The sequence below is a fragment of the Odoribacter lunatus genome (assembly GCF_943193135.1).
Classification (GTDB): Bacteria; Bacteroidota; Bacteroidia; order Bacteroidales; family Marinifilaceae; genus Culturomica; species Culturomica lunata.
Genome location: NZ_CALPCZ010000004.1, coordinates 1 through 57,671, shown reverse-complemented (window position 1 = coordinate 57,671; position 57,671 = coordinate 1). Strand labels below are relative to the sequence as shown.

The 57,671-nt window shown below is 42.1% G+C and carries 53 protein-coding genes, 1 tRNA gene and 1 riboswitch (1 of these 55 running past the window's edge); of the genes, 27 read left to right on the top strand and 27 right to left on the bottom strand.

Features of this window, described 5'->3' with window-relative positions:
- The 7 genes from NFR61_RS03215 to NFR61_RS03185 form a co-directional block, all read left to right on the top strand.
- Nucleotides 1-73 carry the end of a LytTR family transcriptional regulator DNA-binding domain-containing protein gene (locus NFR61_RS03215; protein ID WP_251620554.1) on the top strand. Its footprint begins 251 nt before the window's first position, so 73 of the gene's 324 nt are visible here — the last part of the coding sequence; its start codon lies beyond the left edge, outside the window; it ends in the stop codon at nt 71-73.
- A 192-nt stretch (nt 74-265) separates the two neighbouring features.
- Nucleotides 266-436 carry a hypothetical protein gene (locus NFR61_RS03210; RefSeq protein WP_251620552.1) on the top strand — a complete coding sequence of 57 codons (171 nt, stop codon included), beginning with the start codon at nt 266-268 and terminating at the stop codon, nt 434-436.
- A gap of 46 nt (nt 437-482) precedes the next feature.
- Nucleotides 483-659: a hypothetical protein gene (locus tag NFR61_RS03205; protein WP_251620549.1), complete on the top strand. Its 177-nt coding sequence runs from the start codon at nt 483-485 to the stop codon at nt 657-659.
- A 70-nt stretch (nt 660-729) separates the two neighbouring features.
- Complete coding sequence (locus NFR61_RS03200) at nt 730-2,037, top strand: radical SAM/SPASM domain-containing protein (protein WP_251620547.1); 1,308 nt, start codon at nt 730-732, stop codon at nt 2,035-2,037.
- Between the two features lies 1 nt (nt 2,038).
- The gene (locus NFR61_RS03195; protein WP_251620546.1) at nt 2,039-4,393 is read left to right on the top strand and encodes an outer membrane beta-barrel family protein; all 2,355 of its coding nucleotides are present in this window, start codon (nt 2,039-2,041) and stop codon (nt 4,391-4,393) included.
- On the top strand, nt 4,386-6,581 hold the full coding sequence (locus NFR61_RS03190; RefSeq protein WP_251620544.1) for a peptidase domain-containing ABC transporter: 2,196 nt from the start codon (nt 4,386-4,388) through the stop codon (nt 6,579-6,581). Before NFR61_RS03195 ends, NFR61_RS03190 begins: the two co-directional genes overlap by 8 nt.
- Nucleotides 6,582-6,584: 3 nt before the next feature.
- Nucleotides 6,585-7,046 (top strand): hypothetical protein, encoded by a 462-nt coding sequence (locus tag NFR61_RS03185; RefSeq protein WP_251620541.1) that lies wholly within the window; start codon nt 6,585-6,587, stop codon nt 7,044-7,046.
- Between the two features lie 186 nt (nt 7,047-7,232).
- Here NFR61_RS03185 and NFR61_RS03180 read toward each other — a convergent pair whose 3' ends face one another.
- Together NFR61_RS03180 and NFR61_RS03175 are read right to left on the bottom strand one after the other, a co-directional pair.
- Nucleotides 7,233-7,523, bottom strand: a complete 291-nt coding sequence (locus tag NFR61_RS03180) for a helix-turn-helix domain-containing protein (RefSeq protein ID WP_251620538.1) — start codon at nt 7,521-7,523, stop codon at nt 7,233-7,235.
- A complete protein-coding gene (locus tag NFR61_RS03175; protein ID WP_251620536.1) occupies nt 7,513-7,659 on the bottom strand; it encodes a hypothetical protein in 147 nt (48 codons plus the stop codon). Before NFR61_RS03175 ends, NFR61_RS03180 begins: the two co-directional genes overlap by 11 nt.
- A gap of 452 nt (nt 7,660-8,111) precedes the next feature.
- Here NFR61_RS03175 and NFR61_RS03170 point away from each other — a divergent pair, with 452 nt between their 5' ends.
- The 7 genes from NFR61_RS03170 to NFR61_RS03140 all read left to right on the top strand — a co-directional run bounded on the left by NFR61_RS03170 (nt 8,112) and on the right by NFR61_RS03140 (nt 16,983).
- Nucleotides 8,112-8,981 (top strand): hypothetical protein, encoded by an 870-nt coding sequence (locus tag NFR61_RS03170; protein WP_251620535.1) that lies wholly within the window; start codon nt 8,112-8,114, stop codon nt 8,979-8,981.
- Between the two features lie 255 nt (nt 8,982-9,236).
- Nucleotides 9,237-9,333: riboswitch (TPP riboswitch) on the top strand.
- A 27-nt stretch (nt 9,334-9,360) separates the two neighbouring features.
- Nucleotides 9,361-11,646: a TonB-dependent receptor gene (locus tag NFR61_RS03165; RefSeq protein ID WP_420910095.1), complete on the top strand. Its 2,286-nt coding sequence runs from the start codon at nt 9,361-9,363 to the stop codon at nt 11,644-11,646.
- 8 nt (nt 11,647-11,654) lie between these two features.
- Entirely contained in the window at nt 11,655-12,215 is a 561-nt protein-coding gene (gene pnuC / locus NFR61_RS03160; protein WP_251620533.1) for a nicotinamide riboside transporter PnuC, read from the top strand.
- A 6-nt stretch (nt 12,216-12,221) separates the two neighbouring features.
- The gene (locus NFR61_RS03155) at nt 12,222-12,866 is read left to right on the top strand and encodes a thiamine diphosphokinase (protein WP_251620657.1); all 645 of its coding nucleotides are present in this window, start codon (nt 12,222-12,224) and stop codon (nt 12,864-12,866) included.
- Nucleotides 12,867-12,945: 79 nt separating this feature from the next.
- On the top strand, nt 12,946-14,832 hold the full coding sequence (locus NFR61_RS03150) for a RelA/SpoT family protein (RefSeq protein ID WP_251620531.1): 1,887 nt from the start codon (nt 12,946-12,948) through the stop codon (nt 14,830-14,832).
- Between the two features lie 39 nt (nt 14,833-14,871).
- Complete coding sequence (gene nagB / locus NFR61_RS03145; RefSeq protein WP_251620529.1) at nt 14,872-15,681, top strand: glucosamine-6-phosphate deaminase; 810 nt, start codon at nt 14,872-14,874, stop codon at nt 15,679-15,681.
- Between the two features lie 3 nt (nt 15,682-15,684).
- On the top strand, nt 15,685-16,983 hold the full coding sequence (locus tag NFR61_RS03140; RefSeq protein WP_251620527.1) for an MATE family efflux transporter: 1,299 nt from the start codon (nt 15,685-15,687) through the stop codon (nt 16,981-16,983).
- Between the two features lie 41 nt (nt 16,984-17,024).
- Here the strand turns inward: NFR61_RS03140 and NFR61_RS03135 are convergent, their stop codons facing one another.
- The 5 genes from NFR61_RS03135 to NFR61_RS03115 form a co-directional block, all read right to left on the bottom strand.
- Nucleotides 17,025-18,392, bottom strand: coding sequence for a FimB/Mfa2 family fimbrial subunit (locus tag NFR61_RS03135; RefSeq protein WP_251620525.1), 1,368 nt, complete (start codon nt 18,390-18,392; stop codon nt 17,025-17,027).
- Between the two features lie 138 nt (nt 18,393-18,530).
- Nucleotides 18,531-19,547, bottom strand: coding sequence for a GNAT family N-acetyltransferase (locus tag NFR61_RS03130; RefSeq protein WP_251620524.1), 1,017 nt, complete (start codon nt 19,545-19,547; stop codon nt 18,531-18,533).
- A gap of 6 nt (nt 19,548-19,553) precedes the next feature.
- Complete coding sequence (locus NFR61_RS03125) at nt 19,554-20,444, bottom strand: DUF2156 domain-containing protein (protein WP_251620523.1); 891 nt, start codon at nt 20,442-20,444, stop codon at nt 19,554-19,556.
- A gap of 76 nt (nt 20,445-20,520) precedes the next feature.
- Complete coding sequence (locus NFR61_RS03120) at nt 20,521-21,186, bottom strand: MgtC/SapB family protein (RefSeq protein ID WP_251620521.1); 666 nt, start codon at nt 21,184-21,186, stop codon at nt 20,521-20,523.
- A 2-nt stretch (nt 21,187-21,188) separates the two neighbouring features.
- Nucleotides 21,189-22,691, bottom strand: a complete 1,503-nt coding sequence (locus NFR61_RS03115; RefSeq protein WP_251620519.1) for a potassium/proton antiporter — start codon at nt 22,689-22,691, stop codon at nt 21,189-21,191.
- Nucleotides 22,692-22,862: 171 nt separating this feature from the next.
- On the opposite strand from NFR61_RS03115, the gene NFR61_RS03110 reads away from it, so the two are divergent.
- The 3 genes from NFR61_RS03110 to NFR61_RS03100 all read left to right on the top strand — a co-directional run bounded on the left by NFR61_RS03110 (nt 22,863) and on the right by NFR61_RS03100 (nt 25,910).
- Nucleotides 22,863-24,524, top strand: coding sequence for a putative transporter (locus tag NFR61_RS03110; protein WP_251620518.1), 1,662 nt, complete (start codon nt 22,863-22,865; stop codon nt 24,522-24,524).
- A gap of 73 nt (nt 24,525-24,597) precedes the next feature.
- Nucleotides 24,598-25,161: an RNA polymerase sigma factor gene (locus NFR61_RS03105; protein ID WP_251620517.1), complete on the top strand. Its 564-nt coding sequence runs from the start codon at nt 24,598-24,600 to the stop codon at nt 25,159-25,161.
- A gap of 2 nt (nt 25,162-25,163) precedes the next feature.
- A complete protein-coding gene (locus NFR61_RS03100; RefSeq protein WP_251620516.1) occupies nt 25,164-25,910 on the top strand; it encodes an energy transducer TonB in 747 nt (248 codons plus the stop codon).
- 50 nt (nt 25,911-25,960) lie between these two features.
- On the opposite strand, the gene recQ is transcribed toward NFR61_RS03100, so the two are convergent.
- On the bottom strand, nt 25,961-28,135 hold the full coding sequence (gene recQ, locus NFR61_RS03095; RefSeq protein WP_251620655.1) for a DNA helicase RecQ: 2,175 nt from the start codon (nt 28,133-28,135) through the stop codon (nt 25,961-25,963).
- A 270-nt stretch (nt 28,136-28,405) separates the two neighbouring features.
- On the opposite strand from recQ, the gene NFR61_RS03090 reads away from it, so the two are divergent.
- The 8 genes from NFR61_RS03090 to NFR61_RS03055 all read left to right on the top strand — a co-directional run bounded on the left by NFR61_RS03090 (nt 28,406) and on the right by NFR61_RS03055 (nt 37,095).
- Nucleotides 28,406-29,371: a KpsF/GutQ family sugar-phosphate isomerase gene (locus NFR61_RS03090; RefSeq protein ID WP_251620515.1), complete on the top strand. Its 966-nt coding sequence runs from the start codon at nt 28,406-28,408 to the stop codon at nt 29,369-29,371.
- 32 nt (nt 29,372-29,403) lie between these two features.
- A complete protein-coding gene (locus NFR61_RS03085) occupies nt 29,404-31,890 on the top strand; it encodes a DUF5686 and carboxypeptidase-like regulatory domain-containing protein (protein WP_251620514.1) in 2,487 nt (828 codons plus the stop codon).
- A 61-nt stretch (nt 31,891-31,951) separates the two neighbouring features.
- Nucleotides 31,952-32,689 carry an LPS export ABC transporter ATP-binding protein gene (gene lptB, locus NFR61_RS03080; protein WP_251620513.1) on the top strand — a complete coding sequence of 246 codons (738 nt, stop codon included), beginning with the start codon at nt 31,952-31,954 and terminating at the stop codon, nt 32,687-32,689.
- A gap of 84 nt (nt 32,690-32,773) precedes the next feature.
- Nucleotides 32,774-32,855, top strand: a tRNA-Leu gene (locus NFR61_RS03075).
- Between the two features lie 62 nt (nt 32,856-32,917).
- Nucleotides 32,918-34,270: a trigger factor gene (tig, locus tag NFR61_RS03070; RefSeq protein ID WP_251620512.1), complete on the top strand. Its 1,353-nt coding sequence runs from the start codon at nt 32,918-32,920 to the stop codon at nt 34,268-34,270.
- A gap of 114 nt (nt 34,271-34,384) precedes the next feature.
- Entirely contained in the window at nt 34,385-35,602 is a 1,218-nt protein-coding gene (locus tag NFR61_RS03065) for a M16 family metallopeptidase (RefSeq protein ID WP_251620510.1), read from the top strand.
- A gap of 10 nt (nt 35,603-35,612) precedes the next feature.
- Nucleotides 35,613-36,254: an O-methyltransferase gene (locus NFR61_RS03060; RefSeq protein ID WP_338150532.1), complete on the top strand. Its 642-nt coding sequence runs from the start codon at nt 35,613-35,615 to the stop codon at nt 36,252-36,254.
- Nucleotides 36,255-36,300: 46 nt separating this feature from the next.
- Nucleotides 36,301-37,095, top strand: coding sequence for a thymidylate synthase (locus NFR61_RS03055; RefSeq protein WP_251620506.1), 795 nt, complete (start codon nt 36,301-36,303; stop codon nt 37,093-37,095).
- Here the strand turns inward: NFR61_RS03055 and NFR61_RS03050 are convergent.
- Entirely contained in the window at nt 37,092-38,084 is a 993-nt protein-coding gene (locus NFR61_RS03050) for a glycosyl transferase family 90 (protein WP_251620504.1), read from the bottom strand. The two genes, NFR61_RS03055 and NFR61_RS03050, sit on opposite strands and share 4 nt — an antisense overlap.
- A gap of 131 nt (nt 38,085-38,215) precedes the next feature.
- Between NFR61_RS03050 and NFR61_RS03045 the strand changes: the two genes are divergently transcribed.
- Nucleotides 38,216-38,704, top strand: coding sequence for a dihydrofolate reductase (locus NFR61_RS03045; RefSeq protein WP_251620502.1), 489 nt, complete (start codon nt 38,216-38,218; stop codon nt 38,702-38,704).
- A 92-nt stretch (nt 38,705-38,796) separates the two neighbouring features.
- Here NFR61_RS03045 and NFR61_RS03040 read toward each other — a convergent pair whose 3' ends face one another.
- The 18 genes from NFR61_RS03040 to NFR61_RS02955 form a co-directional block, all read right to left on the bottom strand.
- Nucleotides 38,797-39,549 carry a lipopolysaccharide kinase InaA family protein gene (locus NFR61_RS03040; protein WP_251620500.1) on the bottom strand — a complete coding sequence of 251 codons (753 nt, stop codon included), beginning with the start codon at nt 39,547-39,549 and terminating at the stop codon, nt 38,797-38,799.
- Nucleotides 39,542-40,681: a glycosyltransferase family 4 protein gene (locus NFR61_RS03035; RefSeq protein WP_251620498.1), complete on the bottom strand. Its 1,140-nt coding sequence runs from the start codon at nt 40,679-40,681 to the stop codon at nt 39,542-39,544. Before NFR61_RS03035 ends, NFR61_RS03040 begins: the two co-directional genes overlap by 8 nt.
- A 9-nt stretch (nt 40,682-40,690) precedes the next feature.
- Nucleotides 40,691-41,497 (bottom strand): LicD family protein, encoded by an 807-nt coding sequence (locus NFR61_RS03030; protein ID WP_251620496.1) that lies wholly within the window; start codon nt 41,495-41,497, stop codon nt 40,691-40,693.
- 1 nt (nt 41,498) lies between these two features.
- Nucleotides 41,499-42,230: a phosphocholine cytidylyltransferase family protein gene (locus NFR61_RS03025; protein ID WP_251620493.1), complete on the bottom strand. Its 732-nt coding sequence runs from the start codon at nt 42,228-42,230 to the stop codon at nt 41,499-41,501.
- The gene (locus NFR61_RS03020) at nt 42,227-43,276 is read right to left on the bottom strand and encodes a pyridoxal phosphate-dependent aminotransferase (RefSeq protein WP_251620491.1); all 1,050 of its coding nucleotides are present in this window, start codon (nt 43,274-43,276) and stop codon (nt 42,227-42,229) included. The genes NFR61_RS03025 and NFR61_RS03020 overlap by 4 nt, the downstream gene beginning before the upstream one ends.
- Nucleotides 43,277-43,376: 100 nt before the next feature.
- Nucleotides 43,377-44,075, bottom strand: coding sequence for a 2-C-methyl-D-erythritol 4-phosphate cytidylyltransferase (gene ispD, locus NFR61_RS03015; protein WP_251620489.1), 699 nt, complete (start codon nt 44,073-44,075; stop codon nt 43,377-43,379).
- A 25-nt stretch (nt 44,076-44,100) separates the two neighbouring features.
- Complete coding sequence (locus NFR61_RS03010; RefSeq protein ID WP_251620488.1) at nt 44,101-45,543, bottom strand: capsule assembly Wzi family protein; 1,443 nt, start codon at nt 45,541-45,543, stop codon at nt 44,101-44,103.
- Nucleotides 45,544-45,553: 10 nt separating this feature from the next.
- Nucleotides 45,554-46,570 carry a glycosyltransferase gene (locus NFR61_RS03005; RefSeq protein WP_251620486.1) on the bottom strand — a complete coding sequence of 339 codons (1,017 nt, stop codon included), beginning with the start codon at nt 46,568-46,570 and terminating at the stop codon, nt 45,554-45,556.
- A 2-nt stretch (nt 46,571-46,572) separates the two neighbouring features.
- A complete protein-coding gene (gene glf / locus NFR61_RS03000; RefSeq protein ID WP_251620485.1) occupies nt 46,573-47,685 on the bottom strand; it encodes a UDP-galactopyranose mutase in 1,113 nt (370 codons plus the stop codon).
- A complete protein-coding gene (locus NFR61_RS02995; RefSeq protein WP_251620484.1) occupies nt 47,678-49,894 on the bottom strand; it encodes a GH92 family glycosyl hydrolase in 2,217 nt (738 codons plus the stop codon). The genes glf and NFR61_RS02995 overlap by 8 nt, the downstream gene beginning before the upstream one ends.
- 144 nt (nt 49,895-50,038) lie before the next feature.
- Nucleotides 50,039-51,001 (bottom strand): ROK family protein, encoded by a 963-nt coding sequence (locus NFR61_RS02990; RefSeq protein WP_251620483.1) that lies wholly within the window; start codon nt 50,999-51,001, stop codon nt 50,039-50,041.
- Between the two features lie 298 nt (nt 51,002-51,299).
- A complete protein-coding gene (locus NFR61_RS02985; RefSeq protein ID WP_251620482.1) occupies nt 51,300-52,007 on the bottom strand; it encodes a tRNA1(Val) (adenine(37)-N6)-methyltransferase in 708 nt (235 codons plus the stop codon).
- Between the two features lie 7 nt (nt 52,008-52,014).
- A complete protein-coding gene (locus NFR61_RS02980; protein ID WP_251620481.1) occupies nt 52,015-52,410 on the bottom strand; it encodes a DUF5606 family protein in 396 nt (131 codons plus the stop codon).
- Nucleotides 52,411-52,468: 58 nt separating this feature from the next.
- Nucleotides 52,469-53,080, bottom strand: a complete 612-nt coding sequence (gene coaE / locus NFR61_RS02975; RefSeq protein ID WP_251620480.1) for a dephospho-CoA kinase — start codon at nt 53,078-53,080, stop codon at nt 52,469-52,471.
- Nucleotides 53,081-53,097: 17 nt separating this feature from the next.
- Nucleotides 53,098-54,084, bottom strand: a complete 987-nt coding sequence (locus NFR61_RS02970) for a YbbR-like domain-containing protein (protein WP_251620479.1) — start codon at nt 54,082-54,084, stop codon at nt 53,098-53,100.
- A 114-nt stretch (nt 54,085-54,198) separates the two neighbouring features.
- Complete coding sequence (gene yajC, locus NFR61_RS02965; protein ID WP_251620478.1) at nt 54,199-54,516, bottom strand: preprotein translocase subunit YajC; 318 nt, start codon at nt 54,514-54,516, stop codon at nt 54,199-54,201.
- A gap of 26 nt (nt 54,517-54,542) precedes the next feature.
- Nucleotides 54,543-54,956: a DUF1573 domain-containing protein gene (locus NFR61_RS02960; RefSeq protein WP_251620476.1), complete on the bottom strand. Its 414-nt coding sequence runs from the start codon at nt 54,954-54,956 to the stop codon at nt 54,543-54,545.
- Between the two features lie 14 nt (nt 54,957-54,970).
- The gene (locus NFR61_RS02955) at nt 54,971-55,741 is read right to left on the bottom strand and encodes an AMP nucleosidase (RefSeq protein WP_251620475.1); all 771 of its coding nucleotides are present in this window, start codon (nt 55,739-55,741) and stop codon (nt 54,971-54,973) included.
- A gap of 686 nt (nt 55,742-56,427) precedes the next feature.
- Here NFR61_RS02955 and NFR61_RS02950 point away from each other — a divergent pair.
- A partial coding sequence (locus NFR61_RS02950) for an SUMF1/EgtB/PvdO family nonheme iron enzyme (protein ID WP_251620473.1) occupies nt 56,428-57,671 on the top strand: 1,244 nt, incomplete at its 3' end.

Here is a 57,671-nt window from a genome sequence, read left to right as displayed (position 1 = left end):
TTCTCGTAGATGTTGGCATCGTTGTAAAAATATAAGTGAAAAGGGGGACGCCACTATAAATGCAGCCCATTAAAATTTAATTTTTTAATCATGAAAAAATCAACTATTATTTCCTTTGATTCACCTGGATAATACTTTTGATGGTGATGGCTAAGTAATTATTTTATTTATAAAATCTTAGAATAAACTATTTGGGTACTGGTAATACCGTTTATTAGGTAGCCATGTAAGTGTGCTATATTTATTAACTTTAATATTGAAATTTATGAAACGTACATTAGAATTTGTAGTGGAACCTTCTGACATATTAACAATAGAATTAAATGACATTATGGGAGGAGGTTGTAAGAAAGTGAAGAATAAGTGTAAAAAAGGGGAAACTGATATAACTTATGATATGGCAGAGTGTGAAATTAGTACTGTATCTGCTTGGTAATGTTTGTTTTAATATATAATTTGAATGAATATCTCAATATAATAATATGAAACATACATTAGAATTTATAGTTGCACCTTCTGATATTATGACCGTTGAACTTGATAACGTAGTGGGGGGAGCTTGTGAAAAAGTGAAAAACAAATGCAAAGATGGGACTGTAAAAGTTAAATATGGAAATTCCCAGGAAGTAGAAGCAATAAATGCTGTTGTGATTTGGTAATGTAAGTAACAGCATTTGATTAATCTCAGCAGTCTTTATTTTATAAAGGCTGCTGAATAAACTTAAAGCTATGAAAAGATGGTCAAAATACAACTATATGTATCGGTCTGAAAAATATGGTTGTTTTTTATATAATTCGCAGACAAATGCATTTTTGAAATTGGATGAGGATACATATGAATTTTTACAGGAACGGAAGAATGATATAGAAATTTGTAAAGAAAAATTTTCAGAAGAGGAATTTTCTGTATTAAATAGTGCAAAAATCTTTGTGACAGAGGATGAGGAATATACCATTGCTTTGCAAAAAAAATTCTTAAAATACAGAAATAGTTTTTATAGTGATTCTCTTGATTTGGTAATAGCAACAACTACGGGGTGTAATTTTGCTTGTCCTTACTGTTATGAAACAGGTATTATGCCTGTATCAATGAGCAATAAAGTAGAAAAAGGTATTATAGAATATATAAAAAAATACGATGTAAAAACATTGAAATATACATGGTATGGTGGAGAGCCTTTATTACAGTTTTCTTCCATTAAAAACATTCTTGATGCAACATTAAATCTTAATAAATTTAATAAAGTAGATAATGTTGTAGTAACCAATGGATATTTGGTTAATCAAGACTTCATTAATTATTTTAAGGATAAGAGTTTATCAATTGTACAGATTACAATTGATGGCCTTCAATCTACACATGACAAATATCGGTTCCATAAATTGGGAATTAGTACTTATGATACAATACTTAATAATATAGATTTATGTCTTTCTGAATTGCCAGATACACTTGTAATTGTCCGGGTAAACATTACTAATGAAAACAAAGATGACTTTCCAATTTTGTGGAATCAGCTTAATAAAAGATGGAGGGGCAAGAAATATAGTATATCTCCTTGCTATGTTGATGATCACGGAGAATGCAAAGTAAAACTTTGTACTAATAAAGATAAAGTCAGATTTTTTGTAGATTTATATAAAACATATAAGATTCCTGTCGATTTTTATCCGTCTTATCAGATTGGTGGGTGTACTGCTGATGGAATTAATAATTTTATTATTGATCCTTGTGGTAATTTGTACAAATGTTGGGTTGATATTGGTAAGAAAAATAAAATAATCGGTTCCATTTTTGAACCAAAACTTACTAATCCGAATCTGTTTGCAAAATATATGATAGGATGTGACATGCATACAGACTCGAAATGTGCGGACTGTTTTCTATTTCCAGTATGTGATGGAGGATGTTCGTATTTCCGGCTTGAGGGAAAAACAAATAGAACACCATATAATGTGTGTCCAATAGACAAAGAAGAGTTATCTCTGTATTTGGATAATAAATACGAGCAAATTATTAATCAGGAATATAGATAAGATGGGGTGGCTCGGAAAATGGTTGCTTGTTTTCGATATTACGATATTTTTCCTATTGTCGGGTTATACTCAGGATATAGTACGGATAAAAGGGATAATTATTGCAACTGACTCAACTAATATCGACTATTGTAATTTATTGCTATATAATCAAGATTCAATATTAATAACAGGTACGACCTGCTATAATGGTGATCTTGATATAACCTGTGATAAAGCTGGAGAGTATTATCTTGTTATTACTTCCATGGGTTACAAAGATATATTTATACCAATATCGTTGACGGCTTCTGTTGATTTAGGTGTCATCGTTATGAAAGCAACATCGTATGTTCTTGATGATGTTACCATTACAAATAAACGTCCCCAAATTGGATACACACAGGGAAAAACAGAAGTGCAGGTTAGTAATACCTCATTGGCTCATCTTCAGACAATTAAAGATATTTTGGGGCGTGCTCCGGGTGTCAGAAATGATAACAATGGAATTTCTGTAATCGGTCGGGGAGCTCCTGAAATATATATAGATGGCAAAAGAGTAAATTCTTTTTCTGAGGTAGAAATGCTACAGCCGAATGAAATTGTTTCCTTTGATGTAGATAAGAATCCGTCGGCCAAATACGCTGCGGACGTTACTTCTGTTGTTAGGATTAGGACTAAAAGAGGGACTCTTGAGGGTATTGCTATTCAATTATATAATACGTCTATATTTAGTCGGAAATATTCAGATATCGCAGGACTTAGAGCCAATGTCAGTAAAGGAAAATTTCGAGGTTATCTAGGATATGATTATAACGACCTGAGCAATAAAGACTATATTGATAGTTATGAATACAATTACCTGCAATCGGGCGTTATACGAAACGTTGAATCATCTATAAATATTTACAATCGACGAAAACATCAGTTGATGATTGGTGCGGGATATCGATTTTCTCATAAGCACGATTTATCCTTCCAATACCATTTTGCAGCAAATGAGAAAGAATCTAATAACCGCGGAGAACAAACGATTTATCGGGATGATATCATCCGGAATGAATTTACAATAACAGATACGGGCGAGGATAAATCAAGTCCCAATATCCTTAGTATTGCTTACGTTTTTACTCCTTCTGATAATCATAAATTATCTTTCTGGGGGGATGGCATATATTATAATATGACCGTAAACCAAACCATTTTTGAGGATTCACATGTGTTGGAGAATGATAATCAAATTCTTTATTACAATACGGGTAAATCTAATGCACAGATTTTAAAATTGGAGTATGAATGGAACATTAACGACAATTTACAGCTGTTATTAGGTGCAAGATACGGCAGAAGTGAAAGTAATATAGGTAGTAAGATTAGATACCAATCCACGATAGACGATTATCAAACCGACAACACAATATCCGATGATAATTACGCTGGCTATATCCAATTCACACATGATTTGGAGGCTATTGGTTATCGGATAGGCCTTAGAAACGAAAATTCGGTTTACAATGCTAAAGCCAATGGTAGGGGGATTGATGCTACAGATTCTAAATGGTTTCCATCAGTGAAACTGTATTCTAATAATTTCTCAAAAATATTTGATTTTTCGGTAACCTATACAAGTAAGATAATGAGGCCTACATTTGGGCAGTTAAATCCAGCACGACAATATCTGAATAATCTGTCTTATAAAATAGGAAATCCCTCACTCAAATCTACTATTAATCACAATGCAACGATAGATGTTACCTTATGGGATAATCTAAATATATATACTAGTTACGACTATGATAAAAATCCGATTTTGCTATCAGGGATTCAGGATACGGATCATCCGGAGATTATAATTTTTACTCCCATGAATATCGATAAATCAGAAGAATGGGATATAGGTGTCTCTTATAACAATGAATGGAACTGGTTTGGCTTAGGTGTTGATGCGGGAGTAACATTCCCTAATGTGAAAATACCTTTTATGGGATCAGTTTTAAAACAAAAAAAGGAATCATATTATGTTCAAATATCAACTGATTTCACTATAGCCAAGAATACATTTTTATCCATGAATTATAATTACCAAGGCAAGAATATTGACTTGATGACAAATTTTACCGCATCACATGAACTCTCTGTTTTACTAACGCGATACTTCTTTAAACGGAAACTGAGTATAAACCTATCTGTGAATGATATTTTGAGAAAATCATATAGTGATTGGTTTGATAAGTATGAGTATGTTGAGTCCGGGCAATACAATAACATGGACTCCCGAAATATTAGGCTGACATTAAGATATAATTTCAACAATTATAGAAATGTTTATCGCAGGAAATCTAACTACGATCAAGAACTTAAGCGACTTCATGAGTAAGAAATTTCCAATATATATTCAACATGATCAAAAGGATTGCGGGGCTGCATGTATAATGATGTTATGCAATTATTATGGTCTTCATTATACAGCAGATGAGATACGTAATTTATGTAAGATATCTAAATTCGGAGTACTATTAAGTGAAATATCAAGAATCCTTGAAAATTTTGGATTTAAGACTGTAGGGGGATACTTGAATATGAATAAACTTGTTTATGAGGCTCCTCTTCCTATGATTTTGCATTGGGAACAAGATCATTTTGTAGTTTTATACAAAATAAAGAAAAAGGGTAAAAAATATACTTTTTTTATTGCAGACCCGGCTTTGGGGTATCTTGAATATACAGAGGAAGAATTTAAAAGTAATTGGATTGCAGCTACAAGGGATAATGAAGCAAAGGGGATAGTGTTATTGGTGAGTCCAGAAAAACTTATAGACTCAAAAAATAAATCTCGAGAAACTTTAGATTTTACATACATATTTACTTATTTCAAAAAATATAAAGAATACTTCTTTCAACTTCTTGTTGGATTAATTGTGGGGAGTTTAATACAACTTGTATTTCCATTTTTAACTCAATCGATTGTAGATGTTGGTATTGAAAATTCAAATATTAATTTTATCTACATAATTCTTTTGGCTCAATTTTCGTTTCTCATAGGAAAAATGAGTATCGAATTTATTCGAAACTGGTTGTTGTTGCACCTTAGTACACGAGTTAATCTTTCTATGGTATCAGACTTTTTTATTAAGCTGATGAAATTGCCAATGCAATTTTTTGATTCGAAGCTTTTGGGAGACCTCATTCAGAGGATTGACGATCACGAAAGAATAGAGCAGTTTTTTACAACTCAATTTCTAAAAATAATTTTTTCTTTCTTTTCAATAATTGTATTCGGGATAGTATTATATATATTCAATTCCTTTGTTTGTTTTATCTTTATTTTGGGAAGCAGTTTGTATGCGCTATGGCTTTTAATTTTAAAAAAACGAAGGGAGGCGATCGATTACAAGTACTTTAATCAGAAATCTACGGCAAAAAATAAAACTTTTCAGCTTATTAATGGAATGCAGGAAATCAAACTCCAGAATTGTGAGCAGAGAAAGCGTTGGGAATGGGAAGATACTCAGGCTGGTCTTTTCGAGATTAACACCCAAGCTCTTAAACTGAGGCAAGTGCAGGAAAGTGGAGATTTATTTATTAATGAATCCAAAAATATCATTATCACATTCGTTGTTGCACTCTCCGTTATTAATGGTGATATGACTATAGGTGCTATGTTGGCTATTCAGTACATAATCGGTCAATTAACTTCACCTATCGAACAAATAGCGCAGTTTATATATGATTCCCAAGACGCGTCTATCAGTCTTGACAGAATTAATGAAATCAGGAAAAAATCTGAAGAAAATTCAGATCGTCCCGTGATCGCACCTGTTTTTACGGACAAAACGTTGAAAATTAGAAATTTGTCTTTTTGTTATGATGGAACCACTAGGAATGTTTTGAACAATATAAATCTCGAAATACCACATGGGAAAATTACCGCTATCGTTGGAAGTAGTGGAAGTGGTAAGACAACTCTGATCAAATTACTATTGCAATATTATAAAATACAGGAAGGAGAGATATGCATTGGAGATTATAATCTTAATGACATCAATACCAATGTATACAGGAGTCAATGTGGTACAGTTATGCAGGATGGTTTTATATTCTCTGACTCTATTGCACGTAATATTGCGATACATGATGACATAATAGATGAAAAAAGAATAAGATACGCGGCTGAACAGGCCTGTATCTCTGATTTTATAGAAAATCTGGCATTAGGATTTAATACAATTATAGGCGATGAGGGGAGAGGATTGTCCCAAGGACAAAAACAAAGAATATTAATTGCTCGGACTATCTACAAAAATCCGGATTTCATCTTTTTTGATGAAGCGACCAATTCTTTAGATGCAACTAACGAAAGGCGTATAACAGAAAATTTAGCCGATTTCTTTATTAATAAAACTGTGATTTTAGTTGCTCATCGATTGAGTACGGTAAAGAATGCGGATCAGATTGTCGTGTTGGATAATGGAAGTATTGTAGAGAGTGGTACTCACGAAGAACTGATAAAATTGAAAAAAAATTACTTTAATCTTATCAAAAATCAATTAGAACTAGGGGAATAAATAATGAAAGACAACGATTTGCAACTTAGAAGTGAAAAAACTAGAAAAATCATTGGTAAAATACCTAGCCGTATTGTTAGATATGGGACATTGGTTGTATCATTTATGTTAGTTTTACTATTTATCTTTTCTTTAGTTATTAAGTATCCTCAATATCTTTATTGTCAGATTCAGATTATAGATGATTCTACACATATAATTTTTAACAGATTGGACGAAATTTATTTAATCCAATCAGGGCAAATAATAAAATTCTATAATAGTGACGAAAATATATATGGAATTTTGTATATTAATAGTTCTGATGAAATAAAATTTAATGGAGAAAAGTATTTAAGTCCGTGTAAGATTGAAATAAAGAGCTATAATCAGATTGATACTAATAATATTGTGTTTTCCTCCGCAACATTTAATGTAAAAATACTTTATTCTGAAAAATCATTATGCAATATTATTATAAACTGATATATTAATAAGGGGAATGTAGAATTCTGCCCTATGAACGGAATCAATCCGGGTACATTACTTTTATTAACATCAACGCTCTTGGCGGAAGATGCTATAAGTGGCAAATTAATTACCGTAATGCAGATGATTTTTAAGATTTTGCGTTATATTAATTATACGGATTTTGGTATAATTAAAATAAGTTTATAGCTGGACTTCAATATTTAATTTGCCTCCGAGACCGCGTTCAACAATGTCGAATAAGGTCTTGAGGGTAATATTGCCCCCGTCATTTTCGACCTTGGATATAAAAGTTCGTTTTTTATTAATTCGGTTTGCCAATTCTGTTTGGGTCATATCTTTTTTTTCTCGGGCCATGCGTATTTTTAAACCGATACGCAATGCTTCAAGTTCCCTTTCGATTCTGTCACGTTCAGTAGTGCCTGCTTCTCCGTAGTATTGTTCTTTGATTTGGTCTAATGTTTTAGTTTTCATCTTTTTTCTCTGTTCTCTTTTCTTTGTAATATTCATCCATTAATTTTTCAGCTTTTTTAATTTCAGCTTTTGGTGATTGTTCTTTGAAAAACTCATCGAAGTATTCTTTATATGTTATGACTTCTCTTGTTTTCATTACACAAAGGTAACTTATAAATTACATATATGAAAATTAATTGAGTTTTTTTATTTTGTGGAAAAAACAAATTCGATAAGAAATCCGGAATTAAAGAAGAAATGAATCGCCTGTAAGACAAAAAGTCCCTAAAAGACAATATTGGTAGTGTTCTTAAAAGTGTGAAAATTCAGACCAATCATTTCCGAATCAAAAACGATAGGTTTTCGGTAGCAAAACGATAGGTTTAGAAAAACGGGATTGGTCATTAAGCCGAATGTATCTAATTTAACTATATAAAGACTAATAACATTTTTAATATCAAATACTTATTGATTTGTTGCAGGCGTTAATTGAAAATGGATATTCCGTTTGAAAAAAAGAGGTTATTTTTGCATCAAAAACATACTCTTTTTAGATTCAGCTATTATTGAATGTTGATATGCAACAAATGATTATGATATTCTATTGTTATGAGGCTTTGGATTGGAGTAATATTATTAAGTTTCTTTATAAAAAGTTTATACAGTCAAACGCGGCGGAGCAAAAATTCAAATGAGTTTAAGATATACAATTATACATCCTGCCGCAATGAGAAACCGCTTTTCCCGGGTGGTTATCTTCATTTTTTAGAACTTTTAAGGAAACATACTTGCTATACGCAATCTATTGCTGATACTCTTGTTGAAAATATTCGTGTTATTGCCCGGGTAACTCTTGATAGTACAGGAAAAATAATAAAACGGGAAGCGTGGAGTAAATATGAATTCTTTCAGAATGATATTCTTCATTTTTTAGATTCTCTTCCCGATTTTGAAACTCCGGCTCGAATTGAAAATTGTCTTTATGAAATTCATTTGGGATTCTTATATAAAGCGTATAACCTTGTGCCGGATTGGTTTTCTGATGATTTGAAAATATATTCCAATGAATTAATGCATTCTGAAAAACTTCATTTTCCGGGTGGTTATGCTCATTTTTTGGAGCTTTTAAGGAAATATACCCATTATCCCAAAGTCCTTGCTGATAGTCTTTCGGCTCCTGTGCATGTTATAGCACGAATAACACTTGATAGTACGGGGAGAGTAATTAAACAATATGCATGGAGTGAAAATCAGTATCTCAGAAATAGTATTCTGTATTTTCTGGAATCTCTTCCGGACTTTGAATTATCTTCTCAAATAGAGCCTTCTTGTTATGACATTCGTTTTGATTTTTTGTTCAAAAAATACCACGAATATTTTCCCACTACACTAGATATTATTTGTGTATATCCGAGCGAAAGCAAGGAGTTTGAGAAATACATCAATAGATTACGGATATTTTTGCCGATAATACAATAATAAATCTAACTAATGCGGCTTTATGTATTGATTATTTATGCAACCTTGCCGGTCTGAAGTGCCCCCTAAAAGTTGGACACAAAACTTTTGGGGGGCACTTCAAAAAAACATACTCTTTTTAGATTCAGCTATTATTCAATCCCAAAATCCTTGCTGATAGTCTTTCTGCTTCTTGTCATGATATTCGTTTGAAAAATAAAATCTGTTTCCGTATTGCGTTTGTTTGCGGTTTTGTATACTTTTGCCCACGTATTAACGTTCAGAAAGGGGTGCCTGAATACGACGGGCTGAGATTATACCCATTGAACCTGATCCGGGTAATGCCGGCGAAGGGATTCTATAACAGATGTGCGCCTTTCTGTTATAATTTAAAGCACAGATGAATAAAAAATGTTGGATGGTAACCGCTTTGCAGTTGAGTGGATTACTGGCATTGGCGGAACAGGAGTCCGCCGACACGTTGCGGCGTATCGACTTGCAGGAGGTGCAGGTGACGGCAACGAGGGCAACGGCTCAAACGCCCGTTGCGTTTGTGAATGTGGATAAGGAAACGATTCGGAAACAGAATGCCGGGTTGGATATTCCTTTTCTTCTGACTATGACACCGTCGGTCTTGACGACGACGGATGCCGGGTCGGGTATCGGTTATACAACGATTCGGGTGCGCGGGACGGATGCCACCCGTATCAATGTGACGGCAAACGGTATCCCGATGAATGATGCCGAGAGCCATTCTATTTTTTGGGTGAATACGCCCGATTTCGCTTCCTCTTTGAAGGACTTGCAGATTCAGCGGGGGGCGGGTACTTCGACCAACGGGGCGGGAGCATTCGGCGGGAGTATCAATATGCAGACGCAGAGTTCCGTCGGTGTCCCGTATGCGGAGTTGAGCGGTTCTTACGGTTCTTTCCGTACCCAGAAAGAGACGTTGAAGGCCGGAACGGGGCTGCTGAATGGCAGGTGGGGGATGGATGTGCGTCTTTCCCATATCAAAAGTGACGGCTATCGTGATAGGGCATCAGCAAAGTTAAAGTCTTATTTCGCGCAGGCAGGCTATTACGGCGATAAGACTACGGTGAAACTGATTACGTTTGCCGGACGGGAGGAGACGTATCATGCGTGGGACGGTATCCCGAAGGAGATGTTGAAAACGGACCGTACCTATAATCCGAACGGTGAAATAAAGGTGGGTTCGGAAGTTGTCGGTTTCTATGACGACCAGTTGGATGTGTATAATCAGACGCACTACCAGTTGCTGTTTAATCATGCTTTCAATCCGGTGTGGAATCTGAATGTGGCGTTCCACTATACGGACGGGTCGGGGTATTACCAGGAGTATAAGAATCAGCGCACGCTGAAGGAGTACGGGCTGGAGCCTTTTTATGTGGGAGGCAGCGATGCTCCGGTGAAGAAGAGCGATTTAATTCGGAGAAAGAATGTCGATAGCGATTTCGGCGGGATGGTCTTTTCGTTGAACGGGCAGACCGGAAAATGGCAGTTTTCTCTCGGCGGCGGGATGAATAAGTATGTGAACGACCACGACGGGAATGTCTTGTGGGTGAAGAATTATATCGGGGATTTGTTACCGGATCATACCTATTATGAGAATACGGGCAAGAAAACGGATGCCAATATTTACGGAAGGGTCAATTACGAATTTTTGCGCGGGGTGCATCTGTATGCCGATTTGCAGTACCGCTATATTCATTATACGATAAAGGGTATCAATGATACGTGGGATTGGAATGCCGGGCGCATGCAGCCGCTGAATCTGGATGAGGATTTTAGTTTCTTTAATCCGAAGGCGGGGATTTTCTGGCAAATCTGTGATAAGAGCCATGTTTACGCTTCTTTTGCCGTGGCACAGAAGGAGCCGACCCGCAATAATTATACGGACGGATTTTTTACCGAATTGCCGAAGGCCGAACGCCTGCATGATTATGAACTGGGCTATTCGTTCCGTTCCCGTTGGTTTATGGCTGGCGTGAATTTGTACTACATGGATTACAAAGACCAGTTGGTGCTAACGGGGCAGTTGAATGAAATCGGGGAGGCGGTTTCCGCCAATGTGAAGGACAGTTATCGTTCCGGGGCGGAAGTTTCTGTCGGTGTGAAGTTTACCGATTGGTTGCGCTGGGATGTGAATGCCACGTGGAGCCGCAATCGCATTAAGTATTACACCGAGTATCTGAGTGATGTGGATGCCGAGTGGAATGATATGTACAATAGTGACGGAACAATTTCCCAGACGGCGATTTATCTGGGCTCGACGCCTATATCGTTTTCTCCCGATTTTATGTTGAACAGCCTGATTGCTTTCAATTACAAGGGGCTGGATGCTTCGTTGCAGTCGCAGTATGTGAGCAAGCAATATCTGAACAATTCGGGCGACGATGCCTGTACGCTGGATGCTTATTTTGTCAGTAATTTGAATGTGGGCTATACGTTTAGATTGCCTTCGCTCAAGTCGGTCACAGTTGGTGTCACCGTTTACAATTTGTTTGATGAGGTATATGAGAGTAACGGGTATGCGAGCCGTACCGCTGTGTATCCGTCTGCGGACGGGACGAAACCGGCAGGCGTGCGTCCGGAAATTGTGCCTTATGCGGCATATTATCCGAATGCCGGAGTGAATGCGCTGGCTTATGTTACATTTCGCTTTTAATGCAGGATATGGATTGGCTGGAAATAACCGGAACGCTTGTCGGCGTACTTTATCTTTGGTTTGAATACAAAGCGAGTATTTGGCTTTGGGTGGCGGGTATCGTGATGCCCGCCATCAGCCTGCTGGTGTATTACCGTGCGGGATTGTACGCTGATTTCGGTATTAATGTGTATTATCTGTTGGCCGGCGTTTACGGGTGGTTGTTGTGGTTGCGGGGGGTATCCGGTAAAAAGGAGTTGCCGGTGATTCATACCCCTGTGAATTTGGTTCCGCTGTTGTTGGTGGTGGTAGTCGTACTGTTGGGAGGGATTGCCTGGGTGTTGATAAGTTTTACGGACAGTACGGTGCCATGGGCGGATAGCTTGACGACTGCATTGAGTATTATTGCCATGTGGATGCTGGCCCACAAGCAGGCTGAGCAGTGGCTCGTGTGGATTGTGGTGGATGCTGTGAGCTGCGGGTTGTATTTCTACAAAGGTTTGCCTTTTTATGCCGTTTTGTATGGATTGTACACAATTATTGCTTTCTTTGGGTATTTTAAATGGTGTCGGATGATACAAAAAGAATAAGGTGTGATGAATTACTATCCTTTGTTGTCGGGTGATAATTGTCCGGAAACGGTGATATTGGCGGATGGGAATTTTCCCCGTCACCCGTTGGCGCGTGTCTTGCTGGATGCGGCGAAGACAGTGGTATGCTGCGACCGGGCGGCAGTCGCTCTGGTACGGCACGGGCGCGAACCGCAGGCGATTGTGGGGGACGGGGATTCGCTGCCGGAGGCTTTCTGCCGGAAGTATGCCCCGCTGATTTTCCGGGAGACGGAACAGGAGACCAATGATTTGACTAAGGCGGTACGTTTTTGTCTCGGTCGTGGGTGGGAGGATATTTTGATTTTGGGGGCTACCGGCAAGCGGGAGGACCATACGCTGGGTAATATAAGTCTGTTGGCGGACTATATGCGGCAGGTACGGGTGCGGATGCTGACGGATTACGGCCTTTTTACGCCGGTGGAGGGGGATGCCGAGTTTGAATCCTTTCCGGGGCAACAGGTTTCTGTTTTCAATATGGGATGTACCCGACTGAAAGGAGAAAATCTGGTATATCCGTTGTCGGTGTTTACCAATTGGTGGCAGGGGACGCTGAATGAGGCGACGGGAACGACTTTTAAAATTTATACGGACGGGCGGCTTTTGGTGTACCGGAGTTCGGTGCTGTCCTGAAAAAAATACGGGAAATTTTTCGGACGCTGTTTTATTTTATTATGTTTGCATACATGTGTGGAATTAAATGCGGCGTATTATGCAGACACAGGAAGATTTTGACCGAATATTGGAAGAGAGGCGGGCGCTTCTGATGGAGAAGGCGGCGGCGGGGAGAAGCGAAGAGGAGTTGAGCAGAATCCGGGAAGCGTATGAATTTGCCCGGAAAGCCCACGAGGGTCAGTACCGCAAGAGCGGCCATCCTTATATTATTCATCCGGTTTCCGTGGCGACGATTGTTGCCGATGAACTGAAGTTGGGCACGAACCCGATTATAGCTGCGCTTTTGCATGATGTGGTGGAGGATACGGATTACACGATAGAAGAAGTACGTGACCGTTTCGGGGAGGATGTCGCGTTTTTGGTGAGGGTGGTGACGAAACAGAAGAAGACGGTGTACGAGATGTCCAAGCAGTTGGATAATTTCAAACAGATGCTTGATTCGATTAATTACGATATACGGGCATTGTTGATTAAGTTGGCCGACCGTCTGCACAATATGCGTACGCTGGATAGTATGCGGCCGGAAAAGCAGATGAAGATTGCGGGGGAAACGGACTATTTTTATGCGCCTTTGGCTAATCGGCTGGGGTTGTACCGGGTGAAGACGGAATTGGAGAATTTGAGTCTGCGTTTCAGGACGCCGCTGGAGTATGCGGAACTGGAAGGACAGATTGCCGCTTTTGAAGAGGAAAACCGGGAGACGATGGAACAGTTTTTGCGGCAAGTACGGGGACGACTGGAGGAGAATGGTATCAAGGCGCGGGTGACTTGCAAGAACCGCGGTGTGTGTGCGATTTGGCGGAAGATGCAGTTGTCCGGTTTGGCTTTTAGGCAGGTGGAGCCGTTGCAGATTGTTTCGATTGTTTTTGAGAATAATCCCGACCGTTTGATTTCCGAGAAGAACCAGTGCCTGGAGATTTATTCCGTCTTGACGGATTTGTATAAGGAGAAGCCCGGCAGTTTGGTGAATTATGTGGATTCTCCGAAGGAGAACGGGTACCAGGCGATTCATTGCAAGGTGATGTGCACCAACGGGCGCTGGCTCGAAGTGCATGTGGCGTCGGAACGGATGGAGTATAATTCGGCGCTGGGATGTGTGGCGGCAGGAAAGGGTGTGGAGCATTGGGTGGAGAATTTCAAAGCCGTATTGCATGATATTGCGGATTGCAGCAAGGAGGACGGTTTTATTGAGAATGTTGTCTGTAATTTTTATAACGACGATATTACTGTTTTTACCCCGAAAGGTCACAGTGTTGTGTTGCCTAAGGGCGCGACTGTTGTGGATATGGCTTATGAGATACATACGGATATCGGAAATCACGCGAAATATGCCCGGATTAACGGGTTGTTGGCTCCGTTGTGCACGGTGCTGAAGCGGGGCGACCGGGTGGCGATAGGTACGGAGCGGGAAGCTTGTCCGCAACGGGAGTGGCTGGAGTTTGTCAAGACATACAAGGCCCGCAAGGCCGTTACTAATTATTTGCGGAAGATAGGAGCGGAACGCCGGGGTTCGGTGTATCGTCTCTGTCCGGAATGCCGTCCGTTGCCGGGGGATGAGGTGTCGGGTTTTAAGAATGAGAACGGAACTATTACCGTGCACAAACGTAATTGTCCTACGGCGATTTCCCTGTCGGCGAAAGCGGGGGATTCCATTGTCCCTGTTTCTTTGCAGGTGGACAGGGGAAAGAGGTTTCCCGTGTCTATCCGTGTCCGGGGCGTGGATAGGGATAAGTTGCTTTTCGATTTGGTAAAAGTGATTTCCGTCGATTTGGATTTACCGATTGACGGGCTGGAGATTACGGTGAAGGATTGTATTGCCGATTGTATTTTCGGATTTGAGGTTTGTTCCGTGGAGGATTTGACAGCGGTAATGACCTGTATAAGCCAGGTAAAGGGGGTGGAAGAAGTAAAGCGGAAAAGTTAGTGAAAGGGTATATGTAGTATTAATTAATTTTTTGAAGATATGAGACTTATTATTCAACCTGATTATCAGAATGTATCGCAATGGGCGGCCAATTATGTTGCCGCTAAAATACGGCAGGCGAATCCGACGGCGGAAAAGCCTTTTGTGCTGGGACTTCCGACGGGATCTTCACCGCTGGGAATGTATAAGGCGTTGATAGAATTGAATGCGAAAGGCGTGGTTTCCTTTAAGCATGTGATTACGTTCAATATGGATGAGTATGTGGGATTGCCGAAGGAACATCCCGAGAGTTATCATTCGTTTATGTGGAATAACTTTTTCAAGCATATCGATATTCAGCCTGAGCATGTGCATATTTTGAACGGAAATGCTCCGGATTTGGAAAAGGAGTGTGAAGCGTATGAGCTTGCCATGAAAGCGGCAGGGGGTGTTGATTTGTTTTTGGGCGGTATCGGGCCTGACGGGCATATTGCTTTTAATGAGCCGGGTTCTTCGTTGGCGTCCCGTACACGGGTGAAGACTTTGACGACAGATACGATTATCGCCAATTCCCGTTTTTTTGATAATGATGTGAACAAAGTGCCCAAGACTTCTTTGACGGTGGGTGTGGGGACGGTACTGGATGCCAAAGAGGTGCTGATTATCGTGAACGGGCATGCCAAAGCGCGTGCGCTGTATCATGCCGTGGAAGGCGGTGTGAATCAGATGTGGACGATTAGCGCTTTGCAGTTGCACAGAAAGGGGATTATCGTATGTGATGATGCGGCGACGGTAGAGTTGAAGGTCGGTACGTATCGTTATTTCAAGGACATTGAGGCGGCTCATCTGAATCCGGCATCTTTGTTGTAACCGATGAACCGCCGTATTCTCCGGATAGCCATTCCTTCGATTGTGTCGAATATTACCGTCCCGTTGCTGGGGCTGGCGGATGTGACGATTGTGGGACACATGGGGGATGCCGCCTATATAGGTGCAATAGCGGTCGGGGGGATGCTGTTCAATATTTTGTACTGGAATTTCGGTTTCCTGCGCATGGGGACGAGCGGTTTGACTTCCCAGGCGTATGGCCGGAAGGAAAGGCGGGAGGAGATGAGGGTTTTGACACAGGCGGTGAGTGTGGGGTTGTTGTCGGCGCTGGTGATTTTGCTTGTGCAGTATCCGGTGGAACGGGTGGCGTTCGGGCTGTTGGAGGCCAGCGGAGAGGTGGAGGTGCATGCGGTGCGCTATTTTCGCGTATGTGTTTGGGGAGCGCCTGCGGTATTGATGATGTATGGTTTGAAGGGATGGTTTATCGGGATGCAGAATTCCCGTTTTCCGATGTATGTTGCGATTGCCGTGAATTGTATCAATATTCTGTGCAGTGTTGGCTTTGTGTTTGGCTTGGGTATGAAAATTGAGGGAGTGGCGTTGGGGACGGTCGTGGCGGAATGGTGTGGTTTGGCATTGGCTGTCGGCTTATGGATGAGGCGTTATGGGAATTTGCGGAGGTATTTTACGGTGCGGGGGAGTCTGCGGGTGTCGGCGATGAAGCGTTTTTTCAGTGTGAACCGGGATATATTTTTGCGTACGCTGTGTTTGATAGCGGTGACCGTGTTTTTTACTTCGACGGGAGCGAAACAGGGGGATGTGGTGTTGGCGGTGAATACGTTGCTGATGCAGCTGTTTACACTGTTTTCTTATGTGATGGACGGTTTTGCCTATGCGGGGGAGGCGTTGGTGGGTCGGTATGTGGGGGCGTGTGATGCGGAAGGGATTCGGCGGGTGGTTCGGAATCTGTTCGGTTGGGGAATCGGTCTGGCGTTGTTTTTTACTTTGCTTTACGGCGTGGGTGGTGAGCGTTTTTTGGGACTTTTGACCGGAGAACGTGGCGTGGTGGAGGAGGCAGGGCGTTATTTTTATTGGGCGTTGGCTGTCCCGTTTGCCGGATTTGCCGCTTTTTTGTGGGACGGGATTTTAATAGGGGCAACGGCTACCCGTTTGATGTTGCGCGCGATGTCGGTGGCGGCTGCGGCTTTTTTTCTGTTGTATTATTTTTTCCCCGGTGGTCAGGATAATCATGCACTTTGGGCGTCGTTTCTCGTTTATTTGTTATTGCGGGGGGTATTGCAGACGTATTGGGGGCGTGTGATATTGAGAAAAGAGACTGCCTGACGTGGTCGGGCAGTCTCCTGGAGTGTGTCGGGTAGATGGGTTTATTCGATTTTTTCTATGCTTACTGCATCTACGTATATGCCTTCTTGAGAGGTATTGCGGTCTGTATAGCTTCTTATTTCCATGCGTAGTTTGGTGGCGCCTTCGGGAGCTTTGAAGACGGTTCCGGCATAGACGTCTTCATATCCTTCGGTTTTATTGCGGTAAGAAGATTCACGGATGGCGTCGGAGTCCAGTTTTTTGGTACCGTTCATCCACGTACCCCAGTGGCGCCATTTGACGTCGGCGGACGGACTATTGACAAATAGGTGGAAGCGATAGCAGGTGCCTGCCTGAACTTCTATGTCCTGATAGAGGTAGGTTTTACCTTCGAGTCGTACGGCTTGGTTGCCGTCAATGACGGGAGAGGTGACGCTGGTAATGATTTTGTCGGAGCCGCCACCGTCCAGTTTCCAGTCAGCGGGGATTGTTCCGGAGGTTTCGTCTTCAAAGCTGCCGTTGCGGACTAAGTTTATGCCGTCTCCGTTACCCTGACAGGGCATACCGGGGAGTTCGATGTACCAGTCTTTTTCCCGGATGATGTTTTCGTTCCAGGCGGATATTTCGGTTGAAAAGTTGATTTCTTGGTTGTTTTCGGTGGTTTGGAAGATGGCTTTGATTTCCGTGATATGGTTGCTAAGAATGGAATCCAGGGTGTAGGCGATGCTGGTTTCCGAAGCAACGCCGGCTTGGTAGGTTAAGGTGAGGTTGCTGCTTTTTCCGGGAGGAAATACCAATAAATCGGTGGTGGAACGCCCGGAGGCATCCGGCGGGTTGGCGGCTTTGTCGAGGGTGACGCGGTCGCCCGAATAGGTACCGGATAGGTTCATTTTTTCCGGAATGCCGGATAGCTGTATGTGCAGGTTGTTCATCCAGGAGGGGATGTTTTCGATGATGACCCGTATGCAGCCGACTTTTCTTTCCAGGTCGAAAAGGATGTTTTCCGGATTGTCCTGTCCGATGGAAAATTCGGTTTTGCCCGCAAGATAGTCACCGGCTTCTTGGTAGTAGTCACCGTCGGGCAGGAGGGTGACATAGATGCGGGAGGGGGTGCTGTTGGCGCTGTATTCCCATATCCGCTCGTCTTCGCCGTTTGTGATGCAGTACCCCGTGTAACTGCCTTCAGGGATTTCCAGTTTGAAGCGGTTGCCGTCAGTTACTTCCGAGGCTTGAATGGTGTGGGTACTTAGTTGGTTTTTGGAGTTGAACAGGAATAGGCGGTATCCCGTTGTGGGAGGGGTGGCGGTGCTTTGGCTGCTTCTGACGTAAACCGCGATTTCTTTTTCGTTGTCAGACTCTTTCCAGGGGTCTGCTTCCCGGTGGCAACCGCATACGATGGCCACAATGAAAATCATGACTGTTTTTTTCATTTTTACTGAATTTAGATTAAAATAATATAAGCATTCCTGTGTAAGGAATAAGCAGAAATTCCACACGCCGACATCAGATTGTATAAAATTAAGAAATTTTAGGCAATTGTCGATGGATGAAGGAAAGATTTGTTGGGATTATTCCAGCATGAGGCTGATAAATCCAGGTTTTTCAAATAGTATTTGGGTGAGTTCCCGGATGTTCAGGTCGTAGTCGGTTTTGTTGATGCCTTTGCCGGTGCGGAATGCTTTTCCGTTGGTTATTCGGTAGTATCCGGTGTTGGCGGGAATGAAAGGGTCGTTTACGTGCAGGAAGCGTGTTTTTTGTGGGTGGGTGGCTGCATAGACGGAGAGTGTCTGGAATACGTTGATGACGCGTGCCATTCCTTTTTGGATTTGTTGTTTGCCGGGGGTAACGGGCACCCGGCATTCTATTTCGCTTTTTCCCCAATGATAGGCAGCGGTTTGCAGAAGTGCTTCTTTTTCCTCTTCGCCGTCGTACAGAAGTTCGTTTATCATGATTTTATCAGGTTGGAGTGAGGCCAGGGAAAGCCCTGTGATTTGTTTTTCCTGATTTTCAATGAAGAAAAGATGACCTCTTGCCAGGTGCAGGTCTTCCAGAATGATTTGGAAGTCTTCCGGGGAATGTTGTATGCAGTTGTCTCTTTTTTCCATCTGTTTTTTGAAATAGGCATAGAGTCTGGGGATGTCCGCTGTTTCTGGGGAGATGATGGAGACAGCGGGATTGTTGTGACGGACGGGCAGGTAGTAGTTTTCCGGAGTATAGGCAAATACGGGCGAATATTCTAAACGGCTATAATATTCGTATAAGGAGTTGTCCTGCGGGATTAGGACGGAAAAGGCGATTTTCCGGTTTCTCATGGTTTCAAAGGCTTTGATTAACAATTGGCGCATGTATCCTTTGGAGCGGTAGTCGGGATGGGTGCAGGCTCCCGATATGTAAGAGGTCATGACTTGCGTGTTGCACCAGGTCATCGGATAGGGAAGCATTTGCAAGGCGGCGACAACGTGCTGTCTTTCGGTGTGTACGAGAGTGTTGTGGTCGCTGTATTTTTTAGAGAAATAGAAATGTATGAATTCTTCCGTATCGGAGAAACAGGTGCGCCAAAGTTGAATGACTTCTTCTTTTATCATGGTGGATTATTGTTTGGTTGCGATATATTTTTCCAGCAGGAATGCGGGATGATAAGAGAGTTTTGCTTTTCTCAGTCCCGGTATTCCCAAGTCTTCTTCCCGATTGATGTAAAGGTATTGTTCGGGTAAATGACTGACAAATTCTTGATTGATGATGTTATAGGCTCCGTCAATGTGCGTGTCCGCTTTTTCAAATTGCACGTCAAAGGTGTTGTGATTGACGGGAGAGCCTAAGGTGAAGGCTACGATTTCTTCGTTTATTGCAATGGCTCCTCCGAGGAGTCCTAATTCTTCGTAATGCTGTAGGGCATGAGTCAATGCCTGACGTTCGTTTTGCAGGCTTGTTTGTGATGTACAGTCATGTTCTTTACACCACCGGCGTTCTAGTTCAAGGCATTTGGGAATGATTTCCGGTGTTAAATTCAAGTACCGGTAATCGTATGCTTTTTTGAATTTATTGATGTGGTTGCGTTTGGGCTGGTAGTTTTTGCCTTTTAGTCCGGATAAGTCGGATCGCAGGTAGATGTAATCGAAGTAGTCCCGGTATGCCGTGTAATGAAAGGCGGAGGGGAAGACTGTTTCTAAAGTTTTGTGTATTTCGCCGTATATTCCTTGTATGAGCAGGGGATGTCCTTCTTGAGCGGCTTGTTTTTCCAATGTCCGGATGATGGAAATGATGTTGCCTGTTCCGATGGGCATCCGATAGAGTGTTTTTCCGGTTTCCGTCTGAAAGCGTATGATGAGGCAGTTGTCTGTGATGGCGTAACTGCTATTGTTTTTGAAGTGCCAACAGTAGAGATTGGAAAAGGATAAGTCACTGTCCTGTGATGAATGAGGATAGGTGAAGGATGTGATTATCCCTCTGTCCTGAAGGGTTATAGGAGTGAATGTAATCATGTTTGTTATGAGTTTACGGTACTCATTTTCGTTTTTTACGAAAGTTTTGTGTGTTAGGTTTAATCTTTTGAAAGGATTATTCCATTTTATTGACCGTAAGGTTGGGAAGAGATTGGATGAATTGGAAGATAACGTTTTGTTCACTGATTTTCCGTATTTTGATAATCATGGAAATGTGGTAAACTTTCGTATCCCCGTAGTGTTCTTCTTCGGTGTTGTAATTGGTAATGTGGTGGCCTTGTTTGTTTAGGTAGGCGGTGATGGTTTCCAGGTTTTCTTTTTTTTCGGTGGAAAAGACAAGCAGGACACTGTGAAGTCCTACACCCGGTAGAAAGAAATGGGTGAGTTCCAGTCCGGCCAGTATGAGTATGACGCCGGCGATACCGATGTAATACATGCCTCCTCCGATGACGAGACCGATAGCTGCTGTCGCCCATAATCCGGCAGCTGTTGTCAGACCCCGAACAAATTGTTTTTGAATCATGATGGTTCCGGCACCCAAAAATCCGATGCCGCTGACGACTTGTGCGGCGATGCGTCCGGGGTCGCTTTGGATTCCGGGTGTACCGATCAAGTCTTCAAATCCGTATTGGGATACAATCATAAAGAGTGCGCTTCCCAAGCATACCAAGAAGTGGGTGCGCAGACCGGCTTCTTTGGCCCTGTATGTCCTGTCAAGCCCGATAAGGGCGCCTAAGCATGCGGCAACGATTAGTCTTAAAATTAAATCCCAAAATAACATGATTAATTTTTTTCTAATGTGTAATTTTCTATACCCAGGCTTTCATAAATGTTTATCAGTTCCTTGTCATTGTCACTGATGACCAATAGTTTGTCTCCGGGTTGGAGATGGGTTTTGCCTTTGGGAATGATGTAGGATTTGTCGCGTTTTAGCATGGCGACGAGGGTGTTGTCCGGTAGCGGCAGGTTCATCAGCAAATTCCCGTTTTGTAACAGTTGTTCCGTGATTTCAATCTCTGACATGGCGGATTTGATTTCTTCCGGTAAGGTCATGCCGAATGTATTGCCGGTTTTCGGAGCAGGTTGATCCAATTTTAACCATTGGGCAACAGAGGAGATACTCATTCCTTGAACAATGAGTGAAAGGATGGTGATGAAAAAGACTACGTTGAAAATAAGGTCGGCATGCGGAATACCGGCTATCTGCGGATAGGTGGCAAAGATGATGGGAACGGCTCCCCGTAGTCCGACCCAACAGACGAACATCCGCCCTTTGAAAGAGACTCTGCGGAAAGGAAGCAGGCATAAGAGTACGCCTATGGGACGGGCAATGAATATGAGGAAGATACCTACAAGAAGGCCTAAGGTTGCTACTCCGAGCAGTTCGTGCGGATTGACCAGCAGTCCTAATGTGAGGAACATGACTATTTGGCATAACCAGGCGAATCCGTCAAAGAAGGTGATGATGCTTTTTTTATGAATAAAGGTATGGTTGCCTACGACGACGCCTCCGATGTATACGGCTAAGTAGCCGTTGCCGTGTAATAAGTTGGTGAAGGAGAATATGAAAAATACCAAAGCCAGCAGAAGTACAGGGTAGAGGGATTCGTACTGGATATTGATTCGGTTGAGTATGAGGACAGCTAAACGTCCGAGCAAATACCCGCAAACGGCACCGACACTTAACTGAATAACAAGTTGTAGCGATAGTTGGCTGAAACTCATGCCGTCCGATTGTATCATTTGGATAAAAAGGATGGTGAGCAGGTAGGCCATGGGGTCGTTACTACCGCTTTCCAGTTCCAGCATGGGGCGAAGGTTCTGTTTAAGATGAAGTTTTTTAGAACGCAGAATGGAGAATACGGATGCGGAGTCCGTGGATGACATGACGGAGGCGAGTAATAAGGCTTCTGTCAGGCTTAGGGAGAGATTCCGATCGGTGAGACCGCAAATCCAAAAGACAAATACTCCTGTGATAAATGCTGTTGTGAAAACACCGAAGGTGGCTAATACAACCCCTTCCCCGATAATCGGACGTATTTCTTTCATTTTGGTGTCCATACCGCCGGAGAAAAGGATGATGCTTAATGCTACCATTCCGATAAATTGAGCTTGAGTAGGACTGTTGAACTGAATGCCGACTCCGTCACTGCCAAATAGCATTCCTACGACGAGGAACAGTAATAAGGCAGGAACTCCGAACCGGTATCCGGTTTTTCCGACAACAAGACTGACAAAAAGGAGAATAGAGCCTATAAGTAAAATATTTTCAGTGGAAAAGGACATGAGTAATTGTTTTAGGTATAGTTGTAATTGCTTGTTTCAATTCCTTTTACAAAAGTAATTAATTTTTTTCTGATACGAAGAGTGTAAGGGAAAAGTTAAGGAGAATAAAATGGAGAATTAAATATTACCTTTGCGCCGTTTTTATAGGATGTGATATTTATTTTACTACACATGGAATGGTTAAAGGGGCTTTTGGTGGAACAGTCCGTTATTCAGGCGGTTGTTGTGATTTCCTTGATTACGGCCATTGGTTTGTCATTGGGTAGAATCCGTATAGGGGGAGTTTCTTTGGGTGTAACGTTTGTGTTTTTTGTTGGTATTTTGGCGGGACATTGGGGGGTGGTTATCGATTCGACGATGTTGAATTATGCGGAGAGTTTCGGATTGATTGTGTTTGTGTATGCGTTGGGTTTGCAGGTGGGGCCCGGTTTTTTCGGTTCTTTCCGGAAGGGAGGGATTACGTTGAATGTACTGGCTTTTGGGGTGGTGATTATTGGTACGGTGATGGCGGTGGTTTTGCATGTTGTAACGGGAGTGTCTTTACCGGATATGGTTGGAATTTTGAGTGGTGCGGTGACGAATACGCCGGCATTGGGAGCCGCTCAGCAGACGTTGAAACAGTTGCAGATAGAAGCGACAGATCCGGCGTTGGGATGTGCCGTAACTTATCCTTTGGGGGTTGTAGGCGTGATTATGGCGTTGGTGGTTCTTCGTAAGATATTTCCTTTACAGGAGACGGAAAGCAAGGGAAAGGAACGTAAATCGCATGCGACGTTTATTGTCGGGTTTCAGGTGACCAATCCCGGTATTTTCGGAAAGACGGTGAGGGATACGGCGTTGTTGGCGTATCATAAGTTCGTTATTTCCCGTTTGTGGCGTGACGGCAAGGTAACGATACCGACATCGGAAACGGTGTTGCAGGAATATGACCGTTTGTTGGTGATAACCTCCGAGGCGGATGTGGAAACTTTGACGATGCTTTTCGGTGAACAGGAGCATGTGGATTGGAATAAGGATGATATAGACTGGAATGCGATTGACAGTCAGCTGATTTCGCAGAGGATTGTGGTTACCCGTCCTGAAATTAACGGGAAGCGCCTGGGGGCACTTCGTTTGCGCAATCATTATGGAATAAATATTACCCGTATTTATCGGGCAGGGGTGGAGTTGTTGGCGGTGCCGGATCTGGTGCTTCAGTTAGGGGATAAATTAACTGTAGTGGGAGAGGCGAATGCTATTGCGAATGTAGAGAAGGTGTTGGGAAATAAGCTGTTGAGTTTGAAGGAGCCTAATTTAGTTGCGGTGTTTATCGGGATTGTGTTGGGATTGCTGCTGGGGAGTATTCCTTTTCGGATTCCTGGTGTGGAGTATCCTGTGAAATTGGGAATAGCCGGCGGGCCGATTATTGTGGGAATTTTGATGGGGGCATTTGGTACCCGTATGCGAATGATTACTTATACGACACGGAGTGCGAATTTGATGTTAAGGGGATTGGGGCTTTCGATGTATCTGGCTTGTTTGGGATTGGATGCGGGTGTTCATTTTTTTGAAACGGTGTTTCGTTCTGAAGGGCTTTTGTGGTTGGGACTGGGGTTTTCGATTACAGTTATACCGGTGATGATAGTTGCTTTGTGGGCATTGAAAGTAATGAAATTGGATTTCGGCGCTGTATCCGGTATGTTGTGTGGAGGAATGGCTAACCCGATGGCATTGAATTATGCGAATGTTATTTCACCGGGGGATAATCCTTCGGTGGCTTATGCTACGGTATATCCGCTGGCGATGTTTTTACGGGTTATTCTTGCCCAGTTGGTTTTGATGATTTTTTTGTAGTAAGAGTGTTTTCTTTTCTTTGGTTGTTTTTTTGTCGGAAAATTGTCATCTTTGTAAAGATAGATTTTTGCACTTGAAAAGGATAGCCAGAACTGTTAGCGATGAGGAACTTTTGACGGCTTATTGCCAAAAAAAGGATAAAGAGTATTGGAGGGTACTCTATGAGCGCTATATGCCTTTGGTTTATGGAGTGACATTGAAATATCTGAAAAGACCGGAGGATGCAAGGCAAGCTGTGGTATGTATTTTTGATGATTTAATGACAAAGGCTTCTGTGGAGTCTGTTCCAATATTTAAATCCTGGCTTTATGATTATGTTCGAGATTATTGTTGGAAGGAGTTGAGGGAACGTTTTGCCGATTTGTCTGTGACGCTGGATGAAAATCTTGCAGAGTTTTGCGATGGTTTTAATATTGATTTTATAAGAGGGGATGCGGCAAATGAGCGAGTACTTCAAAAGTGTATGGAGAGTTTGCCGGAAAAGCAGCGAATCAGTATCCGGCGTTTCTTTATGGAAGACCGTTCTTATAAAGAGATTGAAGATAGTACGGGTTTTCCGTTGAAGCTCATAAAAAGTTTGGTCCAGAATGGGAAAAGAAACTTGAAGTTGTGCTTTGAAAAAAAGGAAATTGTATAGTCATGACGGACGTGAATAGTCGGATATTAAAATATTTACGTAGTGACCGGAGAGGAAAGGAGGCAAATGCTTTGGAACGGGAAGCATTGAATGATGCTTTTTTATATGAAGCGCTGGAGGGCTTGGCAGAACAGCAGAGGGAACAGTCGATTCGGGATATTGAATTTTTGTCACGATGTTTAAAAGTACGGATAAATACGAGGTGGAAAAGAAAGCTTGTTTGGATGGGAACTGCTGCTGTCATATTGGTATTTTTTGTGGTTGGTTTGGGTATTTATCGTTGGTGTGGAACACAGCCGTATAAAGAGGAAAGTTTTGTATATGTGGATGAAAATAAGGAGGTGGCAGAGGTTGTGTTTGAGCATGAGGGATTACAAGATTCTTTAAGTATACAGAAGAGTCAAGTAACGGAAGAGGTGGACATTGTTCCTGAAAGTGCAGATGAAGAGTGGGAGTCTCTGATGAAAGAAAATAAAGGTTCTGTGCCTTTTGGAGGTTATAAGCAATTTTATCGGTATATACAAGACTCGTTACGTTATCCGGAAGATGCTTTACAGCAACGGCGGGAGGGAAATATAAAACTGTCGTTTTATGTGAATAAAGCGGGGCGTCCTTCTCATATTAGGGTGGTTAAATGGATTACTTATTCGTGTAACAAAGAAGCTATTCGGTTATTGTGTGAAGGACCAGCATGGAATTATACGGGAGATACCAGTTTTGTGCTGATTCCTTTTCGTTTACAGAAATAATATTTTTATTAAGAAGTTAAAAGAGCCTATCGATGATAGGCTCTTTTGTTTTAGTTTCCGTGTTTGGAATGAAATTTCAGTCGCATTAACCGTAAATCTTCTTCGGAGTAATCTCCGTCAAATTCTTCATAGGCCTCTTGGATGTTATCGGTTTGGGCTTCCATAAAATAATCGAATATCTCTTTTTGTTGGTCGTCATCCAACATTTTATTGATATAGTAATCTATATTCAGTTTGGTTCCTGAAAATACGATAGCTTCCATTTCTTTGATTAGTTCTTCGTAAGTTAATCCTTGAGCGGAAGCGATGTCTTCCAAATCGATTTGGCGATCGATGTTTTGAATGATGTATACTTTGAATTTGGATTTGTTGGGAGTGGTTTTAACCACCATGTCTTGTGCCCGCTCGATTTCATTGTCTTCAACGTATTGTTTGATGATAGCAATGAATTCTTTGCCGTATTTTTGTGCTTTTCCTATTCCAACCCCTTGAATGTTAGCCAATTCCTCCAATGTTATGGGATAGTTTATACACATGTCTTCCAATGAAGGGTCTTGAAAAATGACATAGGGAGGAAGGTTATTTGTTTTAGCGATTTTCTTACGCAGATCTTTTAAAATGGAAAATAAGGTAGCGTCCAAAGCAGAAACACCGCCTTTTTCTTGAATCTTTTCTTCGTTTTCTTCAAAATTACGATCTTCCATCAGCATAAATTCTTTTGGATGTTCAATAAAATCTAATCCCTCTTTCGTTATTTTAATTACTCCGTATTGTTCAATATCTTTTTCAATGAAGTGGCTGATTAAAGCCCGGCGGAATACCATTGTCCAAAATTGTCGGCTTTTTTCAGCTCCACTTCCGAACATTTCCAGTTCGTTGTGTTTGTATGATTTTACGGCAGAGTCATTTTCTCCTAATAAGATGTTGACTAAATGCTCTATTTTGAATTTCTCTTTGACTTCCGTAACCAATGTCAAGGCGTCAAGCATGTATTCTTTGCCTTCAAATTCTTTTTTGGGATATAAACAATTGTCGCAGCAACCGCAATTGTCTTCATCGTAATCTTCTCCGAAATAGTGAAGTAATACTTTCCGGCGACAGATAGAAGTTTCTGCGTATGATACGGTTTCCAACAGCAATTGTTTCCCGATTTCCTGTTCGGCAATCGGTTTGCCCTGCATGAATTTTTCCAGTTTTTGTATGTCTTTGTAGCTGTAATATGTGATACATAAACCTTCACCTCCGTCCCGTCCGGCTCTTCCCGTTTCCTGATAATATCCTTCCAGGCTTTTGGGTATATCGTAGTGGATGACAAACCGAACGTCCGGTTTGTCTATTCCCATACCGAAAGCTATTGTTGCAACAATGATGTCTACTTCTTCCATCAGGAATTTGTCCTGATTGGAACTTCGGGTAGCGGCATCCATGCCGGCATGATAAGCGGCTGCTTTAATGCCGTTGATTTGCAGTACTTCTGCCAGTTCCTCCACTTTTTTACGACTTAAGCAGTAGATAATACCGGATTTACCTTCGTGGTTTTTTATGAATTTGATAATATCTTTCGTCGGGTCGTTTTTGGGACGTACTTCGTAATAAAGGTTGGGTCTGTTGAATGAAGATTTGAATACTTCGGCATCCAACATGTCCAGGTTTTTTTGAATATCGTGTTGTACTTTTGGAGTCGCAGTTGCAGTTAAAGCAATGATGGGAGCTTTCCCTATTTCTTCTACAATGGGACGTATTTTGCGATATTCCGTCCGGAAGTCGTGTCCCCATTCCGAAATACAGTGTGCTTCATCTACGGCAAAGAATGAAATGGGAATTTTTTGTAAAAATTCGACATTGCTTTCTTTGGTTAGAGATTCAGGAGCTACGTATAATAGTTTGGTCTTTCCGCAAATAATATCTTCTTTTACTTTAGTTATTTCTCCTTTGGTTAGCGATGAGTTCAGGAAATGTGCAACTCCTTCCGCCGCACTGAAGGAACGCATGGCATCTACCTGATTTTTCATGAGGGCGATAAGAGGGGAAATAACAATTGCCGTACCTTCTGATATGAGTGCTGGAAGTTGGTAACAAAGAGATTTACCCCCACCTGTCGGCATTAATACAAATGTATTTTTTCCTGCCAGTACATTTTTGATAATAGCTTCTTGATTTCCCTTGAAATGATCGAAGCCAAAATACTCTTTTAATTTCGCATGTAAATCAATCTCCAATGCCATTGTATTAATCATATTTTCCGCACCTTCAGAGAAGGAGTTGCAAATTTAAAACTAAATTCGAATGAACAAATAAAATCAATATAATTTTACACCTGTTTATTGTCTTCCAAAATAATTATTTGGAGTAGTAGGCAATTCTTATTTTCGGCCTTTTGTTGTACTTTTGTCTTTGAGTAAAGTTATAGAAAAAATTATTCCTGCAAGATTTTTTCTGATTTTTTTTGGCATAAATATTGTAATTATTTTTTTGTTTTGTAAATGAATATAAATATGATTGATATTAAGGACGTTGCAAAGAAGGTTGTCATAGAAGAAGCTGACACTGTGCGGAATCTGGTAGGGTTTATAGACGATGATTTCGAAAAAGTAGTGAAACTGATTTATGAAAGCAAGGGGAGAGTGATCATTACCGGCATCGGAAAGAGCGCGGTTATCGCTCAGAAGATTGTGGCGACACTGAATTCTACGGGCACGCCTTCCGTTTTTATGCATGCCGCCGATGCCATACACGGGGATATGGGTATGGTGAGAGAGGAGGATGTGGTCATTTTCATCTCCAAAAGCGGAAATACGCCTGAAATCAAGGTGCTGGTACCGCTTATCCGCAATATAGGGAATAACCGGATCGTGGCCATGGTTTCGAATACCGATTCATTTTTGGCGCAGAATGCCGAATATGTCATAAAGGCACATGTGGAGAAAGAGGCCTGCCCGAATAATCTGGCGCCGACCAATTCCACGACGGCGCAGCTGGTCATGGGGGATGCGTTGGCCATGTGTCTGATTGCCTGCCGTAGTTTTTCCAGTCGTGATTTTGCAAAATTCCATCCCGGTGGTTCGCTGGGCAAGCGTCTGTATACCCGGGTATCGGATGTCTTTGATAAGGAGAATCGTCCCCGGGTAGCCCCGGAAGACGGTATCCGTTCCGTAATCGTGGAAATGTCGGGAGGATGTCTGGGGGCTGTTGCTGTGGTTGATGAGTCGGAGCATCTGTTGGGAATTATCACGGACGGGGATTTGCGCCGCATGCTTGAAAAATATGAAGATGTGGACGGCTTGAAGGCCAAAGATATTATGTCCCGGCAGCCTAAAACCATTTCGGAAGAAGAATTGGCCTACAATGCTTTTATGCTCATGGAGAAGAACAGTATTACCCAGTTGGTGGTTACAGGAGAGGAGCACATATATAAAGGTATGGTTCATTTGCATGATATTTTACGGGAGGGAGTGGTATAAGCGTATCATTTTTCGGATAGATGTATAGTTGAATGAAAAGGACCGTTGTATTATTGGTTTGGCTGCTGGCGGCATCCTGTATCTGGGCGCAGAGTACTCGTGTGCGGGGAAAGGTGACGGATGCGAAAACGGGCGAACCGCTTCCGTTGGTGAATGTGGTGTTTAAAGGCTCGTTTGTCGGGGTCACTACTGATTTTGACGGGATGTATTCCATAGAGACCCGGGAAGCCGTGGAGGAGTTACAGGCGTCATTCGTCGGCTATGTATCCCAGACCCGAAAGGTTGCCTTGGGAACCTATAATACAGTCAATTTTAAGCTTCAGCCTCAGGCTTTTGCCCTGGAAGAGGTGAAAGTGACACCGGGAGAGAATCCTGCTCATGCTATTTTGCGAAATGTTTCCAACAACAAGAAAAAAAACAATCCCGATAGGATATCCTCTTATTTCTGCAATACGTACACTAAAATGGAACTGGATCTGACCAATATGAGACCCGGTTTTAAAAACAAGAAGCTGCAGAAGAATTTCGGTTTTATTTTTGACCACATCGATACCTCCGTGGTGACGGGAAAAGCATATCTGCCCATCATGATTTCAGAGGCTTCTGCGGATTATTATTTCAGAAAATCCCCTTCTCTGTCGCGGGAAATCGTAAAGGCAAGCCGGATTTCCGGAATAGAGGAGGACTATACGCTGGCGCAGTTTACGGGGCATCTGCACGCTAAGTTCAATCTGTACGACAATTATATCGACATTTTTGAAATCCGTTTCGCCAGTCCGCTGTCCGAACACGGATTGCTATATTATAAATACTTTCTGGTCGACAGTATGCGGGTGGAGGGACGGAAGACATACAAGATCCGTTTCCATCCCAAATCGTTTTCCACACCGGTACTCGACGGAGAGGTGAATATCGATTCCCTGTCCTGGGCGTTGCAATCCGCCCATGTGAAGATGATGAAGGGACTGAATGTGAACTGGCTGCGGCATCTTGTCATTGAAAATACCTATCAGCTGCTGACGGATTCGGTGTGGTTCCCGAAACAGGACAAGTTGTTCGCCGACTTTTCAATCGTGATGTCCGATTCGTCGAAAGTGGTTTCTTTTCTGGGAAACCGTCAGGTGGACTATTCCCGGGTGATGCTGAATCCGGTGATACCCGAAAAGGTCGTGAAACTGGACAACAATGTGATTATCGATAAGTATGTGCTGAAAAATGATGATTCCTATTGGGATACCATTCGTCCGTATGCACTGAGCAAACAGGAAAAGGATATTTACCGGATGGTTGATTCCATCAAGAATGTACCTCTTTATCAGAGTATATACACGATTGTCACCACTGTCATGGGAGGATATTACGACACGAAATATATTGCTGTCGGTCCTTATTACAAGCTGTTTAGTTTTAATAAGCTGGAGGGCTGCCGTTTCCAGTTGGGAGCCCGGACGACAGAAGATTTCAGTAAAAAAATCCGGCTGTTCGGGCATACAGCCTATGGGACAAAGGACGAGAGGTTTAAGGGAGGGGGCGGTTTCACTTACTCTTTTAAAGAATTGCCTACTTCTCAGCTGACGATGTCTTTCAAGCACGATGTGTTGCAGTTGGGGGCGGGGGTGAATGCCTTTACGACGGGCAATATCCTGAGTTCTGTTTTTGCGCGGGGGAACAACGACCGTCTGAGTATGGCGAATCAGTGGGATGCGCAGTTCGAACAGGAGTGGCGGCAGGGTTTTTCCAATACGCTGGCGGTGCAGATTCGCGACATTTTTCCGTCGCGTTATGTTCCTTTTGTGAAACCCGACGGCGAAGAGGTGAAATCCGTTCAGTCCACAATGTTGAAACTCAATACCCGCTTGTCGAAAAATGAGATTGTGATACGGAAGACTTTCGACAAGTATTCCATGGGGTCGGATTATCCCATTGTAGGAGTGGATTTATCCATGGGTGTTAAAGGGCTGTTTCGGAATGACTATGAATTTTACCGGCTGGAAGGAAATGTCAGTTATGATTTTCCGGTAGCACCCATGGGAAAATCGTACATGGTACTGAGCGGTGGAAAGATTTTCGGCAAGGTGCCTTACCCTCTGTTGAAGCTGCACGAAGGGAACGCGACCTATTTTTATGATCCCTATGCGTTTTCCTGCATGAATTATTACGAGTTCGCCTCCGATCTGTGGGCTTCTTTTATCTGGGAGCATCATTTCAAGGGCTTCTTTTTAGGGAAGATACCTTTGATGAAGCGGTTGAAGTGGAGGGAAGTGTTTGTTTTCAAGGGGCTGATTGGAACACTGTCCGACAAGAACAACGGAAGCCTGCCCGGTACCGATGCCTGTCTGCTTTTCCCGGAGGGGATGTCTTCCGTATCGAAGCCCTATTTTGAAGCCGGAGTCGGTATTGAAAATATTTTCCGGGTGTTCCGCGTGGATGCCATATGGAGGCTTACCCACCGGCATAGCGTGCCCGGACAGAAGGTGCAGAACTTTGCAGTGAATTTCAGTGTATATTTGGACTTTTAGTTTTTCCTTTTCGCGTTTTTATGTATTTTTGTAAAATATAGGCACTGACTTTTGACGTGTTATGATACTGAGAGCAGAAGATTTAGTAAAGAAATACAAGAGCAGAACGGTCGTAAAAGGTGTTTCCGTGGAGGTGCAGCAGGGAGAGATTGTGGGGTTGCTGGGTCCCAACGGGGCAGGCAAGACGACTTCTTTTTACATGATTGTAGGCCTGATTACGCCTAACGGGGGACGGATATTTCTGGACGATACGGAGATTACGAAAGAACCGGTATATCGCCGTGCGCAGCTGGGCGTGGGGTATCTGGCGCAGGAGGCTTCCGTATTCAGGCGGCTGAGTGTGGAAGATAATATCAAGGCTGTGCTGGAAATGACGAAGATGTCGAAGCAGGAACAGAAGATGCGCCTGGAGGAGATGCTCGACGAATTTGGATTGCAGCATATTCGTAAGAGTTTGGGGATACAATTGTCGGGAGGGGAGCGGCGTCGTACGGAAATAGCCAGAGCGTTGTCCATACGGCCTCGTTTTATTCTGTTGGACGAACCGTTTGCCGGTGTGGATCCGATTGCAGTAGAAGATATTCAGGGAATTGTCAGAAAATTGAAGGATAAGAATATAGGAATATTGATTACTGACCATAATGTTCAGGAGACGTTGTCAATAACGGACAGGGCTTATTTGCTTTATGACGGAAGAATTCTTCAGGCGGGAACAGCGGAGGATTTGGCTGCTGATCCGGAAGTGAGGAGGGTTTATTTAGGGAAGAATTTTGAGTTGCGCAAGAAGAAGGAGGAGTGACATTGGGAGAGGGGGAATTTTCTTAAAGGAGTTTTGGAAGTTTAAAATTTTAATATACTTTTGCAGAGCCTAAAAAAACGGTAGGCGGGCGTGGCGAAATTGGTAGACGCACTAGACTTAGGATCTAGTGTCGCAAGACGTGGGGGTTCGAGTCCCTTCGCCCGTACGGATTAAAAAGCCGCCTAAAAGGTGGCTTTTTTCAGGTTTGATTCATTTAAAATTTAGAGCATGAATATAACGAGGACCTCAAGCGATGATTTGAATGCCGTCATCAAGATTCAGTTGAACAAGGAAGATTATTCTTCGCGTGTTGATAATGTATTGAAAGATTATCAAAGAAAAGTGGTGGTTGACGGTTTCCGTAAGGGAAAAACCCCAATGGGCATTGTTAAGAAAATGTATGGGAGAGCGGTATTGGTAGAAGAGATAAATACCGTATTGGGAGAGGCCTTGAGTAATTATATCAAGGAAAATGATTTGCATTTGCTGGGAGAACCGCTTCCGAGTGAAACAGAACAGAAGGAAGTGAATTTGGAGGATGACAACTTTGAATTCGCCTATGACATTGCTCTGTCTCCAGAGGTAAATGTGAAGTTAAGCAAACGTGAGAAAGTGCCTTATTATGTGATTAAGGTTGATGGTGAGATGATTGATAAGCAGGTTGAGGGGATGTGCAAAAACAGCGGAGAAATGGTGCCGGTGGAAGAGGTGGAAGGCACGGAGTATTTGAAAGGGGAGATCATTGAGCTGGGTGCCGACGGAAAAGCCAAGGAAAACGGTGTCCGCAATGAGGATGCTTCTTTCTCTCTGATGTATGTGAAAGACGAGGAAGCTGCAGCCGCCTTCAAGGGTGCCAAGAAAGGGCAGGAAGTGAAGTTCAATGCGGTGAAGGCATTCCCGAACAAGACGGATTTTTCCAATATGCTGGGTGTGACTAAAGAAGTGGCAGAAAATGTCAATCCGGAATTTTGTTTCATCATCAATGAAATCAAGCGTTATGTCGATGCAGAAGTAAACCAGGATTTGTTTGATAAAGTATACGGCAAGGACACGGTGAAGACAGTGGAGGAGTTCCGCGCCAAAGTGAAAGAAGATATTGAAAAACAGTTGAAAGGTCACTCCGAATATCGTTTTACAATCGATGCCCGGGAGAAATTGTTGAAAAAGAATAAAGATGTAGTATTGCCCGAAGCTTTCCTGAAAAGATGGATTCTGGCTGTAAACAAAGGAATGAAGGCGGAGGAAATCGAAAAAGATTTCGAAGGTTACCGGGATGAATTCAAGTGGCAGGTTGTGAAAACGGCCTTTATCCGCGAGTACGGTCTGAAAGTGGAACAGGAGGACATGAAAGTGGTGGCTCGCGAGGTGGCCGCCGCCCAGCTTCAGCAGTACGGTTTGTACGGACTGACAGACGAGCAGTTGGACGGGTTTGCCGTAAAATTGCTGGAAGATGAAAAACAGCGCCAGCATTTGTACGAACGCGCCGTGGACAATAAAGTCTTTGCGGCGATCAAGGAGAATGTGAACCTGGAAGAGGAAGCAATCTCCATGGCGGATTTTGAGAAATTATTCCAAAAATAGTTTCTTTTTCATTAACATCGAGCAGGCCGGGAGATTTTCTCCCGGCTTCTCTTTTTGTTTTTTGTAGTGAATTGTTACGTATAAGTTTTATTTTTGCGGTCAGAACGAACCGATATGTATCAGACCTATATTTTAAAGAACGGTTTAAAGGTAATTCATGAGGATGCGCCGACGAAAGGGGCGTATTGCGGGCTGATTATAAATGCCGGGAGCCGGGATGAACAGCCGGAGGAGACGGGCATCGCCCATTTTATCGAGCATGTGATTTTCAAGGGAACCGGAAAACGGAAGGCCTATCATATTCTGAGCCGCCTGGAAGATGTGGGAGGAGAACTGAATGCCTATACGACGAAAGAGGATACGTGTCTTTATGCCTCGTTCTTGCCCCGGGATTATGAACGGGCTCTGGAATTGTTCGCGGACATTGTATTCAATTCGGTTTTTCCGGAGAAAGAGATAGAGAAGGAAAAGGAGGTAGTGATTGATGAAATCAATTCCTATAAAGACAGTCCCGGCGAATTGATTTTTGACGATTTCGAAGAGCTGGTTTACAAGGACGAACCTATCGGCAGAAACATACTGGGTACAGAGGAGGCAGTGAGGCATTTCGACCGAAAGCAGATACTGGCATTCGTGAACCGCAATTATAAGCCCCAGCGGATGGTCATCAGTTCCGTAGGGAATATACGTTTTGAGAAACTGGTGCGTATCGTCGAGAAGTATTTTGGAGGGATTCCGGGTGACACTTCCCAGGTGGAACGCAAAAAGCCCGCTTTATATATCCCTCAGAAAAGGGAAATATCCAAGGGGACGCATCAGTACCATTGCATAATAGGCAATGTTGCTTACGATTACAGGGATGAGAGACGCCTGCCGCTTTCCCTGTTGGTCGATGTATTGGGCGGAAATGGTATGAATTCCCGATTGAATCTTAATATACGCGAGAAATATGGTCTGGCGTATAATATAGAGGCGGCTTATACGCCTTATTCCGATACGGGGCTGTTTACGGTCTATTTCGGTTGCGATGCCGTCGATCTGGAAAAGTGTCTGAAATTGTGCCGTCGGGAAATGGAGGGGTTGTATCAGGAACCTATGGGAGAGGTGCAACTGCGGAAGGCCAAGACGCAGGTTATCGGCCAGCTGACCTTGTCTGCCGATAATCATGAGAATACGATGCTGTCGATAGGAAAAAGCTTTCTGATATACGATAAAGTGGACAGCATTGAAAATCTTTGTCAGAAAGTGGGGGAAATCGATGCGTCGGCTTTGCAGCGGATTGCTGCCGAGATTTTTGACACAGACAAACAGTCGGTGCTGATTTATAAATAGCAGGTTAATAATAAAGGCGGATATGGATCTGGAGCTTGAGGCGTATATCACGGAGCATAGCGAGAAAGAGCCGGCGATTCTGGCGGAACTGGACAGGGCTACTCATCTGAATGTGATGCGTCCCCGAATGCTGTCGGGGAATTTGCAGGGGCAGTTCCTGAAAATGTTGTGTGAGATGATACAGGCGCGGCGGGTGTTGGAAATCGGTACCTATACGGGTTATGCGGCGATTTCCATGGCGATGGGGATACCTGCCGGGGGAATGGTCCATACGATAGACATAAATGATGAACTGGAAGATATTGTCAGGGATTTTGTACACCGGAGCGGGGTGGAGGAAAGGATTTGCTTTCATGTAGGAGATGCCTGCGAGGTGATTCCCCGCTTGGATGAGGTCTTCGATCTGGTATTTATCGATGCGGACAAGCGGCAGTACCTGGATTATTACCGGTTGGTTTTCGACCGGGTGCGGCCCGGCGGCATGATTGTGGCGGATGACGTGTTGTGGGACGGGAAAGTGGTGGATACCCAAAGCCGGGATGCCCAGACGCGGGGAATACTCGAATTCAACGATTTCATTCAGTCCGACTCCCGGGTGGAAAATATTTTGCTGCCCGTCCGTCACGGGCTTATGCTGATACGAAAAAAATAATATCTTTGCAGACAAACCGGTTTTCCGGTATTAATTTTCTGTTATCATGAGGCAATATTTAGATTTATTGGACCGGATATTGAAAGAGGGACACCGGAAAACGGATCGGACGGGCACCGGGACTATCAGCGTGTTCGGTCACCAGATGCGTTTTGATTTGCAGAAGGGATTTCCCCTGCTTACGACGAAGAAGCTTCATCTGAAATCGATCATTTACGAATTGCTGTGGTTTTTGCAAGGCGATACCAATGTCGCTTATTTGCAGGAGCATGGAGTGAAAATTTGGAACGATTGGGCGGATGAACACGGGGAACTGGGACATATATACGGGTATCAGTGGCGTTCCTGGCCGCGTCCGGACGGTACGCATCTGGATCAGATTTCCCAGGTGATACATGATATAAAGACTACTCCGGATTCCCGGCGGCTGATTGTCAGTGCGTGGAATGCCGGCGATATTGAGAATATGGCGCTGGCTCCCTGTCATGCGTTGTTTCAGTTTTACGTCGTGGACGGGAAATTGTCGTGCCAGTTATACCAGCGCAGTGCGGATACTTTCCTGGGAGTTCCTTTCAACATCGCTTCCTATGCCTTACTGACCATGATGGTGGCGCAGGTATGCGGATTGCAGCCCGGTGAGTTTGTACATACGCTGGGGGATGCGCACATTTACCTGAATCACATCGAACAGGCGGAGTTGCAGTTGAGCCGTGAACCGCGGGCTTTGCCTCATATGGAGGTGAATCCGGAGGTAAAGGACATTTTTGGTTTTAAATACGAAGATTTCGTCTTAACCGGTTACGACCCTCACCCTCATATCAAGGGGGCTATCTCGGTTTAATTGATTTGACCGGTTTGTAAGAAATACTTTTGTAATACAAGGAGAGAAATGAGTTTCTCTCTTTTTTTGTTTTTAAACTGTTCGATATATTCGTGGGCGTGATTGATAATTTCTTGCGCTTCTTCAGGGTGTGTAATATAATAGTTTATTCGTTCTTCCAGATCAGAATAGTCTGCTTTAATACGGATATAGTGATAGTCTGGAATGAGGGTACCTTCCATAAACCATGTTTCAAATTCTGGTTCGGGCATGACAGCAATGGAGTTGGAAGACATAATCCATTTTAGGTTGCTGGAAACATCGTTGCCCTCAAGAGCCATGATGAATTTGTATTGTAGGTGCTCTTTAATAGTCATTTTAGGCTTTTTCCATATACTTGGAAGTCCGTCATTGTATTTGCCGATGTCGCCTAAATCGCATAAAGGATGTTGGAAATACATTTCCATGAAACGGATTCTTTTTTCTTTCTTGTTTGATTTCCCTCGGAAGAGGACTTTATTCTCCTTGGCTTCAAAAGGAATATGATCATTCACAAAAATGAAATGCCGGATTTTATTGAGTTTCATAATAACGGAATTGGCATTATCTCCTGCAATGGGACGACTTTTTACGATAGCAGGGATTTCTGGAATGTAAGTAATGTCGCCAAAACGATAGCTCCACTTGAAATACTGTGGAAACCAACGGGCAAATTCGTAACTGTCAAAAAAGTATACGGTCCCGTTTTTGGGAGCGACTTTTTTATATGTGTGTTCGTGTAAGGAAGGAACTGTTTGTGGTAAATGGATTAATGTGTTCAGCTTATTATAGTAATTGACTCTTTCTTTGATGTAATTATAGTCTTTTCGTTTGGCTGCTTTTTGTAAAATGGATTTTAAACGGATTTGATATAGAAATTTAGGTAGTAAATGATAGACAGGAAACCAATGTAAGTAATATGTAAGTTTACTGTTTTTACCGCTTTGAAGTTTATAAAGTAGTGTGTTCATTAAATTTCTTTTAATATGCTGACAAATATACTATAAATCAGTTAGAAAGAGCAAAAAAAGATAATTCTTGATTTTTTTCTGAATTTATATCCTATTTTTGTTGAAAATTAGTCGGTTTTAAATGGGAAGATATGCAGTTATCGATTATAGTTGCGGCATCAGAGAATAATGTTATAGGACGGGATAATGCTTTAATTTGGCATTTGTCGGCTGATTTGAAGCATTTTAAGGCCTTGACGACGGGGCATACGGTAGTTATGGGACGCAAAACATTTGAATCGATAGGTAAGGTATTGCCGAATCGACGCAACGTCGTCATTTCTCGGAATCCTGATTTTGTGGTGGAAGGAGGTGAGGTGCTTGCATCTGTTTCGGATGCATTGGCTTTGGTGGCAGCAAAAGAAGAAGAGGTATTTGTTATTGGTGGGGGAAAAATTTATAATGAATTATGGCCTTATGCGGATTATCTTTATCTGACCCGTGTATATGTAGAGGTAGAGGGAGATACTTGTATTCCTGCGGTGAACGAGGAAGAATGGGAATTGGAGAGTAGAGAGGATTTTAAAGCGGACGAGAAGAATGAGTTTGATTATTCATTTTTGAAATATCGGCGAATTTAAAGTTATTCATGCAGTTTGATCTTTCGATATTTGCATTTTATAATTTCTGTGTATTGCAGCGTTTTATCAGTGTATTGACAAATCTTTATCGGTTAGAATTCTAAAGGAAATTCTGCCGGACGTTTACGGATGGCTTTTTTCCAGTAATGCTGGCGGGCAGTTAATATTTCTGTACATACAGTGTTTATATCCATTCCTCGTGTTTGGGCATACGCTTGGGCAATGATGCGGAACATTTCAGGTGGTCCCCAGAGGCGGGTGAAATTGGCACATCCTTTTTTCAAAGATACCGGACCAAAATGCATCCGGTTAATATCTATTATGCAAAATTCGGGTTTGTCGTTTTTTAAGTCGAATAAAATGTTACCGGGAGAATAATCCTGATGATAGATGCCTTTTTCGTGAAGTTGTGCCGTATATTTACCAAACTCTTGGAATATTATTTTGTTGGCTTCTGTTAGAGGACTGTTTCCGAACTCATAGAATCTACGGGGGTAAGGGACGTGCAGGCTGATGAAATAACTGTACGCCAAGAGTCCTTTGTTTTTTTCAATGATATAGGCAATGGGTGTGGGGGTGTTGATTCCTTTTACCTGAAGTTGCAGGGCATATTCATAAGCCCTTTCCGCCTTGGTTTGTCGCAGATATAAATAAGCGAATCTGTTTATCAAGAGCGGGATGCGGTAGCGTTTGACATTGATTTTTAAGCCTTCGACTTCAAACACCTTGATTTTATTTCTGCCATCATGGATGTATTCTCCTTCAAACAGGAAAATTTCTGGCAGACGGGAAATGAAAGTTTGTAAATAGGAGTATTGGGTATGTAGGACAATCTTTTTACTCATATCGTCGGTAAATTTCTTGATAAAGTTGATGTATTTGTTGGGTCAGGCTCTTTGCTTCGAATTGTTGTTTGGCAAAAAGGTAACCTTGTTCAATCATTTCTCTTTGCCTGTTTTCGTCGGAAAGAATCGTTTCAATGGCATGTGCAATTTCCTCCGGGCTATCTGGGTCAATGTAGCAGGAAGCTGGACCGCCGGCTTCAGGTAAAGACGACCTGTTTGAGGTGATGACCGGAACCTTGCTCAGCAAAGCTTCTGTGACAGGCAAACCGAATCCTTCGTAATAAGAGGGATAGATAAAAATTTTTGCCTTTTGGTAAAAAGCCTGTAATTCCTTGGTGTCATGAAGATTGTGGATGAGAATTAATTGTTTGGACAAATTCGCTTTGGTGGCATATTTTAATACTTCCTCTTTGTATTGATGTCCATTGCCGACTATCACCAGCGGAATTTGCATCTGGCGGGGTAGTAAGGGCAGTGCTTTAACTATATGAAGCAGATTTTTCCGGGAATTGATCGCCCCCACATAAAGCAGATACTCCTCGGGTAGATGAAATTTTTGTATTGTTTTTTCTACGGCTTCTGGAGTTTGTAGTACCTGAAAGGTAGGTTGTATCGCCTGGTAGATTACTTGAATCTTTTCGGGTGGTGTGCCAAAATATTTTATGATGTCTCGTTTGGTGCATTCACTGATGGCAATGATTTTGTCTGCATGCTGGCAGGCATATCTGAATTTATAGTTGTAAATGCTCCGGTCGATAGCGGTGTACATGTCCGGAAAAGTCCGGAAAATAATATCGTGTATGGTGACAATGGAGCGGATTCCTGTCTGGTCGATATGAAATGGAAGTTCATGGCTTAAACCGTGGTAGATGTCTATCTTATCCTTTTTCAAGTCTTTTTTGATAAAAGATGAACGCCATGCACTTTTGAATAAACCGTTATGACAGCGGGTATGATAGTCCGGATTGTTCAGGAAAGGCTCGGTGGTTAAATCTTTTTTGATTTTTGGTGTATAGAGATAATATTGATTCTTTGGGAAATACTGATGTAAGTTACTGACTAGCGTCCGGCTATAATTTCCTAATCCGGTGAAGTTGTTGTATAGTCGTTTGGCATCGAATCCGATTTTCATAGAATGTATTTATTGACTTGCGTAAGGTTTGTTTAAGTCTAGGAAATGAAAATTATGCTGACGTTGTTTTTCTATCGGCGGGATTTTCATATAGTCTCCGTATTTGTTGGATAGATAGATATGCGGCTCCTGAGGTCCAAATACTTGCTTGTTTTCAAATAATATTGGAGTTGGAGTTCCAAAAATCATTTTTGGCAATATACCTTTGCGGCCATCATCGTAATCGCAGACTTTTTCCGATTCATCAAAGTCGTATCTGGTCATTAAATCTTGTAATTTCTTCTGAAGTCCGGGGCGTGTATATAGCTGCCGGGCAAGCAGGGGCACCCAAGAGCTGGGACCTTTACCGTGTTTATAGGGATCCCTGAAAATGAAATATAACATTTTGTTATAAAAGGCAAAACGACTGAAATGCCATATTTGCAGGAGTTTGTTTTTGGGTACTCCGTCTAGGGGAAAAACATCGATATAGATACCTCCGGTATATTTCAAGTGTTTTCTTTCAATCAACGTAGTTCGAGCATCTTGGATTTTAGCGAAAGACAATGGATATTCCGGATCATTTTGTCCGTTTATGGCCTCGTAATGTTCCGGTAACCATTCTTTGGCATGTGTCATAAAAAGGTCGTAGTCTTTACGGGGCATCCCGATGTCTAAATCATCATCCCAGGGAATAAATCCCTTATGGCGCAGGGCTCCAAGCAAGGTGCCTGCTATGATGTAATAGCGTAAATGATGCTGTCGGCAGACCTGGTCGACAGCTAATAGAATATCTAATACTTTTTGATGGACTGCTTGTATATCGTAATTGGGCATATCAAAGTAAATTATGGGGAAGGTGTTGTATCGCTTGGTTGAAATCCTCGACCGTATCCAATTCCATTGAAAAGTACGAAGTAGTATCTACGATGCAGAATGTTTGGTTTTGTGCAATCAAACGTTCAAAAGCAACTTCGTAAAAAACGTTTACTTGTTTTTCTTTCAGAATGAGTTTGTCTAATTCCGCAAATAAATGGCGGACATATTCTTTTGACATTTTTTCAATGCCGATGGATTCGCCGATTGCCTCTGAAACAGGACAGGTCTTACTGATTTGCTGGACCATGCCCTGAGAATCCGCTATCACCTTCATCTCCTCTTCACCTAAGGGGTGTCGATTGATAGCCAAGCAGTTCGGATAGGAGGATGCTAGAACGGCGGAAACTAATGTCGGGTCGAAAATGATATCGCTGTCCAACAATAAGAGGTCTTCTTTGCTGACACTCTTTCCTGCCAACCACAGGGAATAGATATTATTGGTTGAGGCGTATTTTTCGTTATAAATAAACTCGACGTTTAAAGCAGGATAGTGAGTATGCACAAACTCAACAATCTGCTCTTGCAAATAACCGGTAACGATAACCAGTTCATTAAAGTGATTTGCCAATAAATTGTTAATGGTTCTTTCCAACAGGCATTTTTTTCCAATCTTTAACAGACACTTAGGAGTATGATCTGTCAATGGACGAAGTCGCGAAGCAATACCTGCTGCCAATATAATCGCTTTCATGCTTTTGCAGTTTCTTTTATGATGCGAATGACTTCTACATTTTGGGCATGAGTACCTAATGTGATGCGCATGTGTGTATTTATGTCCGGCTCGTTCATGAATTTAACCTGATAGCCTTGGGATTGAAGAGCAGCCTGGAGTGCAGCTTTCTGGGATATGGGGTATTTGACTAAAATAAAGTTTGCGTTAGATTGATATACTTTGAATCCGGGTAATGGATTTAGCTCAGACATGTATATTTTTCGGTCTTCGGCCATCTGGCTGGCAACCTTTTGATAGTAATCTGTTGATTTTAATGCAGCTATTCCCAATTCTTCTGAAAGTCGGTTGTATCCTAAGTATTTGGTACTGTAATTTAAAAAACGGGTTAGGGAGGTTCCCATGAAAGCAAAACCTAACCGCAATCCAGGAAGACCATAAAATTTAGACAATGTTCTGACGATTAGTAAATTGGGATATTTGTCCAATAGTAATTTGATATAACCAGTGTCTTTATTGGCAAATGAAGCATAAGCCTCGTCTATTACTACCGCTGTCTCGGAGGGGATGAAAGATAAGATATCATCCAATTCTTCGATAGTTAGCGAGTTGCCTGTCGGGTTATTTGGGGATGCCATGAGTACCATTTTCGGTTTTTCTTTTTGAATCATTTCTTTCATGGCTGCAAAATCATATTTAAACGTATCCCCTTCTTCATAAAGCGGATAAAGTACGCTACGTCCGTCTACTTCATCGGCAATAGATTTGTAGTACCACCAGGAAAACTTAGGAATCAATAAAGTTTTGTTTTTTTCTTTGCCGGCAAGGAAATAATGGACAATCTGTTTCAAAATATCTTCGCCGCCGTATCCTAAAATAATTTGTTTTTCCGGTATGTTGTAGAGTTGGGAGAGATAGTCCGAAAAAATACTCTTTTTCCCTTCATCATATATGCGGGTATAAAAACATAATTTGTTAGGTTCAAAATTTTTCAATGCTTCTATGACGGCCGGGCATGGTTCAAAATTATATTCATTCCGGTCAAGATAAGTAATCTTTTTTTCCATGACAAAACGATTGATTCTACTGGAGGAGCAATTATATTTTATTGTTGTGCAAAAATAATAAAATTTTGAAGAAAATGTGGAGGAAATTATTGTAAGGTTGTTAATTCTTCACTTGTAACAGTTTTTCCAATAACCAGAAATCTTCCTGATAAGTGAGTTTAATATTCCGGTTACTTCCTTCGACGATTTTAATCTTTATTTCGGGCAAGTACTTTTTAACGACTCCACAGTCATCGGTTGTAGTAAAGTTAGGGTCTTGCAAAGCTTTTTCATAAGCTTTTTTCAGCACATGTGTCTTAAAAGCCTGTGGCGTCTGGCTGCGATAGAGGAAATTTCTGTCCGGGATATTTTGTATAAAATGCCGGCTTTCATCTACTTCAAGCATCGTGTCTGTAGCAGGAATGACTGTATTGACAGCCTCGTACTCTTTCAGGGCTTTGACGACATCATGAATAATCCTGTCATCCACCAACGGGCGGACTGCATCGTGAATCAGCAGATTCGCCTCTTCCGAAAAAGCATTCAGGGCGACCAACGTAGATTCGTAGCGTTCCTTTCCTCCGTTGAGAATCTTGGTTACTTTGGTAAAATCGTTTTTCCTGACTATTTCTTCCACAACATGTATATAATCCTTATTTGAAATAACGGCAATTTCGTCGATATATTCATTGTACTGGAACGTGTGCAAAGTATGTTCGAGTACAGTTTTTCCCGCCAGTATTAAAAACTGCTTGGGAATATCTGATTGAAATCGGCTTCCTTTGCCGCCCGCCAGTATGATTGCTATATTCTTTGCCATTCGGAGCGTTTTTAATAATCTGGTATTATTTCAGTAAGGTACCTTGACGGGTCAGTTTGAGGGTTATTCCGAAATTATTGGGTAATAAATCGCCACAATCCTGATAGACTCCTAAGTGGATATTAAAAGGCAGTTTATGGAATGGTAAGGTGGATTCAAGTCCGAGGGAAATCTGGCGTGGATGGTTGTCTAAAGGGCTTGAATATCTTCCGTAATTCATCGAATAAGAGGCGCGTAAGGCATAGGGGATTTTTTTTAGAAAGCATCCCTTTATTCCAATATAATGGGAAACAAAGCGGTTGTTGCGTATTCCCATGGTAATATTTTCTTCATTAGGAGCGTATGGAAGAAAAAATGGAGACCCGATGGTTGAACCGTAGTAAGTCCATCCGCTTTGGTGGATGCTGTTATTGAAATAATCGTCATTTCCTCCTAATACAAACCTTTTATAAAAAGGGTCGCTGGGATCTTTGCCTTGTGTATTGTCCGGGTCGGGAATATCGTGTACAGGGCCACCTTGTCTTTTCGTATAATAAAATTCGTATATGAAATCTGTTACCCAGGCATTATTGTTTTTCTTATTACCGAAATAAAATCCATATAACGCATCCGGGAATGCTCGCAGAAGAAGACCGGAATTATCCTCAAAAGGTCTGTCTATATAAGCGGATAACAGGAAGTTTTTATGAATATAGTTCAGTTTGTAATGCTGGCGTCCTAAATGATTTCCTAATAAATTTTCCCGGTCGTTGAAACTGGCATCTGCTCCTCCCGCTTTACCCCAAATTACCCGAAGATAATTTTTTAAACCGTCAGGCTGTTTACCTACTTGGGGATTTCTTGAAGTGCCGTTCCATTGTGCGAAATGTTGAAATCCGGCAATAAATTCGATAGATTTGATAGGCTTTAATTTTACGTAGACAGCTTTTGTATGCAATAATGTATTTTTTACAAAACGTTTGTCATTCATCCAATATTCTCCCCAATTGAATTTAAATTCGATAAAACGTTTTATAAAAGGAAAGGAAAAGTAATCGACATTTAAATGAACGCCGGGTATAGAGCGGGCATTATCGGAGAAAATGAGATTACCGTTTGTAGATGATATTCCATTATATTCCGTTTCCGGATGAATACACCCGATATTGAGTGTTGCAACTTTCCATTTAGCTCTCATAAATGCTTCATCAAGGATAATCTTATTTTTATCCTCTGATACATAGCCTGCCGCAGATAAACCATAAGCGAAATCAATGGCATGTTTTTGAGTGTAATCTGAGAAAAAACCGCTATATAATAATCCGTTATTTGCATTCGGAATAACGCCGTAATGGTTGGAAACCTGCCAAAAAGGCAAATTTTTTTCTGTAGATAAATTGGTTTCGCCCGAAACTTTATAAGTTATGGTACGTTGGGCGAATAAAGTAATGGCAGCGAAAATGAATAATGTCAGATATAAAATTTTCATGATGTATATGTTAGCATTTATCTAAGGCCTGTTTTAAATAAAATCCGGTTTTTAATCTTTGGGCAATTGCAAGTGTATTATTTTTCATAGTTTGGTAATCTTCTTCGGTAAGGTCGGATAGGAGAGCATCCAGTTCTTCCAAAGAATGGATTAAAATGCCGATATTATTTTGTTGTATGAAATTTCCCATAGCAGCTTCCGCCCAGATAATAATAGGCAAATGACAGCGAATATACAGAGAGGTTTTGTGTGGATTATTATACTTTAAATACTCACCGAATTGTCCGTTGCAGGTGGATATGGAATTGCCGTCCCAGACGAGGCCGAAATGACCGCTTAATTTTGCAATCAGTTCATCTGCATTATAGAAGCCTCCGTATTCAAGGGTCGGATTATTCCGGATAGCCTCTTGATTGGCATTCTTACCGCATATTTTAAGTTTGAAATTTGTATATTCAGGTGATATTTGGTATAAGAATGAATTTTTTTTAGGACTCAGGGCTCCGGCGAAAGTAACGCAATAAGGTTTTTGGTATACAGTTTCTTCGGGCATCGAATCCGAAAGATAATCGAATATTTCCAAAGATATGATTTGGGAGGTATTACCTTTATCTTTTAGCCATTCTGCCATTTTCTTATTATGTACGATTAAAACATCCGAGTGGTTGAAGAGGCGGATTTCTTCTTCTGCACTCATGACACCTCTGCGGTGAGAGCGTAAATCGTGGATTAATGTGATAACGTTACACCTTTTTTTCTTTGCGATATAAACTAAAAAAGGATAGTATTTCTTGAAAGGATATTGTAACAATAAGGTACTATGACGCGGTAGAAAGAGAGAAGCGCGCAAAACTGAAAATAAATTCCGGAAAAAGTGGTAAAATTTATTTGCGTTTATCGTTTGTTTGAGTCCGATATTGATATATCCGTATTCATGGAGAATCGCTTCGCAGTCGATTTTTGCTTTTCCTACCGCAGAGGTATTGGAGCGGTAATTGTGAGAGATATAATATTTTTTCTTTTTCATATTCATTTGAATTCGTGTTCTGCACATATTAAAGCTGATTTGACTGTGTCGTCCATGTCGTAATACTTATATTCTGCCAGTCTTCCGCAAAATATCACATGGGGACAGCTTCGGGCCAATTCTTGATAGCGTTGGTATAATACTGAATTATGGAGGTTATTGACAGGATAATAGGGTTCGCTTCCCTTTTGAAAGGTGGCAGGATATTCATACGTGATTACCGTGTGCGGTTGGTTCCCGAATTCGAAATGTTTGTGTTCGATAATACGGGTGTACGGAATTTCTTTTGCCGTATAGTTGATAACTGCATTACCCTGGAAATTATCGGTATTCTTTGTCTGTGTGTCGAATTGAAGAGACCTATATTCGAGTGCGCCTAACTGGTAATGAAAAAATTCATCGATACATCCGGTATAGATTATCTTGGGGGCGATGTTTTCAAAATGATACCGTTCTTGATTGAAATTACAATTGGTGACAACCTCGATACCTTCTAGCAATTTATTTATAATCGGATTATATCCTCCAATGGGAATTCCTTGATACCTGTCTGTAAAATAATTATTGTCAAACGTAAAACGGGATGGGATTCTGCGAATGATTTCTGCCGGTAATTCCTGGGCGGAACACCCCCATTGTTTTTCGGTATATCCCTTGATTAAAATTTCATATATATCTTTTCCGCAAAGCATCAATGCCTGCTCTTCCAGATTTTTGGGAGAATGGGAAAGGCTGAACGCCTTTCTTTGGGATTCGAGTCGTTCATAAGCCTCTGCCGGGGTTAGAGTACCCCACAATTGGTAAAAGGTATTCATATTGAAAGGAAGGTTAAATAATCTTCCTTTATAATTGGCGAGAGGAGAGTTTATAAAATTATTGAACGTAGCGAACCGGTTGATGTATTCCCAGATATTTACATCATCGGTATGGAAAATATGTGCGCCATAAATATGGACATTTATGTCTTCCATGTTCTCGCAACGGATATTTCCTCCGGTTTTCTCTCTTTTTTCGATAACCAAGCACTTCTTCCCTCTTAAATGGGCTTCATGAGCAAAAATGGCACCGCTTAACCCACTTCCTACAATTAAATAATCGTATTGATATTTATTCATAAGTAAGATTGCTTTTATCCGTCAACACAAACTCCAGTTCACCGCCTTGCATGATTTCCTCGTGGGTGATGTAAGTGCGATTGAGTTCTTGGTCGTTTAATAAAACTTTCTGGACATAGATGTAATTGTCGTTTGCTTTGTTGGCTTTGATTACAAAACGTTTTTCCGGTCCTACTTTGAGAGTCAGTTTCTTAAACAGCGGAGTACCGAGCTGATATTTTAAATCTACCGGATTGACCGGATAAAATCCCATGGCGGAAAATACATACCAGGCAGACATTTGACCGCAATCTTCATTTCCGCACAACCCGTCGGGAGTAGTCATATAAAGCTCCTTGCGGATTTGGTCAATATAGAATTGGGTCTTGTGAGGTTGCCCGACATAATTATATAGGTAAACAACATGGTGCGAAGGCTCATTCCCTTGTGCATACTGACCTATCATACCGCTGATATCGGGTGAAATATCCTTGCCTTCCATCTTGGAAGAAATGGTAAACAGACTGTCCAGTTTACAGAGAAACTTCTCTTTGCCGCCATGCAGGGTCATCAAGCCTTCAATATCATGAGGAACAAACCACGAATATTGCCAGGCATTTCCTTCCGTATATTCGTCCACTCGGTGTTCGGAATGGATAGGAGAGAAAGGAACTTTCCATTTACCGGCCGAGGACTTGCCTCGCATGAAACCGGTTTGCTTATCAAAAAGATGCATGTAATTTTGTGACTGCTTCAGGAAATACAAATAATCGTCTTCCTTATTTAAAGCCTTGGCCATTTGGGCAACACACCAGTCATCGTAAGCATATTCAAGCGTCTTGGAAACCGATTCCGGTTCTTTTTCATAAGGTATGTAACCGTATTCCCTTAACTCCTTCATGCCGGCACGGTCATTCATGGCCGTCTTTTTTATGGCTTCATAAGCTTTTTCCGCATCAAAATTACCGATGCCTTTCAAATAAGCCTCTGCAATGACAGGAATAGAGTGATTGCCGACCATACAATTGGTTTCATTCCCGACTAACTCCCATACCGGCAATACGCCGTAAGCATCATAATGCTTGAGCATAGAGTGAATCATATCATTGACCCTATTCTTTTGGGTTATGGTAAACAGCGGATGGGCGGCCCGGTACGTGTCCCAGAAAGAAAAAACGGTATATTGGATATTCTTATTGCCGACACTGTGAATTTCCCGGTCGGGACCTTTGAAATTTCCCAACACGTCGGAAAAAGTATTGGGCGCGATATAAGCGTGATAAAGTGCCGTATAGAACACCTTTAAATCTTCCTCATTGTCACTTTCTGCCTTTGTCTTGGATAACTCTTTTCTCCAGGCGAGTTTGGCATCCCGTTTCACCTTATCAAAACTCCAGTGGGGAAGTTCCTTTTGCAGATTAGCTTCGGCACCTTCTACATTGGCGGATGAAATGCTGACTTTCGCCAGAATCTTATTGGTCTTGTTGCCGAAATCCACCCAGGCATAACAACTGTCGGCTTTCACTTTCTGGCCATTTGCAAGAGGAGAGAATTGATTCTTACCGGCAAACACTTCAACATCTTGTGAAAACTCAACTACAAAATAGACCCGTTGGTCATTTGCCCAGCCTCTGGATTTGCGGTAACCGCTTAGCGTGCGGTTATTTACTTTCTTAATACTCGATTCTGTCGTCCTGTCCCAATTGCGTGCAGTAGTCAAATCGATAATCAATCCGTTTACCGCATGTTCCGGATATTGGTAATAGTGAATACCGCAACGGGTTGTGGCGGATAATTCCGTAACGATACCATTGTCTAATTTTACCCGGTAATAACCCGGTTCCGCCTTCTCATTGGCATGGGAAAATTGGGCATAGCTGGATTGGATATACTGGGCGGGAGTCTGGTCTTGGGGACGGGTAAGAGTCGGTAAAAAGCGAATATCCTGTAAATCGCCGATACCCGTACCGCTTAAATGAGTATGGGAAAAAGAAGAGATAATACTGTCGCTGTAATGGTAGCCGGAACACCAATCCCAATCACTGCGTGGATTATCCGGGCTTAATTGTATACCTCCGAAAGGAACGGTGGCTCCGGGAAACACATGACCGTGTCCGGCGGTACCTATAAACGGGTCTACATACTTTGTGATAGGGGTTTCCTTATCATGCTTCTTACAGGAAAACAATAAAACGCTCAAAGCAAGCAGCACACAATAATATCTTTTCATACCACAGACGCCAAATAAAATAGATACAATACAATAAAAAATCTCTCAAAAACCAAGAAATGAAAGAGCGAAGGCAATTCCTTCAACTCTTTCACTTTTCAATATTTCAATTTTTAACCTTTCAATGTTTTCAACAACTCCGGATTATAGCTTCAGTTCATTCCAAACCAAAGCGGCTGCTCCGTAAATCGCTGCATTCTTGTCCAACTGTGAAGGCAACAATTTAACCTTGTTGGCAAAAATCTTCAACACGTTCATCTCCATGTGGTCTTTGGTCGGTTCAAAAAGCAAATCTCCGGCTTTTGCCAGACCTCCGAACAGGAAGATAGCTTCGGGACTGGTAATAGCAACCATATTGGCTAAAGCCTCGCCAAGCATTTTACCCGTATATTTGAACGTATTGATAGCAATCATATCTCCCTTCAAAGCAGCATCACACACCATCTTTGCCGTCATCTCATTAAAGGGGACCAAACGCAAATCACTAGGATAATTGTATTTTGCCATCATCTTATAAGCAGTACGCTTTACACCCGTAGCAGAAACATACGTTTCCAGACAGCCGTTCCGGCCGCATCCGCACTGGCGTCCGTTGGGCGATACAATAATGTGTCCTAACTCTCCGGCAAAACCGTCACTTCCGTAGATCAACTGTCCGTTAGCCACAAAACCGCTGCCTAATCCTGTACCCAGAGTCACCATGATAAAATCCTTCATACCTTTGGCACCGCCGTACACCATCTCACCGATAGCGGCTGCATTGGCATCATTGGTCAGGAATATCGGAAGATTGGGATAAAACTCCTTCATCATGTCACACAAAGGAATGACATCGTGCCATCTCAGATTGGGGGCGAACTCGATAGCACCCTTATAGTAGTTTCCGTTCGGAGCACCGATACCGATACCGATAACATTGAATTCCTGCCGGTGAGGGTCTAATGTCTTCTCGATTTCCATGTATAACTCTTTCAGATAATCATTGATATCTTCGTGTTTTTGGGTCTGGATATTACCGTCGGCCAAATAATTACCGTCTCTGTCAATAAAACCGAAAGTCGTGTTGGTACCACCGATATCGATTCCTAAAGCAACTTGTTTTTTCATAATATATGATATTAAATATTTAGTATTTTTGAATAATCAAATAAGACTATTTTGCGGGAGTAAATATAGAAAAAAAATAAGAGACCGGAAACCGATCTCTTATTAATTACTAACTACTAACCTAAACATACAAACTTATGAAAAAAATGTATTCATTTTGTCCTCTCTGACATTGCAAATATATATGGAAAAATAATACAAACATGAAAAAGAAAGTTAAAAAATACCTATTCTTATAAAAAATAGCTACTTTTTTCACTGAATTGAAGCAAATATGTAAGCAAATAATCGTTTTTGCTTACATGTTTAAATAAAAGTCGCGTGTTAATTCCTGATATTCCGGGCTGTAATGGTGACGGGAATATTCGATAATCAAATCATCCGATTCAAGGCTGTTTACAGAGGAAAACGAAAACTCCAGCAAATAACGCTTCGGCGGTTTTTGCGGGGTTGGTTTCACCTTTGTTATTCTGGACAATACTGCGGAATAGCCGTCGGCTTGCCGGATAAGATTTTCCGCTTCCGTAACAGGCAAAATCAAATTCAATTTCCCTTCGGGCAACAGCAGCCGTTTGGAAACCTCCAGTAAATCCGTATGACTGAATTCATGGCAATGCCTTGCCGTGGTTCTGCTCTCGTTGGGAGTCGGGGTAGAAGCTATAAAATAGGGGGGATTGCAGAGAATGCTGTCGAATTTTTTCGGGGGATAAAAATCAAAGACAGATACGTGATGGAGGATAATCCGTTCATTCCACGGTGAGGCTGCCACATTCCGGCATGCTTGACGGTAAGCGGAAGCATCAATCTCAACCGCATCTATCATGGATTGCGGATTACGCTGGGCAGCCATGAGCGCCAATAACCCCGTCCCCGTACCGATGTCTAGCAGAGCGGAAGCCGTTGTCAAATTAGCCCACGCACCCAATAAGACACCGTCGGTACCCACTTTCATGGCCGCTTCGTCTTGATGAATAATAAACTGTTTGAATTGAAAATAGTCGTTCATGGAACTCCTATTTCTTTTCTTCGCTGAAATCCAGTAAGTTTTTTTCTACTAACAGATTATACCAGTGAATCAGTTTCCGCATATCGGATACATATACCCTGTCTTTATCATATTCCGGCAAAACCTCCTCCACATAAGCCTGAATTTTATTGGCACTCTCTTTGTGCGAAAGAATACCTGCACCATTTTCCTTTTCATAGATTCTTTTCAAAACCTCTTTCAAAGGCATATCTTCATTTTCCGTATAAATGGAAATATCTTCCAGCGAAATTATTCGGGAATTGGAATAGGCGGGAAAACGTTTCCCGTCCACAATAGACTCCACGATAATAGCATTCGCTGTATTGGCAATCATTTTGTACAGCCCCGGTTTACCTGATATGGATAAAATTTCTTTTAGCATATATGTTCCGTTTAAGAATTGAAGTGCAAAAGTAGAAAATTATTTTAAATGTAGCGATTTAATTCGCCTCTCTTTGCGGTTTGAGGGCTTTTGAAATTAACATCTCTTGAATATCAGTGATTTGTTTCTTCCAATCGTCGCCATCGGTCGTATCGAGAATAAAATCGGCTTTTTCATTCTTTTCTTCTTCCGAGGCCTGATTGCGTATGCGTTCAAGCACTTTTCCCTCGGAAACGCCGTCACGTTTCATCACCCTCTCGATGCGGGTTGGAAGATTGGCGGTAACATGAATGACAAAATCGAAGTGGCTTTCCAAATGGGCTTCAAACAAAATGGCTGATTCAAAAAACACGAGAGGGGAGTGCTGTTTTTGGCACCACTCTTCAAAATCCCGGAGCACTGCCGGATGCACAAGCGCATTCACTTGTCGTAATAAGGGTGGATGATTGAAAATAAGTGTCGCTACTCGTACCTTATTCAAGGTATTATCCGGCAGGTATATGTCATTCCCTAGTAACCGGAGCAGCGAACTTCTGATTTCCGGGGAAGTGTTCATTAAACGGGATGCTTCCGTGTCTGCAATATAAATGGGAAAACCTTTCGCATGAAACGCCCCGGCAACCGTTGTTTTGCCGGAACCGATACCTCCGGTCAGACCGATTTTCAACATACGGGACAGATTAAAAATTATTTTGGTTCAAGAATAAACTCCACTTTTTGGGGCGAATATTTAAGCTCCTGTATATAGGCGGGGAAGCGGGTTGCTTGCACTGGAAGCAATGACCCTGATTTGATTTTCCGGTAATCCACCGTAAAACTGAAATCTTCATCCTGTACCAGGTCGTATTTGCTTAGGCCTATCTCATAGGAAACTTCCACCGTGTTGGGGAAAAGTTTGATATCCATGGAAGAAGGAAGATTCAGCACCTTGATAGGTATCGTCTTGTTTCCTTCCGTATAACGTTCGAGCGACATATCCAGCCGGATAGGCGTATCGTTGAATTGTACACCCGGCATGGGAGCCAGCGAAACCGTTTTGCTCAACTCTCTTTTGATTTCTCCGGCATCCCAAGGCTTCGTATAGACATACTTCAACGTATCGATAATCAAGGCAGGACCACTGACTTTAATACTGTCGGGAGTACAGAGAATACCGTCTTTCAATATATAAAGCTGTTTTAGGCTGTATTGAACCACCGGACGAACGGCCACCTTCTTGGAAACGGCGGGAGAAAAGATAAATTCGATTTTCTCTGGTTGAATACTTGAGAGTTTGATATAGGTATTCAACTGGCTGCTGATTTTATCTTTGATATTTTGAAGGGGAAAGGTATATTCAAAGACATCGCTTTGTTCCAGTATTTTGTTGCTCAGGCTGTTAATGGGGATAACAATGGGACGGAACGATGTTTTGATTTTATGGGCGAGCAGGGCGAATCCCTTGGCTTTAACCTCTAAAGTAATGCGTTGCGGGGGAGTGGAAACCAGGTATTTTCCCTGCGGGAAATCGGTATATTTTACCGGATAGCTTATCTGGCTGCTGTAATCTTTGTTCAAAGCATTGAGAAACCATAAAACGGAAGCGATGACAACACAGATTCCGTAAGTGATAACATGACGGTCGAGCTGAAGATGAATGTTTTTCAATTGGTCGGTTATGTTTTTAATAATCATAAACCCCTGGAATAATAGATGATACCGGAAATAGTTGTCAGCAAAACGAAAAGGGGAAAATTTTCCGGCACTCGCCGGGCATCCCCTTTCGTATCTTTCGGAATGTCGGATAAATTATTTGGCGGGAGCGGCATCCGTCATATCTTTGATGACAGCCGATTTGTCCACCTTCAATTTTATACCGCCTTCCACTTCCATCATAATGGTGAAATCATTGATTTCGGCTACTTTCCCGTAAATACCGCCGGTCGTCACAATTTTATCACCCTTTTTCAAAGAATCGCGGAAAGCCTTCAACTCTTTCTGTCTCTTCATCTGGGGACGGATCATGAAGAGCCACATGACAACGATGATAAGAAGCATCGGCCACAAGCCCACTAATCCCTGTCCGCCGTTAATTGATGTGTCTAGTACAATAAATAGTGTGTTCATTTTTGTTATAATTAAATTAAAAAATATTACTTTACATTCGCCGTGATGCTTAACATAGCCTCTCCCGAAGGAAGATTTGCAAATATACTGATTTCTTTGTATTGTTTGCCGTATCTGCCCGAAGAGTTAAAGGCAATTTCGATTTTTCCCTCCTTGCCGGGGGGAATCGGCTTCTTGTCGTATTCAACCGTCGTACAGCCGCACCCCGTTTCAATGGCTTTAATTACGAGATTTTCTTTCCCCGTGTTTGTGTAAATAAAAGTATGGCTTACGATTTCTCCTTCTGTTAGATCGCCGAAATTATAATGTTTTTCCTGAAATTTGATACGGGTCGTGCGTTCCTGCACGGAAGAAGATGTCGTTGCTTTCTGCCGGCAACCGCCCGCCAATCCAATACAGCACAGGCACAAAATGAAAAAGCGGATAATGAATGTATTCATACGAAAAAAACAGTTTAAAAAATCAGATGTTTCACCGAATAATTCTTATTCTTGATATGCAACAGCGTATCAATACCTATTTCCAGATGCTGCCTGACAAAATTCTGGGTAACCTCTCTGTCCGACTCGGCGGTTTTAATCCCCTCCGAAATCATCGGGCGGTCGGAAACAAGCAGCAAGGCCCCTGTCGGGATACGGTTTGCAAAACCCGTTGTAAAAACAGTTGCCGTCTCCATATCGATAGCCATGGCACGGGTCTTCACCAGATACTCTTTAAACCGGTCGTCATACTCCCACACCCGCCGGTTCGTCGTATACACCACTCCGGTATAATATTGGCAACCATGCTCCACAATAATCTTGGAACATGCCTTTTGTATACTGAAAGCCGGTAACGCCGGAACTTCGTGGGGCATATAATCATCGGACGTCCCTTCTCCTTTAATAGCTGCGATGGGTAAAATATAATCGCCTACGGAAGACTTGCTTTTCAGACCGCCGCATTTGCCTAAAAAAAGGACGGCCTCCACCTCGATAGCGGTCAGCAGGTCGATAATCGTTGCGGCGTTGGCGCTCCCCATACCGAAATTAATGAGGATAACATCATTCCACGAGACATTGGGCATCGTCTTGTCCGCTCCGATAACCGGAACACTGTGAAGCTCCGAAAACAAATCGAGGTAATACTCAAAATTGGTCAATAGCACATATTTCGGAAACTCATGCAGTGGCCGGCCGGTATAGCGGGGCAACCAGTTTTCCACAATCTCTTTCTTTGTCTTCATGTCAAAAGAATAATAAAAACATGACATGGTAAAATTACACTTTTTCCTGACAAATTCAAGGTATTGATTTCTTTAAGATTTCCCCGGACTCTCGTATAGATTTCACACCTGGCTCAATTCTTTAACAAGTCTATATCCATTCTATAAAGTGCTTATAAAGCGCTTACAAAGTGCTTATAAAGTGCTTTGCAAAGCACTTTATAAGCATTCTGTCTGGATTTTGATAGGATTTTATAGAATGGATATAGACTTGATGAATAGTTTTTTATTCGTTATTTAATATACGCAATCCTGACGGAAGGGACAGGTTGCTATTGTTTTATGTGCAAGTGCTTCACATCTTTAGGGTTTCAACTTTTTAACCTTTTCAACTTTTTGAACTTTTTTCTTTATATTTGTCCCGTTGTGGCAGAGAGACCTGCCGTATAGACATATTATTTTGAAGCGTTTAGTTTTATCCTTTACGAGAAAACGGCCAATTTTCAACACCAAAGGATAAGCAGTATAAACGTTCATGCTTGCCGTATATACGTTCGTGCTATATACAGGTTAAGCGTGGGTAACTGTTTATTTTGGTGTGGGTGCTTGGCCGTACCTCTCGTAAGATAAACTAAAGTTCCCACGCTTTCTTTTTGTTATAAACCTACCTTTCCGGGGACTTTCAAGGTGCTAAGTAATTTCTTGATATGAAAAAATTAATCAAGTGTGCCGGAAGGCGGTGTTTACGGATGTCATGGGTATTTCTTTCCGTAATGGTTTTTTCCGGATTGTTTTCTCCACCCGTTTTTGGTAATAATATCCGGGTGGACGGTAAAACGCACGTTGTCGGTTTCTCTGGAGACACGGCGATTATTGAGGTGTATCTTCGTTGGGATAATTCGTGGCGGGATGATTTCAACTGGGATGCTGCATGGGTGTTCTTTAAGTACAAAAAGCGGGGCTTGGAGAATCCGTGGCAGCATGCGTATTTGGGTTCTTCAGGGCATGTATTGAGCCCGGCTGCCGGCAATGAGGACGGCGGATATGCGTACATGGTCGGCACGAACAGCGGCAAAGTAAACGGATTGTATGTGATGCGTGAAGGAATTTCGGAGGGGAATGTAAGCGTGCGGCTGCAAGCGAAATGGCCGTTAAAGGGAACTGGTTTGACTAAAAGCGACTTCGGCGAAGCCTTAAATGAAATCTACGTTGCCGTTCACGCCATTGAAATGGTGTATGTTCCGTATGGAGCGTATTACTTAGGGGATGCGTATTCCAACAAGAGCTTTGCGGTAGGGGGTACGGATGCCGTGGTGATAGATACAGAGGCGGCGATGACGCTTTCAGCGAAAGACGGCATGTCGAACGTTTCTCTTTCGGCGTCCTATCCAAAAGGGTATGCCGGTTTCTATATCATGAAGTACGAGACGAGCCAGGAGCAGTACGCGGAGTTTTTGAACTCTTTGACGTTGGCACAGCAAAAGGCGAGAGTGGCGAACAATGATTTTGCCAATATGAAGCGGGGGGATTATGTGTTTGGAAACCTCCACACTCCAAACTGCCGGAACGGCATCGTGTTTATCGAACAGCGGCAAGCGAATACGCCCGCCGTGTTCGGTAATAATCTGAATCCTGCCAATGATTTATTTTCCGTAGATGATGGACAGACGCTCGCATGCAATTACATGAGCATAGAAGATATGATTGCTTATTGCAGTTGGAGCGGATTGCGTCCGATGAGTGAACTGGAGTATGAAAAGGCGTGTCGGCGGTTTTATCCGCAAGAGCCTGATCAAGGGGAGTATGCGTGGAATACGAACAGCGGTATTAACCGCCTAAGCGGATTAAGCGATTTAAATTATCGTGGTGACCAGCGGGAACAGGCATTGAGTTACTTAAAGAACGTAAACAGCGGTACAAGTAACAGTATTAATGGGCCAGTACGTTGTGG

Bases quoted from the DNA above. Each gene is read 5' to 3' on its own strand.
- NFR61_RS03210 (WP_251620552.1), top strand. From the start codon at position 266: ATGAAACGTACATTAGAATTTGTAGTGGAACCTTCTGACATATTAACA.
- NFR61_RS03205 (WP_251620549.1), top strand. From the start codon at position 483: ATGAAACATACATTAGAATTTATAGTTGCACCTTCTGATATTATGACC.
- NFR61_RS03200 (WP_251620547.1), top strand. From the start codon at position 730: ATGAAAAGATGGTCAAAATACAACTATATGTATCGGTCTGAAAAATAT.
- NFR61_RS03195 (WP_251620546.1), top strand. From the start codon at position 2,039: ATGGGGTGGCTCGGAAAATGGTTGCTTGTTTTCGATATTACGATATTT.
- NFR61_RS03190 (WP_251620544.1), top strand. From the start codon at position 4,386: ATGAGTAAGAAATTTCCAATATATATTCAACATGATCAAAAGGATTGC.
- NFR61_RS03185 (WP_251620541.1), top strand. From the start codon at position 6,585: ATGAAAGACAACGATTTGCAACTTAGAAGTGAAAAAACTAGAAAAATC.
- NFR61_RS03180 (WP_251620538.1), bottom strand. From the start codon at position 7,523: ATGAAAACTAAAACATTAGACCAAATCAAAGAACAATACTACGGAGAA.
- NFR61_RS03175 (WP_251620536.1), bottom strand. From the start codon at position 7,659: ATGAAAACAAGAGAAGTCATAACATATAAAGAATACTTCGATGAGTTT.
- NFR61_RS03170 (WP_251620535.1), top strand. From the start codon at position 8,112: ATGAGGCTTTGGATTGGAGTAATATTATTAAGTTTCTTTATAAAAAGT.
- NFR61_RS03165 (WP_420910095.1), top strand. From the start codon at position 9,361: ATGAATAAAAAATGTTGGATGGTAACCGCTTTGCAGTTGAGTGGATTA.
- pnuC (WP_251620533.1), top strand. From the start codon at position 11,655: ATGGATTGGCTGGAAATAACCGGAACGCTTGTCGGCGTACTTTATCTT.
- NFR61_RS03155 (WP_251620657.1), top strand. From the start codon at position 12,222: ATGAATTACTATCCTTTGTTGTCGGGTGATAATTGTCCGGAAACGGTG.
- NFR61_RS03150 (WP_251620531.1), top strand. From the start codon at position 12,946: ATGCAGACACAGGAAGATTTTGACCGAATATTGGAAGAGAGGCGGGCG.
- nagB (WP_251620529.1), top strand. From the start codon at position 14,872: ATGAGACTTATTATTCAACCTGATTATCAGAATGTATCGCAATGGGCG.
- NFR61_RS03140 (WP_251620527.1), top strand. From the start codon at position 15,685: ATGAACCGCCGTATTCTCCGGATAGCCATTCCTTCGATTGTGTCGAAT.
- NFR61_RS03135 (WP_251620525.1), bottom strand. From the start codon at position 18,392: ATGAAAAAAACAGTCATGATTTTCATTGTGGCCATCGTATGCGGTTGC.
- NFR61_RS03130 (WP_251620524.1), bottom strand. From the start codon at position 19,547: ATGATAAAAGAAGAAGTCATTCAACTTTGGCGCACCTGTTTCTCCGAT.
- NFR61_RS03125 (WP_251620523.1), bottom strand. From the start codon at position 20,444: ATGATTACATTCACTCCTATAACCCTTCAGGACAGAGGGATAATCACA.
- NFR61_RS03120 (WP_251620521.1), bottom strand. From the start codon at position 21,186: ATGTTATTTTGGGATTTAATTTTAAGACTAATCGTTGCCGCATGCTTA.
- NFR61_RS03115 (WP_251620519.1), bottom strand. From the start codon at position 22,691: ATGTCCTTTTCCACTGAAAATATTTTACTTATAGGCTCTATTCTCCTT.
- NFR61_RS03110 (WP_251620518.1), top strand. From the start codon at position 22,863: ATGGAATGGTTAAAGGGGCTTTTGGTGGAACAGTCCGTTATTCAGGCG.
- NFR61_RS03100 (WP_251620516.1), top strand. From the start codon at position 25,164: ATGACGGACGTGAATAGTCGGATATTAAAATATTTACGTAGTGACCGG.
- recQ (WP_251620655.1), bottom strand. From the start codon at position 28,135: ATGGCATTGGAGATTGATTTACATGCGAAATTAAAAGAGTATTTTGGC.
- NFR61_RS03090 (WP_251620515.1), top strand. From the start codon at position 28,406: ATGATTGATATTAAGGACGTTGCAAAGAAGGTTGTCATAGAAGAAGCT.
- NFR61_RS03085 (WP_251620514.1), top strand. From the start codon at position 29,404: ATGAAAAGGACCGTTGTATTATTGGTTTGGCTGCTGGCGGCATCCTGT.
- lptB (WP_251620513.1), top strand. From the start codon at position 31,952: ATGATACTGAGAGCAGAAGATTTAGTAAAGAAATACAAGAGCAGAACG.
- tig (WP_251620512.1), top strand. From the start codon at position 32,918: ATGAATATAACGAGGACCTCAAGCGATGATTTGAATGCCGTCATCAAG.
- NFR61_RS03065 (WP_251620510.1), top strand. From the start codon at position 34,385: ATGTATCAGACCTATATTTTAAAGAACGGTTTAAAGGTAATTCATGAG.
- NFR61_RS03055 (WP_251620506.1), top strand. From the start codon at position 36,301: ATGAGGCAATATTTAGATTTATTGGACCGGATATTGAAAGAGGGACAC.
- NFR61_RS03050 (WP_251620504.1), bottom strand. From the start codon at position 38,084: ATGAACACACTACTTTATAAACTTCAAAGCGGTAAAAACAGTAAACTT.
- NFR61_RS03045 (WP_251620502.1), top strand. From the start codon at position 38,216: ATGCAGTTATCGATTATAGTTGCGGCATCAGAGAATAATGTTATAGGA.
- NFR61_RS03040 (WP_251620500.1), bottom strand. From the start codon at position 39,549: ATGAGTAAAAAGATTGTCCTACATACCCAATACTCCTATTTACAAACT.
- NFR61_RS03035 (WP_251620498.1), bottom strand. From the start codon at position 40,681: ATGAAAATCGGATTCGATGCCAAACGACTATACAACAACTTCACCGGA.
- NFR61_RS03030 (WP_251620496.1), bottom strand. From the start codon at position 41,497: ATGCCCAATTACGATATACAAGCAGTCCATCAAAAAGTATTAGATATT.
- NFR61_RS03025 (WP_251620493.1), bottom strand. From the start codon at position 42,230: ATGAAAGCGATTATATTGGCAGCAGGTATTGCTTCGCGACTTCGTCCA.
- NFR61_RS03020 (WP_251620491.1), bottom strand. From the start codon at position 43,276: ATGGAAAAAAAGATTACTTATCTTGACCGGAATGAATATAATTTTGAA.
- ispD (WP_251620489.1), bottom strand. From the start codon at position 44,075: ATGGCAAAGAATATAGCAATCATACTGGCGGGCGGCAAAGGAAGCCGA.
- NFR61_RS03010 (WP_251620488.1), bottom strand. From the start codon at position 45,543: ATGAAAATTTTATATCTGACATTATTCATTTTCGCTGCCATTACTTTA.
- NFR61_RS03005 (WP_251620486.1), bottom strand. From the start codon at position 46,570: ATGAAAAAGAAAAAATATTATATCTCTCACAATTACCGCTCCAATACC.
- glf (WP_251620485.1), bottom strand. From the start codon at position 47,685: ATGAATAAATATCAATACGATTATTTAATTGTAGGAAGTGGGTTAAGC.
- NFR61_RS02995 (WP_251620484.1), bottom strand. From the start codon at position 49,894: ATGAAAAGATATTATTGTGTGCTGCTTGCTTTGAGCGTTTTATTGTTT.
- NFR61_RS02990 (WP_251620483.1), bottom strand. From the start codon at position 51,001: ATGAAAAAACAAGTTGCTTTAGGAATCGATATCGGTGGTACCAACACG.
- NFR61_RS02985 (WP_251620482.1), bottom strand. From the start codon at position 52,007: ATGAACGACTATTTTCAATTCAAACAGTTTATTATTCATCAAGACGAA.
- NFR61_RS02980 (WP_251620481.1), bottom strand. From the start codon at position 52,410: ATGCTAAAAGAAATTTTATCCATATCAGGTAAACCGGGGCTGTACAAA.
- coaE (WP_251620480.1), bottom strand. From the start codon at position 53,080: ATGTTGAAAATCGGTCTGACCGGAGGTATCGGTTCCGGCAAAACAACG.
- NFR61_RS02970 (WP_251620479.1), bottom strand. From the start codon at position 54,084: ATGATTATTAAAAACATAACCGACCAATTGAAAAACATTCATCTTCAG.
- yajC (WP_251620478.1), bottom strand. From the start codon at position 54,516: ATGAACACACTATTTATTGTACTAGACACATCAATTAACGGCGGACAG.
- NFR61_RS02960 (WP_251620476.1), bottom strand. From the start codon at position 54,956: ATGAATACATTCATTATCCGCTTTTTCATTTTGTGCCTGTGCTGTATT.
- NFR61_RS02955 (WP_251620475.1), bottom strand. From the start codon at position 55,741: ATGAAGACAAAGAAAGAGATTGTGGAAAACTGGTTGCCCCGCTATACC.